The sequence below is a fragment of the Tistrella sp. genome, assembly GCF_002684955.1.
In the GTDB taxonomy this organism is placed as follows: Bacteria; Pseudomonadota; Alphaproteobacteria; order Tistrellales; family Tistrellaceae; genus Tistrella; species Tistrella mobilis.
Genome location: NZ_NYWI01000076.1, coordinates 224,765 through 266,607 on the forward strand (window position 1 = coordinate 224,765; position 41,843 = coordinate 266,607).

At 66.6% G+C, this 41,843-nt stretch carries 36 protein-coding genes and 1 pseudogene; 26 read left to right on the forward strand and 11 right to left on the reverse strand.

The genetic code is table 11. The annotated features are described in order from the left end of the window. Positions 1 to 62 precede the first annotated feature (62 nt). Genes CMO28_RS26405 through CMO28_RS26420 form a run of 4 tightly spaced genes read left to right on the forward strand, consistent with a single transcriptional unit; the run spans position 63 to position 2,813 of the window. Positions 63 to 224: a hypothetical protein gene (locus tag CMO28_RS26405; RefSeq protein ID WP_156503235.1), complete on the forward strand. Its 162-nt coding sequence runs from the start codon at positions 63 to 65 to the stop codon at positions 222 to 224. Then, positions 224 to 982 carry a metal ABC transporter ATP-binding protein gene (locus CMO28_RS26410; RefSeq protein WP_296719461.1) on the forward strand — a complete coding sequence of 253 codons (759 nt, stop codon included), beginning with the start codon at positions 224 to 226 and terminating at the stop codon, positions 980 to 982. The genes CMO28_RS26405 and CMO28_RS26410 overlap by 1 nt, the downstream gene beginning before the upstream one ends. Positions 983 to 996: 14 nt before the next feature. Next, positions 997 to 1,881: a metal ABC transporter permease gene (locus tag CMO28_RS26415; RefSeq protein WP_296719465.1), complete on the forward strand. Its 885-nt coding sequence runs from the start codon at positions 997 to 999 to the stop codon at positions 1,879 to 1,881. Then, positions 1,878 to 2,813 (forward strand): metal ABC transporter substrate-binding protein, encoded by a 936-nt coding sequence (locus tag CMO28_RS26420; RefSeq protein ID WP_296719469.1) that lies wholly within the window; start codon positions 1,878 to 1,880, stop codon positions 2,811 to 2,813. Before CMO28_RS26415 ends, CMO28_RS26420 begins: the two co-directional genes overlap by 4 nt. On the opposite strand, the gene CMO28_RS26425 is transcribed toward CMO28_RS26420, so the two are convergent. The 5 genes and pseudogenes from CMO28_RS26425 to CMO28_RS26440 form a co-directional block, all read right to left on the reverse strand. Continuing rightward, the gene (locus CMO28_RS26425; protein WP_062765473.1) at positions 2,782 to 3,474 is read right to left on the reverse strand and encodes a helix-turn-helix transcriptional regulator; all 693 of its coding nucleotides are present in this window, start codon (positions 3,472 to 3,474) and stop codon (positions 2,782 to 2,784) included. The two genes, CMO28_RS26420 and CMO28_RS26425, sit on opposite strands and share 32 nt — an antisense overlap. A gap of 5 nt (positions 3,475 to 3,479) precedes the next feature. Beyond that, positions 3,480 to 3,797, reverse strand: a complete 318-nt coding sequence (locus CMO28_RS26430) for a hypothetical protein (protein ID WP_296719475.1) — start codon at positions 3,795 to 3,797, stop codon at positions 3,480 to 3,482. A 95-nt stretch (positions 3,798 to 3,892) separates the two neighbouring features. Further along, complete coding sequence (locus tag CMO28_RS29990; protein ID WP_062765556.1) at positions 3,893 to 4,663, reverse strand: enoyl-CoA hydratase-related protein; 771 nt, start codon at positions 4,661 to 4,663, stop codon at positions 3,893 to 3,895. Between the two features lie 192 nt (positions 4,664 to 4,855). Next, positions 4,856 to 5,203, reverse strand: a pseudogene (locus CMO28_RS29995) (MarR family winged helix-turn-helix transcriptional regulator); the annotation flags it as partial. A 15-nt stretch (positions 5,204 to 5,218) separates the two neighbouring features. Beyond that, complete coding sequence (locus CMO28_RS26440) at positions 5,219 to 7,114, reverse strand: acyl-CoA synthetase (RefSeq protein ID WP_416370985.1); 1,896 nt, start codon at positions 7,112 to 7,114, stop codon at positions 5,219 to 5,221. Positions 7,115 to 7,348: 234 nt separating this feature from the next. Between CMO28_RS26440 and CMO28_RS26445 the strand changes: the two genes are divergently transcribed. The 12 genes from CMO28_RS26445 (at position 7,349) to CMO28_RS26500 (ending at position 23,036) form a co-directional block, all read left to right on the forward strand. Continuing rightward, on the forward strand, positions 7,349 to 8,107 hold the full coding sequence (locus tag CMO28_RS26445) for an SDR family oxidoreductase (RefSeq protein WP_296719487.1): 759 nt from the start codon (positions 7,349 to 7,351) through the stop codon (positions 8,105 to 8,107). A gap of 167 nt (positions 8,108 to 8,274) precedes the next feature. Then, entirely contained in the window at positions 8,275 to 8,979 is a 705-nt protein-coding gene (locus CMO28_RS26450) for a TetR/AcrR family transcriptional regulator (protein ID WP_296719491.1), read from the forward strand. Between the two features lie 431 nt (positions 8,980 to 9,410). Further along, the gene (locus CMO28_RS26455) at positions 9,411 to 10,295 is read left to right on the forward strand and encodes a hypothetical protein (protein WP_296719496.1); all 885 of its coding nucleotides are present in this window, start codon (positions 9,411 to 9,413) and stop codon (positions 10,293 to 10,295) included. Positions 10,296 to 10,315: 20 nt separating this feature from the next. After that, positions 10,316 to 12,283 (forward strand): hypothetical protein, encoded by a 1,968-nt coding sequence (locus CMO28_RS26460; protein ID WP_296719503.1) that lies wholly within the window; start codon positions 10,316 to 10,318, stop codon positions 12,281 to 12,283. Positions 12,284 to 12,317: 34 nt separating this feature from the next. Beyond that, on the forward strand, positions 12,318 to 13,241 hold the full coding sequence (locus CMO28_RS26465) for a hypothetical protein (RefSeq protein WP_296719506.1): 924 nt from the start codon (positions 12,318 to 12,320) through the stop codon (positions 13,239 to 13,241). Positions 13,242 to 13,803: 562 nt separating this feature from the next. Continuing rightward, a complete protein-coding gene (locus CMO28_RS26470; protein WP_296719511.1) occupies positions 13,804 to 14,841 on the forward strand; it encodes a substrate-binding domain-containing protein in 1,038 nt (345 codons plus the stop codon). 133 nt (positions 14,842 to 14,974) lie between these two features. Then, a complete protein-coding gene (locus CMO28_RS26475; RefSeq protein ID WP_296719514.1) occupies positions 14,975 to 16,540 on the forward strand; it encodes a sugar ABC transporter ATP-binding protein in 1,566 nt (521 codons plus the stop codon). Between the two features lie 110 nt (positions 16,541 to 16,650). After that, entirely contained in the window at positions 16,651 to 17,574 is a 924-nt protein-coding gene (locus CMO28_RS26480) for an ABC transporter permease (protein ID WP_322111416.1), read from the forward strand. A gap of 60 nt (positions 17,575 to 17,634) precedes the next feature. After that, a complete protein-coding gene (locus CMO28_RS26485) occupies positions 17,635 to 18,642 on the forward strand; it encodes a sugar-binding transcriptional regulator (protein WP_296719518.1) in 1,008 nt (335 codons plus the stop codon). A gap of 169 nt (positions 18,643 to 18,811) precedes the next feature. Further along, the gene (locus CMO28_RS26490) at positions 18,812 to 20,614 is read left to right on the forward strand and encodes a glycerol-3-phosphate dehydrogenase/oxidase (protein ID WP_296719520.1); all 1,803 of its coding nucleotides are present in this window, start codon (positions 18,812 to 18,814) and stop codon (positions 20,612 to 20,614) included. An 18-nt stretch (positions 20,615 to 20,632) separates the two neighbouring features. Next, positions 20,633 to 21,475, forward strand: coding sequence for a class I fructose-bisphosphate aldolase (locus tag CMO28_RS26495; RefSeq protein WP_296719522.1), 843 nt, complete (start codon positions 20,633 to 20,635; stop codon positions 21,473 to 21,475). A 64-nt stretch (positions 21,476 to 21,539) separates the two neighbouring features. After that, positions 21,540 to 23,036: an FGGY-family carbohydrate kinase gene (locus CMO28_RS26500; RefSeq protein WP_296719524.1), complete on the forward strand. Its 1,497-nt coding sequence runs from the start codon at positions 21,540 to 21,542 to the stop codon at positions 23,034 to 23,036. Positions 23,037 to 23,040: 4 nt separating this feature from the next. Here the strand turns inward: CMO28_RS26500 and CMO28_RS26505 are convergent, their stop codons facing one another. Further along, entirely contained in the window at positions 23,041 to 23,835 is a 795-nt protein-coding gene (locus CMO28_RS26505) for an SDR family oxidoreductase (RefSeq protein WP_296719527.1), read from the reverse strand. A gap of 43 nt (positions 23,836 to 23,878) precedes the next feature. Beyond that, positions 23,879 to 25,018, reverse strand: coding sequence for a DUF2855 family protein (locus CMO28_RS26510; protein WP_296719530.1), 1,140 nt, complete (start codon positions 25,016 to 25,018; stop codon positions 23,879 to 23,881). A 67-nt stretch (positions 25,019 to 25,085) separates the two neighbouring features. Between CMO28_RS26510 and CMO28_RS26515 the strand changes: the two genes are divergently transcribed. Beyond that, positions 25,086 to 25,712 (forward strand): TetR/AcrR family transcriptional regulator, encoded by a 627-nt coding sequence (locus CMO28_RS26515; protein ID WP_296719532.1) that lies wholly within the window; start codon positions 25,086 to 25,088, stop codon positions 25,710 to 25,712. A 13-nt stretch (positions 25,713 to 25,725) separates the two neighbouring features. On the opposite strand, the gene CMO28_RS26520 is transcribed toward CMO28_RS26515, so the two are convergent. Both CMO28_RS26520 and CMO28_RS26525 read right to left on the reverse strand, forming a co-directional pair. Further along, on the reverse strand, positions 25,726 to 26,652 hold the full coding sequence (locus CMO28_RS26520) for an EamA family transporter (protein ID WP_322111417.1): 927 nt from the start codon (positions 26,650 to 26,652) through the stop codon (positions 25,726 to 25,728). Positions 26,653 to 26,681: 29 nt separating this feature from the next. After that, entirely contained in the window at positions 26,682 to 27,284 is a 603-nt protein-coding gene (locus CMO28_RS26525; protein WP_296719536.1) for a TetR/AcrR family transcriptional regulator, read from the reverse strand. An 823-nt stretch (positions 27,285 to 28,107) separates the two neighbouring features. Here CMO28_RS26525 and CMO28_RS26530 point away from each other — a divergent pair. The 4 genes from CMO28_RS26530 (at position 28,108) to CMO28_RS26545 (ending at position 30,450) form a co-directional block, all read left to right on the forward strand. After that, positions 28,108 to 28,296 carry a DUF1843 domain-containing protein gene (locus CMO28_RS26530; RefSeq protein ID WP_296719538.1) on the forward strand — a complete coding sequence of 63 codons (189 nt, stop codon included), beginning with the start codon at positions 28,108 to 28,110 and terminating at the stop codon, positions 28,294 to 28,296. 70 nt (positions 28,297 to 28,366) lie between these two features. After that, positions 28,367 to 28,582 (forward strand): DUF1843 domain-containing protein, encoded by a 216-nt coding sequence (locus CMO28_RS26535; protein ID WP_296719542.1) that lies wholly within the window; start codon positions 28,367 to 28,369, stop codon positions 28,580 to 28,582. Positions 28,583 to 28,605: 23 nt separating this feature from the next. Then, a complete protein-coding gene (locus CMO28_RS26540; RefSeq protein ID WP_296719545.1) occupies positions 28,606 to 28,809 on the forward strand; it encodes a DUF1843 domain-containing protein in 204 nt (67 codons plus the stop codon). A 126-nt stretch (positions 28,810 to 28,935) separates the two neighbouring features. Then, complete coding sequence (locus CMO28_RS26545) at positions 28,936 to 30,450, forward strand: GDL motif peptide-associated radical SAM/SPASM maturase (protein WP_296719548.1); 1,515 nt, start codon at positions 28,936 to 28,938, stop codon at positions 30,448 to 30,450. A 4-nt stretch (positions 30,451 to 30,454) separates the two neighbouring features. Here CMO28_RS26545 and CMO28_RS26550 read toward each other — a convergent pair whose 3' ends face one another. Then, entirely contained in the window at positions 30,455 to 31,372 is a 918-nt protein-coding gene (locus CMO28_RS26550; RefSeq protein ID WP_296719550.1) for a LysR family transcriptional regulator, read from the reverse strand. Positions 31,373 to 31,470: 98 nt separating this feature from the next. Between CMO28_RS26550 and CMO28_RS26555 the strand changes: the two genes are divergently transcribed. The 5 genes from CMO28_RS26555 (at position 31,471) to CMO28_RS26575 (ending at position 38,342) form a co-directional block, all read left to right on the forward strand. Further along, a complete protein-coding gene (locus CMO28_RS26555) occupies positions 31,471 to 32,460 on the forward strand; it encodes a TAXI family TRAP transporter solute-binding subunit (protein WP_296719553.1) in 990 nt (329 codons plus the stop codon). 4 nt (positions 32,461 to 32,464) lie between these two features. Further along, positions 32,465 to 34,324 (forward strand): TRAP transporter permease, encoded by a 1,860-nt coding sequence (locus tag CMO28_RS26560; protein ID WP_296719555.1) that lies wholly within the window; start codon positions 32,465 to 32,467, stop codon positions 34,322 to 34,324. Continuing rightward, positions 34,321 to 35,658 carry an acyclic terpene utilization AtuA family protein gene (locus tag CMO28_RS26565; RefSeq protein WP_296719557.1) on the forward strand — a complete coding sequence of 446 codons (1,338 nt, stop codon included), beginning with the start codon at positions 34,321 to 34,323 and terminating at the stop codon, positions 35,656 to 35,658. The genes CMO28_RS26560 and CMO28_RS26565 overlap by 4 nt, the downstream gene beginning before the upstream one ends. Next, the gene (locus tag CMO28_RS26570; RefSeq protein WP_062765538.1) at positions 35,655 to 35,963 is read left to right on the forward strand and encodes a hypothetical protein; all 309 of its coding nucleotides are present in this window, start codon (positions 35,655 to 35,657) and stop codon (positions 35,961 to 35,963) included. The genes CMO28_RS26565 and CMO28_RS26570 overlap by 4 nt, the downstream gene beginning before the upstream one ends. Positions 35,964 to 36,116: 153 nt before the next feature. Then, positions 36,117 to 38,342 (forward strand): TonB-dependent receptor, encoded by a 2,226-nt coding sequence (locus CMO28_RS26575; protein ID WP_296719563.1) that lies wholly within the window; start codon positions 36,117 to 36,119, stop codon positions 38,340 to 38,342. 80 nt (positions 38,343 to 38,422) lie between these two features. Here CMO28_RS26575 and CMO28_RS26580 read toward each other — a convergent pair whose 3' ends face one another. Continuing rightward, positions 38,423 to 41,812 (reverse strand): beta strand repeat-containing protein, encoded by a 3,390-nt coding sequence (locus CMO28_RS26580; protein WP_296719565.1) that lies wholly within the window; start codon positions 41,810 to 41,812, stop codon positions 38,423 to 38,425. Between the last annotated feature and the right edge of the window lie 31 nt (positions 41,813 to 41,843).

Below are 41,843 nucleotides of genomic sequence, written 5' to 3' on the forward strand. Positions count from 1 at the left end.
TGCATTGACGTGGCGGCAGGCGTAAGCAGGAAGGGTTCCGTTTCCTTCCGGACCTTGAGCCCATGGACATGCATCGCCCCGTCGCCACGCCGCCCCTTCCCCATCCGCCGCCGGGGAGGGTGCTGACACGAAGCGCGCTGGGGGCGGGCGTGCTGCGCCGGCTGATGGTGGCGGCGGTGCCGGTTGCCCTGCTCTGGCTGGCGGTGATGGGGGCGATCCGGTGATGATCTCTCCTGCCGCCCGGGGGCGGCTGACCCCGATTTCGGCCCCGGGGCCGCGGGTCGTCTGCACCGGTCTCACCCTCGGCTACGGATCCGGCCGACCGGCCGTGGAGGGGGTGAGCCTGACGCTCGCCCCCGGCAGCCTGACCGCCGTCGCGGGGCCCAACGGGGCCGGCAAATCCACCCTGCTCAAGGGGCTGACCGGGCAGATCGTCCCCGAGGCGGGGCAGATCGATCTGGGTGGCCTGGGCCGGCGCGCCCTCGGCTACCTGCCCCAGCAGACCGAGATCGACCGCAGCTTTCCGATCCGGGTTGCCGAGATGGCGGCGATGGGGCTCTGGCAGCGGCTCGGGCCGTTCCGGGCGATCGGCCGGCGGCAGGGTGCTGCGGTGCTGCAGGCGCTTGAGACCGTGGGGATCGCCGATCTGGCCGACCGGCCGATCGCGGCCCTGTCGGGCGGGCAGATGCAGCGCCTGCTCTTCGCCCGGCTGCTGTTGCAGGATGCCCGGCTGATCCTGCTCGACGAACCCTTTGCCGCGATCGACGAGGCGACGGCGGCCGAGCTGATCCGGGTGATCCATGGCTGGCACGCCGAGGGCCGCACCGTGCTGGCGGTGCTTCACGATCTGGACGCAATCCGGACCCATTTCCCCGACTGTCTGCTGATCGCAGGCCGGCTCGTCGCCGCCGGCCCCACCCATCGCGTGCTGACACCCGGGAACCTGTCCCTGGCGCGGCTTGCCCGGATGCAGCAGAGCTGACGGAGGGGCCCTGGATGATCCACGACCTGCTGATCGGCCCCTTCGCCGACTATGCCTTCATGCGTCGCGCGCTGGCGGGCTGTCTGGCGCTGGCGCTGGGGGCGACGCCGATCGGCGTGTTCCTGACCCAGCGGCGGATGAGCCTGACCGGCGACGCCATGTCCCATGCCATCCTGCCCGGTGCCGCGATCGGCTATCTGGCCGCCGGGCTGTCGCTCGCCTGGATGACCCTGGGCGGCCTGATCGCCGGGCTGGTGGTGGCGGTGCTCTCTGGCCTCGTCGCCCGCCGCACCGGCGGGCGCGAGGATGAAAGCCTGGCCGCCTTCTATCTGCTGTCGCTGGCGGCGGGCGTGCTGATCGTGTCGCTGCGCGGCAGCAATGTCGATCTGCTGCATGTGCTGTTCGGCTCGGTGCTGGCGCTGGACGATGCGGCACTGTTCCTGCTCTCAGGGATCGCCTCGGTATCGATGCTGACCCTGGCGGTGATCTGGCGGCCGCTGGTGCTGGAATGCGTCGATCCGGGCTTCCTGCGCGCGGTGGGCCGCTCCAGCCCCATGGCCCATTACGGGCTGCTGGTGCTGTCGGTGCTGAACCTGGTCGGCGGCTTCCATGCCCTGGGCACGTTGATGTCGGTGGGGATCATGATCCTGCCGGCCGCCGCCGCGCGCTTCATTGCCCCCCATGCCCTGTTGCCGCGGATCCTGGCGGCGGTGGCGATCGCCTTCCTCTCAGGGGTGGTCGGCCTGCTGCTTTCCTACCATCTGGGCCTGCCCTCGGGCCCGGCGATCATTCTGGCGGCCGGCGCCTGCTATCTGGCGGCGCTGCTCGCCACCCCGGCCGGCGCAGGCCGCCGCGTCCGCCCGGACGCTTCCTCCCGGACAGAAAGGACCGTCTCATGATCAACCGCCGCCATCTGCTGGCCGCGGGCACGCTGGTCGCGCTTGCCCTCCGGCTGCCGGTTCCTGCCCTTGCGGCCGACGAGCCGATCAGGGTCGTCGCCAGCTTCAGCATTCTGGGCGACATGGTGCAGCAGGTGGGCGGCGACCGGGTGCGCGTCACCACCCTGGTCGGCCCCGATGGCGATGCCCATGTCTGGCAGCCGGCGCCGGCCGATGCCCGCACCGTCGCCGACGCCGATCTGGTGGTGATGAACGGCCTGGGTTTCGAGGGCTGGATGGACCGTCTGGTCCAGGCCTCGGGCTATGACGGCCCGGTCGCGGTGGCGACCACCGGCATCGTGCCCCGCCAGATGGCCGAGGCGGAGGAGGGCGAAGAGGATCATGATCACGACCACCACCATGGCGGCACCGACCCCCATGCCTGGCAGAGCCTGACCAATGCCAGGATCTATGTCCACAATGTGCTGGAAGCGCTGATCGCGGCCGACAGCGACGACAGGCCGGTGTTCGAGGCGAATGCGGCGGCCTATCTGAAAAAGATCGACGCGCTCGACGCCCGGATCCGGGCTGAGATCGCGAGCGTGCCGGCCGACCGCCGCAAGGTCGTGCCCTCGCATGACGCCTTCGGCTATTTCGCGGCCGCCTATGGCGTCGGGTTTCTGGCGCCGGTGGGGGTGAGCACCGAGGCCGAGGCCTCGGCGGGCGATGTCGCAAAGCTGATCGATCAGATCCGGGCGGAGAAGATCCCGGCCGTGTTCATGGAGAACATCTCGGATCCGCGGCTGCTGGACCGGATCGCCTCGGAAACCGATGCGAAGATCGGCGGCACGCTCTATTCAGATGCGCTCTCACCCGCGGGCGGGCCGGCTGCGACCTATCTGGACATGATGGACTACAATGTCAGGACGCTGGTGGCCGCGCTTCGCACCTGACCAGGGCCATGTAATCCTCGATCCGCTTGCCGGGTTCGGGGCGGAAATGGGTGCCGGTGCGGGTAAGCTGGCGGATCCGGTCGATGCGGAAGGCCCGGAAATCGCCGCGCAGCTCGCACCAGCCGGTCAGCGTCCAGACCGCGCCCCAATGCTGCAATTCCAGCGGCCGGACCACCCGTTCGGATGCGGCGCCGGCCGCATCGGCATAATCGAGCATCAGCTTCTCGCGGGTCGCAATCGCCTCGCGCGCGGCCTTGAGCCGCTGGCGGTCGGCGGCGGTCAGCCGGAAACCATAGGCGGCGGCCGTGGTGGGGATGGTTATGCCGCGGGTGGGGGTGGCGGCGCGGAGCTTGATTTCCAGCTCTTCCGCCGCCCGGGCCAGGCTTTCATCGGCATGGGCGCGGACCATGGCCACGCCCCAGGTCAGGGCTTCAAGCTCTATGGCCGACAATGCCAGCGGCGGCAGGAAGAAACCGTCGCGGAGCAGATAGCCCATGCCGCGCTCGCCATCCACCGGCACGCCCTGGGCCTGAAGATCGGCCAGATCGCGATAGACCGTGCGGACCGAAACTTCCAACTCGTCGGCCAGCTGTTGTGCCGTGCGCAGCCGACCGCCCCGAAGCGACTGAAGAATGGCGAAGAGGCGGTCGGCGCGGCGCATCGGCGTCAGCTCGCGTGGGCGATGTCGAGATGGGTCATCACCACGCTACCCCCGTCGATGGCAGTAAGGAAGGGGCGGGCGGTGGGTTCCTGCATCAGCGCATCGGCCGCGGCGCGGGCTGTCGCCAGATCCTGCCATTCGATGCAGTCGATCCAGACCCCCATATCGGCGAGGCCCAGGCGCCGGCGCACGAAGCCGGGGCGGGTGGCCAGCCAGCCGTCCATGCGGGCGGCATCGGCGGTGAAGGCCTGTGGATCTACGCCGGGCCTGAGGCGGAAGCGGACGATTTCGAGAACCGGGGAAGGCTGACTGATCTGGTTCATGGGGCGGAGGCCTTGTCTGGGTTGTCCCATCTGCGCCCCATCCATAGCGCACGTCTCCTGACAGCATCTTGTCAGGAGACGTGAACGCATCGTGATCAGCCGAGTTTGGTGAAGTCCGGCTTCCGCCGCTCGGCAAAGGCGGTGAAGGCCTCGCGTGCCTCGGGGCTTTGCAGACGCTCGAAGAACAGCCGGCTTTCCGTGTCCATCACCGTGGCGATGGCGGCCGCGTCGCGCATCAGCCCCTTGGTCGCCTTGATCGCGCCGATCGGCTGCTGCGCAAGCCGGCCGGCGGCGGCGCGTGCGGCGCCGAGCACATCGTCGGCGGGCAGGGCCGCATTGACCAGGCCGATCTCGGCCGCGTCGAAACCGCTCAGCACCTCGCCCAGGGCAAACATCGCGAAGGCGCGGCGATGGCCGATCGCGGCCGGCAGCAGCAGGCTCGATGCCGCTTCCGGCACCAGGGCCAGGCCGACGAAGGGGGTGGAGAGTTTGGCATCCCGGGCGACATAGACCAGGTCGCAATGCAGCAGCATGGTGGTGCCGATGCCGACCGCCTGGCCCAGCACGGCCGCCACCACCGGCTTCTGCATCCGGGCGAGCTGTTTCAGCACCCGCTGGACATGGCGCACCGCCGGGCCCTGGCCGGCGGCGATCTTCGCAAAATCGCCGAGGTCGTTGCCGGCGGTGAAATCGCCGCCCTCGCCGCGGATCAGCACCACGCGGATCGCATCATCGGCCTCGGCCGCTTCCAGCGCGTCGGCGACGGCGCCGTACATCTCGTTGGTGATCGCGTTCTTCTTCGCCGGGCGGGCGAAGACGATCTCCATGATCCCGTCGGCGGTGGTCGTGCGGATATCGTCGGTCACGATCGGTGACGTCATGATGGGGGTGCTTTCCTGATCCTCGGGCGGGAGACCGGCATCGGTGTTCGTGCCGACCGTCTTCAGCCAATGCGCGATCACCGCGCGCTCCTCGGGCGAAAGCCCGTGGGCCATGCGGCGGGTGAGGTCGTTGGCGCGGCGCGCGGCGACCCGGCGGATCGCCTCGCCACGCTCGGTGAGCCGGAGGGTGACCGCCCGCCGGTCGGCCGGATCGTCGGTGCGGGCGACCAGCCCGGCCGTTTCCAGCTTCTGGACGAGGGTGGAGGTGGCGGACTGGCCAAGATCCAGCGCCGCCCCCAGCGCCGTCACCGACGACGGCCCGCGCTCCCCCAGCACGAACAGCGCCGCCGATTGCGACGTGGTGATGCCCAGATCCTCGAGCCCGGCCTCGGCGATCGCCATCACCCGCCGGTTGGCGGCGGCCAGAAGGTGGATCAGGCGGGGCGTTCTGGACATGCGCTCCTGTCTCCGAGCTGCATCGACGTCGAAGTATATGCATCGACGTCGATGCATTTCAATATCCATCGACGTCGATGTATCTCAACCGAAGACGACCCGGTGCGGCACCGGGAAGCGGCCCAGGATCTGCTCCACCCGATCGACCAGCGCTGCCCGGTCGCCGTCCGGAACCGGCGTGCCGTCGCCCCGGGTCAGCGTCACCACCGCACAGGTGCCGAGCCTGTCGTCGGGGCCCGTCGCCACGGTCGCGGTCAGGCTCTCCAGCGCTGCCAGTTCGGCCGCATAGACCCGGTCGGTGGCAAGCTGGCGCAGCGTCGGCTTGAAGATCTTGCCGATCGCGGTCACCGGCATGTCGGCCAGGATGATCACCTCATGCGGGGCGGCGGGCCGTTCCGGCACCCGGTCGCGCGCCCAGGCGACCAGCTCGTCGGAACTGGCGGCGGCGCCGGGCTTCAGCGTTACGAAGGCGACCGGGATCTCGCCCGCATAGGCATCGGGCCGGCCGACGGCGCCCGCCAGGGCCACGGCGGGATGGGCGTGCAGCACCTCTTCGATCGACTGCGGATCGATATTGTGGCCGCCGCGGATGATCAGATCCTTGGCGCGGCCGACCAGGAAGATCCGCCCCGCGGCGTCGATACGGGCCAGGTCGCCGGTCGAAATCCAGCCGTCGCCGATGAACAGCCCGGCATCGAACCGGCTCTGTTTGTAGCCCGAGATGGCATTGGGGCCCTTGATGCACAGCACGCCGATTTCGTCGACGGCGGCATCACGCGCCGCCTTGCCGTCGGCGTCCAGGATCACGGTCTTCATCTGCTCGTAGGGGAAGCGGATTCCGACCGAGCCTGCCGGCCTCTCGCCATAGGGCGGGTTCACGGCCGAGGCGCAGGTGCCCTCGGTCAGGCCGTAGCCTTCCAGCAGCTTGATGCCGGTCAGCCCCTCGAAGCCGCGGATCACCTCCAGCGGCAGGGGGGCGGCGCCGACCACGGCGAAACGCAGGCTGGAGAGATCGGCACCCGCCACCGGCACCTGCATCAGCGCAGTCAGCACCGTCGGGACCGAGGAGAAGGTCGTGACCCGGTAGCGCTCGACGATCTTCCAGAAATTGCGGATCAGATCGGGGCTGCGATAGCCGGCCGGGGTGCCCAGAACCACGCGGGCGCCGGCCATGAACGGGGCGAGCCCGCTGACATGCACCGCATTGACATGGAAGAGCGGCAGGCCCGACAGGGTGCAATCAGCGGGTGACAGGCCGATCACACGCGAGAGGATCCAGCCCATGTAGAGGGCGTTGCGGTGCAGATGGCGGGCGAGTTTGGGCGTGCCGGTGGTGCCGCCGGTGTGGAAATAGGCGCAGACATCGTCCGGGCCGGGTTCCGACCAGCCGACCGGCCGGTCGGCGGGGGCGGCGGTGAGCAGGGCCCCCCAGTCCTTCACCTTCGGATGCACCGCCATGTCCACGGGCCCGCCGCCGACCTTGATGACCGCGGTGATGCCCGGCAGACGCTCGGCCGCGGCCAGCGCCTTTTCCCAGAGGTCGAGCCCGGGGATGGGGCCGGGGGCCAGGATCAGCTTCGCATCCGCCGCCTCGGCGATTTCGACGATCTGGTCGATGCCGAGCAGCGGGTTGATCGGCGCCGCGATGCCGGCCGCCTCCGCGCCCCAGAGCGCGATATGGGTCTCGGGCAGGTTGGGCATCAGCATGGCGACGGCATCGTTGCGGCCAAGGCCGAGCGCCGCGAAGGCGTTGGCCGCCCGGGTCACGCTCTCGAAAAAGGCGGTATAGCCAAGCTCGCGCGGGGTCTCGTCGGCGGTGCCGGCCGACAGATGGGTGATCGCCGGGGCATCGCCATAGGCCATGGCCGCCCAGCGCAGCACGTCATAGGTGCTGGTGAAACCGAGGCGCTGGTCTAGCGGCATCTCGGTCTCGATCCGCTCGACATCGGCGATCGAGGCGATGCGGAACCGGGGCCCCATCGGGTGGCGGGTGGCGGCGGGGCTGGTGGTCGTGGGCATCCGGGGCGGTCTCCCTTCGTCCTGATTTTTCGGGCCTGTTTTTCAGGTCTGGTGTTGCCGGATGATGCCCGTTCCGGGACGCGCGGTCGAGACGCGAGACGGGTCGTGTCCCGGTATGTGACCGGTGTCGCATAATAAATGACCGATGGTCATTTATTATCGGGCACGGTTCACGACAGTCAGGAAGATCCGCCGATGTCCACGCCCCTCTCCAGCAGCCGGCCCTTCGCGGGCCGCACCGTTCTCGTCACCGGCGCCAGCAGCGGCATCGGCGCCGCCATCGGCCGCCGCCTTGCCACCGACGGCGCGGCCGTGATGCTCGCCGCCCGCCGCACCGACCGCCTTGAGGCGCTTGCCGCCGAGATCACCGCCGCCGGCGGCACGGCCGCGATCGCCACCGTCGACATCGCCGACCGGGCCGCTGTCCAGCGCCTGGCCGACGAGACCGAGGCCCGCTTCGGTGCGATCGACGTCCTGATCAACAATGCCGGCCTGATGCCGCTCTCGCCGCTCGCCGCCGGCAAGGTCGACGAGTGGGAGCGGATGGTCGACGTCAATCTGAAGGGTGTGCTCTACGGCATCGCCGCCGTGCTGCCGAAGATGCAGGCCCAGGGCCGCGGCCATGTGATCAATGTGGCCTCGGTCGCCGCCCACAAGGTCTTCCCCGGCGCCGCCGTCTATTGCGCCACCAAATTCGCCGTCCGGGCCCTGTCGGAAGGGCTGCGGATGGAGGCGGGGCCGAAGATCCGCACCACGGTGATTTCACCCGGCACGGTGGCGACCGAGCTTGCCGACACCATCACCGTGCCCGAGGTGGCGGCCATGATCCGCCGCTATCAGGAGATCGCCATCGGCCCCGAGGCGATTGCCGATGCCGTGGCCTATGCCATGGCCCAGCCCGCAACCGTCGACGTGAACGAGATCGTCATCCGCCCGACGGCGCAGGACCTCTGAACCTCGTGACGGCCGGAGGGACGCAGCAGCGGCGCCCCTCCGCTTCGCGTGTGCGCGCAGGTCGACATGCCGTCCCGGCCTTGCCCCGCTGCGACTTCCCGGCCATTCTGGCACCCAGATGGGACGATCCGTGCGGACGTCCCGCCACTGGCCAGGATGGAGCCCCCTTGACCATTGCCCCCGGACGGCGTGCGCGCAGTACCGAAGCCAAGGCTGCCCGGCGTGAGGCGATCCTCGATGCCGCCCGGCGGCTTTACGAGGCGGCGCCGACGATCGAGGCGGTGGGTATCGAAGAGGTCGCCCGCGCGGCCGGGGTCGCCAAGGGCACGGTCTATCTTTATGCGCCGTCCAAGGAAGCGCTGTTCCTGGCGCTTTATGAACGCACCACCCTGGCCTGGCTCGACCGGCTGGAGGCGCGGCTTGCCGCCAAGCCTGCGGCCGATCCGGCCCGTGCGGGCTATGCCGCCGATGCGGCCCGGGCTGCGGCCGCCGCCGTGGTCGGCGCCTGCATGGAGGTGCCGTTGATGGCCCGGCTGAACGCCGCGCTGCACGGCTCGCTGGAACCGCGGCTGGATCCGGATGCGCTTTATGCGGTCAAGATCGGCATGATCGAACGGTTGAACGGCATCGCCCGCGATCTCGGCCGGGTGCTCGGCCTGCCGGCGCGGGAGGCGGCGGAGGTCGTGCCCGGCCTGTTCGTGTGCATGATCGGTTGCCATCACGTCGCGATGCCGCCGCCCAATCTGGCCGGGCTGTACGAGCGGCCCGAGATGGCGCCATATCGGCTTGATTTCAGCCGGTTGATGGGGAATTCCCTGCGGGACATGTTCCTGGGGCGGCTGGCCGCCCGTCCGGAAGAGCCTGCCTGCTAGAAAGTTGAACGAGCACTGTTTCATCGCCGCTCGCGCTACTTCCTGGTCTCAGGGAGGGAAACTCTGAATAGGGCTTCGTCAGAGAACGATGTCAGATAGCGTTCACCGATTTTACGTGAACGACTGTGTTGAGCATCGGTTCCGTCGGTCACTGCCGATCGCCAGGCCCTGTCAAGATCGGCACGGGCTTGCATGGTATTACGATCACCCACTCCGCAACCTTCGGGCTGCTTGCGTATCTGACATATCGCGATTCTGCCATTGCCCGATGGCTTACATCGGCAAGTGGCACTTAGTGGCCAGCATCACAATCTTAAGGTGCATAATTGGATTGATATTCTTCTCAAAGGAGTGTTTCATAGGGGAAACATTACAACTTATAGCGCGCTCCGTAGCGCTGCGACGGGGTGTCGGTCAGAACCTTGGATGGGATGGCGATGTACAGATGGTTTCTCTCGTTTTGCCTCGCGATTTGCGTTTCTCCAAGCTGGGCCGCTGAACTGGAAGGGACCTACCGTTTCGGCCCCATTGCCGCAGAAGATTATGTGTATGTGGCATCTCTCGAGCCTGTCGTCGTTACTCTGGAGCCGGGCGACAAGCATTCCTTACTTGAACGCTCAGTGCAAAGTAGTACTGGTGCATTTTTGGTCTCAGGTGTGAGTGCTGACTTTATCTATATGGCGGTGATCTCTGGAGAGATTACTGCGGAGACGGGACTTGTAGGGCCGGGCCATGTCATCTTCTGGCGCCCCGGTAGTACGGGACAAATCGCTGTGTTCGATGCGGCAAAACTGTTGGCGACCCTGCACAGTTCGATCAAGACAGAGTATGTGGAGTCTTTGCAGCAAGTCGCAGATGAGCAGGCTCAAGCGCTTTGGTGGGGCTTGCTCAGGCCGGCTGGTCTTAACCTTCAGGCGTCGACCCCGGCAGGAGTGGAGATCGAGCGCCGGTCTTATCTCTCTGAACCAGCCGTGCTTGCGCTCCGTTTCGGCGCTCAGAGCGTCGAGCAGCTTTCGGCAGATGTAGCAAGCGCATTTGTGGTCGCTCTGGAAATGAGAAACACGGATGCCGTAGCGGCCCTACTGCATCCACGCTTCTTCATCGAAGACTCCGATTACGGTGTCTCGCCGGCTGCGCTTGCACGGCGCCTGGATTTTGCCACTGCGCTGGTCGCTACTCACGCCGCAAGGCTGGTCGACCACTTGGACGCTCCTCGACAGGCTGACGACGGGAGTTGGTTGGTGGGGGAGGAGTTGCGGTTCTCTCTTGCCCCTGGCGATGGCTTTCTCTTTGTCGAGCCTGCCAGCCTGCGCTGATTTCGGGATAGGAAAGCTCTATGACGCTCAAGAAAATGCTGGTCGCAGTCTTGCTTGTTGCAGGATTGGCGACGCCGGCCCGTGCAGAGTTTCCCTCGCGTTTCGACATGGTCATTCTGGACCTCCAGACCCTTGAGGCAGGCGAGCGCTTCGGATTCGAAGTTGCCGCGGGGACGCATCTGTCCGTCGCCGGCCAGCGTAATGGTCAAGATGTATACACGTTTTCGCTCGATGCGGCAGTTGTGTCGAGTGATCAGTTGCCGGTGACGACCATTGGTGTTGTTGATCGTGTCGCTTTGACTTTTACTCGCGATCCAATCAAGCAGACCATCGCATCGGCAGATCTCAACGCAGACGCCCTGAAACAGGTTAATGCTTATTTTGATCGTCCAGGTGCCGTTAATAATCGACTCGGCGTCTGGAGTGAACGTGTTGATATCTTCTCAGCCGACTTTATAGCATTGCCTGGTGAAAATCCGACGACTCATTTCACAGTGCACGAGGTCCGTGTCCCGAAAGGGGCTGCCAAGGTGGCAACCTATCGCAGTGAACCTTTTAGTTTTCGTACCCGTGACGGCTCGACTGTCGAGGCAGGCTTCGTAGGTTATGACATTGCGGCCGATGACTGGCGCGTGCCGCTGGCCACAGGCTTCGCGATGATTGGCCGCATCATTGAACCGGATGGAACGACCCTTCCGCTCAAGTTGCGGAAGCGTACGCTTGCTGTACACGACATCAGCGCGAAACCTTACATCGACGTTAAGTCGCTTGTGCCCGAGGCAATACTCGGGCCGATAGATGAAGCGGTGGCTTTCGAGAGCGGCTCCAGTGCCATGGAGGCGATGCCGTCCTGGCTCATCGACGTCCATACCGCGGCTCTGCACACCGAGATGCTGACTGCCGCAGTGGCGGAGGGACGCTCTAATCCTCTGCCGATCCTGGCACTGGCGGCGGTGGGGGTGGGGCTGGATTCTGCGTTTACCGTTGCCTGGAACGCAGGTGTTGATATCGGCCATGTTCTTGCCGGCGAAAAAGAAATTGGACAAATTAATCCTTTCGACGCAGACGGTCCCCTCAAGACCAAGGGGCTGGTCGGTAACGTGACTTATGCTGCGGGTGCGGCGGCCAAGGGCGCTTCTCTGGCAATTGGTCTTGACCCGGTGCGGGCCGATGCGCTGGGGGAGGCGGTGGAGAGCGGGCTGGATGTCTCGACCATCTTGTTCGCACCGAACAAGGCAGCCGCTAACGTTCTGTGGGGTAAGTCAGCCCACGCAAGCGGACTTGTCCAAAGTACCTATAAGGCGCTGGGCACGCTGGGGCACCAACTGGGGCTGTCCAAGAATGTGATGCGCTGGAGCGATGAATTGGTTGTTGCCGCGCTCAATAGTTCTACTCTTTGGTCAAACGCCAATAACATATTCGAAGCTGGTTATGACGTTGCTCAGGTTGTGCAAGCATTCCTCAACCCAGCCAGCTATCGTTCACAGGCGGAGCCCACGCTCGCACAGGTATCTCTGGATTTGTTGCAGCGCGGGAATGAGGAGCTTCGCACTCTCGGATATAAATTCTACGCCCAGGTACAGGCAGATAGATTCAATACAGGTGCATTTCGAAACGCAGGATTTACTCTGCCGACTGGATCTACAGGAGGGTTTATTGATGCCGCAATTCTTCTTCCTTTATCATTTCGACTATTCGATAGTGGAAATATTGAGGATGGAGATATCGTCACTCTTCAGGTACGCAGTTTGAATGGGGTGAACATTGCGCCCACGAACGTAAGATTGACCTTCGCAGGACGGGTGTTTGCTCCCAAGGTCGCCGTGGGGCCCGTAGAAATTCGTATCGTCGCGGTCAATGAGGGAAGTGTGCCGCCGAACACGGGAGGATTGACCATTCTCTCCAGAGTCGTCGAAGGACCGTCGGCCCAGAATTTCGATCTAGGCCAGGGCGAGAGCGGCATTCTCCGGATCGTCGCCAAGCGTTGACTCGTGCATTGCTGCCAATTGTCGGAGTGTCGCTATGTACAAGCTTCTTCCTGCGCTTCTGTTATGTGCCGCACCCATGGGTGCCGCTTTCGCTCAGGCCGTCGGACCTGCTCAGGTTCGCACTGCAACGCCGGCTGCGGAGCGGGCAACAACCGAGGCCCCACTCTTCAACCCGGCCCAATTGAGCCCGGAGGCGTTCGAGACCGGACGAGGCGATTTGTTTGTCCTGGTCAAGCGAGACATCTTTTCCCTGCGTGCCGAGATTGGCGGTGGTGTGACGAGTAACGCCTTCCTCTCCGATGACAATCGGAAGACAGACACGTTTACCCGCCAGCGTGTATCGCTTTCGGCTGATACAGTGATTGCGGGGGCTTACGGAGTTGGTGTCTCCGTGAATTTTGATGCCAGCCAGTTCCATAATTACAATGTTCTGGGCAGCAATGCCGTCGGGCTCCGGACCTATGTGATGCGCCCTGTCAGCGGGACGACGATCGGTATAAGTGCGGGGGTCTCGACCCTTTATGACGACAGCCTCGACGCCCATGTGCTGGACCAGGGCGATCTTCATCTGATCGCTTTGCGTGGCTTCGCGCTTGGTGAAATGACGCAACTCACGCTTTCTGGCGCAATAGGGTATCTGCGAGCTGATCCCGAGGACTATTCACATCTTCGTGGTTTCGCCGAGGCCGCGGTGCAGGTCGCGCCGATGGAGGGGCTGGAGCTGACAGGATATCTGAATGCGACCGGCCGCCGGTATGAGGATTATTTCTCCTCTGTCTTTGCCGAGTCACGCCGCGATCTGACCGGGCAACTCGGTGTTCGGGTGCGCTATATGCCACATGCAAATATGATCCTTAGCGCCGAATTTTCGGTCGCCAGTAACGCCTCCACCATTGATACATTCGACTATGTTGCCGCCGAAGGTAGCGGACAGATCGGCCTTGCGATCCGGTTCTGATATTCTTGCGTGTTGCTCTCGTAGCCGTGCCCACTCTCGCGGGCGGCCGGGCCAGATGCGCCATAGGGCGCTTGGTCCGTCGTAATTTGATGAGCTTCATAATAAAATTTTGTGATTACGGCTCTTTTCTGGTTGGGATTGGATTCGGATGGAGATATCGGCTTATATCGTCAGTTGTTCTGGAAGTAATTGTTCTCGCTTCAATCTCTAGAATGCCGTCAAAGCAGGCTCAAACAGGGTGTGTAGAGTTGTAGGGGCCGAGTTGCGTCGGCGATCCTGAGGGGGGCAATGGCCGGTGCCTGCGCGCGAGAGGCGAGCGGCACCGGCTTTTTTGCGTGTTCCGGTCCCCTTGACTCGGCCTGTCACGGCGCCGTAACGTCGGGGCGTGAAAGAAATTCTGATCTATGAAAAAACTTTCACAGCTATCATCGGGCCGCGGGATGCGGCCGCAGTGAAGCACCGACGCAGGCCGGGAGGGCCGGGCGGAGGGTATGGGCCAGAACGGGCGCCGAGGGATCCGAAGCCAAGCGATCCCGGTCCGAGACGTTGGGGAAACGCCGAGATGAAGACTTTCACCGCCGCCCTGCTCGCGGGGGCGATCGCCGTGGCCGGGATGGGCATGACCACCGCCGCGGCCAAGGCCGAAGAGACCTCTCCCTTCCGCTGCAAGGAAGGCGAGACCTATGCCATGAACGTTATGGTGTCGGGCGTGGAATACTGGTTCCCGGTCTATGAGATGTTCAAGCAGGCCGCCCATCAGATGGGCTGCAAGACCGTCTATACCGGCACGCCGGATTACGACGTCACCAAGCAGCTGGCGACCTTCGAACAGGTGCTGGCCAAGCAGCCGGCCGGCGTGCTGCTGCACCCGATGAACCCCGATCCGTTCATCGAGCCGATCGATCGCGCCGCAGAGATGGGCATCCCGGTCGTGACCTTCGCGGCCGATTCGCCCAACAGCAAGCGCGTCGCCTATGTCACCTCGGACAATTTCCGCGAGGGCGCCACGGCCGCCGACACCATCGCCAAGGCCATGGGCGGCAAGGGCGAATACGCGATCCTGGAAAACCCCGGCCAGGACAATCACGACCGCCGGGTGTCGTCCTTCATCAGGCAGATGGAGGAAAACTATCCGGAGATGAAGCTGGTGGCCCGCACCGCCACCAACCAGGATCCGACCCGCGCCTATAACGCGGTGCTGACCATGGCCCAGGCCCATCCCGGGCTCGGCGCCGTGTTCATGCCCGAGGCGAGTTCGGCGCTGGGCGCTGCCCAGGCGGCGAACGAGCTGGGCGGCAAGATCAAGGTCATGAGCGTCGACGTGAACGCCAAGGTTCTCGACATGATCAAGGCCGGCCAGATGTTCGGCGCGATCAACCCGAACCAGGGCGTGCAGGGCTATATGGGCTTCATGATGCTGTTCCTGGCGGCCCATCCCGACCTGATCGACCCGATGAACGACTATAAGCGCAGCGGCTTCAACCCGTTCACGCTGCCGGTCATCGACAACGGCTTCTCGATCGTGACGCCCGAGAACGCCCAGGACTTCTATTGGGACGCCTACCTGAAGCGCCGCGGCACCAAGGGCATCGACGAGTGAGCTGAGGGGGGCGGCCCCTGCGGCCGGGCGGGTGACCGCCCGGCATGCTCCCGCCCTCTTTCTCCTGCCTCCTCTCTTTCCTGCCCCCTCTCTTTCCTGCCTCAGCATCACCCGAGAACGGTCCGGCTGATCCATGACCCATCCTGAACCGGTGGCCGGCGCACAGGGCGAGACCGTCCTGAAGCTTAGCGGCATCACCAAATCCTTCGGCCCGGTCAGGGTGCTGACCGGGGTGGATTTCGACCTGAAGGCGGGCGAGGTCCATGCGCTGGCCGGCGAGAACGGTGCCGGCAAGTCGACGCTGATGAACATCATCGACGGCATCCACCGCCCCGATGGCGGCCGGGTGGAGCTGTTCGGCGAAGCGGTGCATCTGTCGGGGCCGGCCGAGGCCCAGGCGCGGGGCATCGGCTTCGTGCATCAGGAAATCGCCCTCTGCCCCGATATCTCGATCGCCGAGAACATCTTCATGGCGGCCCCCCATGCCCGCGGCCGCTGGTTCCTGAACCGGCGCGAGCTGCGGCGCAAGGCCGAGGCGGTGCTGGGGCTGCTGCACCCGATGCCGGTGGATACGCTGGTCGGGCAGATCGGCATTTCGGCCCAGCAGCTGGTCGAGATCGCCAAGGCGCTGACGCTCGACTGCCGGATCCTGATCCTGGACGAGCCGACCGCCGCCCTGACCGAGGCCGAAACCCGACGGCTGTTCGACGTGATCCGCACCCTGAAGGCACGGGGCATCGCGATCATCTATATCAGCCATCGCATGGCCGAGATCTTCGAGATCTGCGACCGGATCACGGTGCTGCGCGACGGCCGCAAGGTGGTGACCAAGGCGATCGTCGACACCACGCCCGAAGAGGTGGCCGAACGCATGGTCGGCCGCGAGCTGGGCGACCTCTACCCGGAAAAGCCGGGCGTGCCCGCGGGCGCGCCGGTGCTGCTGCAGGTGGAGGGGCTGGCCGATGCCGACGACCACATCGCCGATATCGCCTTCGACCTGAAGGCCGGTGAGATCCTGGGCCTGGCCGGGCTGATGGGTGCCGGGCGAAGCGAGATCGCCCAGACCGTCTGCGGGCTGCGCCACCGCGCGGCCGGGCGGGTGGTGGTCGAGGGGCACGAGGTGCGGATCCCCGACTATCGCGGCGCCACGAAACAGGGCCTCGCCTATCTTTCCGAAGACCGCAAGGGGGCGGGCGTGTTCCTGGACATGTCGATCGCGGCCAATGTCTCGGCCCAGGATCCGGGCCGGGTGGCCGGCCGGCTGGGCATGATCGTCGGCCGCGCCGAGGCGGCCCAGGCGGCCGAATTCGGCCGGCGGATGTCGCTGCGCATGGCGGGCCCCGGCCAGAAGGTGTCGGAGCTGTCGGGCGGCAACCAGCAGAAGGTGGCGATCGCCAAGCTGCTGCTGACCGGCCCGCGCATCGTCTTCCTGGACGAGCCGACCCGCGGCGTCGATGTCGGCGCCAAATCCGAGATCTATCAGATCCTCCGCGGCCTGGCGGCCGAGGGCAGGGGGGTCGTGGTCATCTCGTCGGAACTGCCCGAGCTGATCGGCCTGGCCGATCGCATCCTGGTGATCCGCGAAGGCCGGATCGCCGGTGAGGTGGCGGGGCCGGAGATGACCGAGGAACACATCATCCGACTTGCATCCGGCGTGGGCGCCCCCGGCGCCGCCGGCGAAGGGAGCCTGCGGCCATGAGCACGGCAGAAACCAACCGCGCAGAGACTGACGGGCGGGAGACCGGAGACATCAGGGCCGGGGCGCAGCCGGCCGAACCGCGGCTGTCGCTGCTTGCCCGGTTCAACAAGATGCGCGAGGCCGGGCTGATCGTGATCATCGCGGCGCTGTTCGTGATCATGAGCTTCGCCTCGCCCTATTTCCTGACCGTCGCCAACATGAAGGCGCTGATGCTCTCGTTCTCGATCGAGGGCATCGTGGTGGTCGGCATGACCATCCTGCTGATCGTGGGCGGCATCGACCTGTCGGTGGGGGCGGTGGTCTGTTTCGCCATGGTGGTGGCGGGCAAGCTGTTCCTGTTGGGCGTCGACCCCTGGACGGCATCGCTGGGCGGCATCGCCGCGGCGGCGATGTGCGGCGTGATCATGGGCGCCTGCGTCACGCGGATCGGTCTCAACCATTTCATCGCCTCGCTCGCGATGATGGTGATCGTCCGCGGCGCCTGCCTGGTGATCACCGAGGGCACGCCGCTGTCGCTGTTCTCGCTGCCGAAAGAGTTCAAATTCGTCGGCCAGGGCTCGCTCGGCCAGGTGCCGGTGGTGATCCTGATCTTCCTGGCGATCGTGGTGGTCTTCGACCTGCTGATGCGCCGGGCCGTGGCCTTCCGCCGGGTGTTCTATACCGGCAGCAACCCCAAGGCGGCCGACTATTCCGGCATCCGCACCTCGCGCGTCATCTTCTGGGTGACGGTGCTGAGTTCGGCCCTGGCCGGGCTTGCCGGGGTGATCTTCATGGCCCGCTTCGGCGCCGCCACCCCCACCTTCGGCGTGGGCATGGAGCTGAACGTGATCGCGGCCGCGGTGATCGGCGGCGCCAGCCTGAAGGGCGGGTCCGGTTCGGTCTTGGGCGCGGTGCTGGGTGTCGCCCTGCTGTCGCTGGTGACCAATTCGCTCATCCTGCTCGACGTCTCGGTCTACTGGCAGGATATGGTGAAAGGTCTGATCCTGCTTGTCGCGGTCTCGGTCGACCATATGCTGAACCGCAGACGCGCCTGACCTGCCACCCGACCCATGACCGAACCGCTCAAACGTCGGGTGCCCATGCGGAGAGTGACCATGCGGCATGACGACCGGACGCCCACCGGGGATGTCAGACAATACGACCTGACCCGCCGGATCTACCGGGCGCTGGTGATGCATTATGTCGAGGGCCTGAAACAGGCCGAGATCGCCCGTCTGACCGGCCAGTCGATCGCGACGGTCAGCCGGCTGATCAAGCAGGGCCATGATCTGGGCATGGTGGAGATCACCGTCCGCGCGCCCTTCCAGCCTTCGCTGGAGCTGGAGCGGCGGCTGGCCCGGGCGGCCGGGCTGATGGAGGCGCTGGTGGTGCCCAACCTGTCGACCAATGACGAGGTGGCGCTGGCGAGCGTGGGCGAGGCGGCGGCGGGGCTGCTGCTCTCGCGCCTCAAGGATGGCGACACGATCTGCATTTCGGGCGGCAAGGGCGTCAGCGCCCTGGTCGCCGGGCTGAACCCGGCCAGGCGCTACGACGTGTCGGTGGTGCCCGCAACCGGCCTGGTCGAAGGGCCGCTTTATACCGACGTCAACTATGTGGCGGCGCAGATGGCCGAGAAGCTGGGCGGGCGCGCCCATCGCATCCATGCGCCGATGTTCGCCGACACCGTGGACCAGCGCGAGATGCTGATCGATATGCGCTCCACCCGCGACATCCTGGACCGGGCGCGCCATGCCGATATCGCGGTGGTGGGTGTGGGCTCGGTCACGCCGGCCGGCAGCTCATACTACGACCTTCATCCGGAACTCGCCGACGACCGGACGGAGATCGAGCGCTCGGGCGCCGAGGCCGAACTGCTCGCCCATCTTCTGGATGGGGCCGGGCGGGTCTGCCGCTATCAGATGAACGACCGGCTGGTGGCGGTCACCCCGGAGGAACTCTCTCGCGTGCCGTTCTCGATGGGCGTCGCGGTCGGGCCGGCCAAGATCGGCCCGATCCGCGCCGTGCTGCGCGGCCGGCATCTGAAGGGGCTGGTGACCGACGAGACCACGGCCGATGCCGTGCTGCCCGGCCTTGAGGCGGAGGCACCTGCCGCCCGGAGCTGAGCCCGACCCCCCGCCCCCCGCCCTCAGGATCCTTCCGCCGACGACGCCCGCCGCATCGCAGCCTTGCGATGCGCGAGAGGAGGCTTTGTCTCCGCGCCGCCGGCCCACCCCCCCTCGCTTTACCGTCCCTTGTTTCGCGTCACCGCAGTTTTCCGGAGGCCTGCCCGTCATGACCACCCGCACACGCGGATACCGGCTGGATGTTCTGGCCAAGGCGCCCGATCCTGACGTCGTCGTGATCGGCGGCGGCATCAACGGGATCAGCGTCTATCGTGAACTGGCCCTGCAGGGGCTGCGGGTGGTGCTGGCAGAGGCGCAGGATTACTGCGCCGGTGCCAGCGGTGCCCTGTCGCGCATGATCCATGGCGGCCTGCGCTACATGGAGAACGGCGAGTTCGATCTGGTGCGCGAGGCATTGCGCGAGCGGGACCTGCTGCTGCGCAATGCGCCGCATTTCGTGGCGCCGCTCGCCACCACCGTGCCGGTCTTCGAATATCTCTCAGGGATCGGCAATGCGCCGCTGCGCTTCGTGGGGTTGAGCCGCAAGCCCAGCCGGCGCGGGGCTGCGGTGCTGAAGCTGGGGCTCACCTTCTACGACATCTTCACCCGCAAGAGCCGGATGGTGCCGACCCATCGCTTCGCCGGCAAGGCCCGGACCGCGCGGGACTGGCCCGACCTCAATCCGAAGGTCAAGTGCAGCGCAACCTATTACGATGCCTGGATCACCCATCCCGAACGGCTGGGGCTGGAGATGATCCGCGATCTGGAAGCGACCTGCCCCGATGCGGTGGCGGTGAACTATCTGGCCGCCGAGGGCACCGATGGCGACGCCCTGCTGCTGCGCGACCGCATCGGCGGCCGGGAATTCCGCCTGCGGCCGAAGCTGGTGGTGAACGCGACCGGCGCCTGGATCGACCTGACCAACCGCCGGGTGGCCAATCTGGTGGATGCCCCCGGTGCCGGTGCGCTGCCGCGGATGATCGGCGGCACCAAGGGCTCGCATCTGATCGTGCGCAACCCGCGGCTGCTGAAGGCGCTGGGCGACCAGATGATCTATTACGAGAACCAGGAAGGCCGGGTCTGCATCCTGTTCCCCTATTTCGGCAATGTCCTGATCGGGTCCACCGACATCAAGGTCGACACGCCGGAGGGTGTGCATTGCGAGACCGACGAGCGGGCCTACATGCTGCAATCGCTGCGCTTCGTCTTCCCGGATATCGAGATCACGCCCGACCAGATCCTCTACACCTTCTCGGGCGTGCGGCCGCTGACCAATGCCGCGGCGGCGACCACCGGGCAGATCCCGCGCGATCACCATTGCCGCTTCGTGCCGGAAGAAGCGGGGCTGCCTTTCCCGGTGATGTGCATGATCGGCGGCAAATGGACCACCTTCCGCGGCTTCGGCGAGATCGCCGCCGATCAGGCGCTTGACCGGCTGGGCGGGCGACGGCGCGTGTCGACCGACACGCTCGCGATCGGCGGCGGCCGCGATTTCCCGCCGGCCGGGCCGGCGCGGGAGCGCTGGATCGCCGATCTGGCGGCCGCGACGGGCATCGGTGTCCATCGGGCACGGGCGCTGGCCGAACGTTACGGCTCTGCCGCGCGCCGGCTGGCGGATGATTTCGTGGCCGCGGGCGACCGGCCGCTGGCCACCCATCCGGGCTATGGCACCGCCGAAATCCGCCATCTGATCCGGGCCGAGCATGTCGAGGCGCTGGAAGACCTGATCTGCCGGCGCACCTCGCTCGCCATCTCGGGCGAGCTGTCGGCCGATCTGCTGGATGAACTTCTGGCGCTGCTGGCCGGGGAGCGCGGCTGGACGGCGGACCGGGCCGCCGATGAACGCGCCCGGACGCTGGACCGGCTGGCCGCGCTGCACGACGTGACCGAAGACATGCTCCGCGCGCGCAACGACACAACCCGGGCCGCAAGCCGGGCCCGGACAGAACCTGCCTCTGAACACCTGGCTTGAAGAAAGGGCCCATCGTCGATGTCCGACAAATTCCGCCTCAACCGCCTGTTCCGCAACGGCCGCTGCCTCGACGTCGCGATCGACCACGGCATCTTCAACGAGCCGACCATGCTGTCGGGGCTGGAGGATGCGAAGGCCGTGTTCGACAAGCTGATCGCGGCCGCACCCGATGCGATCCAGACCAATTTCGGCCAGGCCGACCTGCTGCAATCGGTGCCGACCCCGGTGAAGCCGGCCCTGGTGATGCGGGTCGATGCGGCGAATGTCTACAACCGCCACAAGCACACCCATATGTGGTCGACCCTGCAGCAGGCCGATGATCCGGTGCTGCCGGCGGTGCAGCTGGATGCGGCCTGCGTGGTGATCAACCTGCTGATGCTGCCGGGCGAACACGACCTGTTCCGCCAGTGCGTGGAGAACATCGCGAAGGTCCGCGCCGCCTGCGATCGCTATCGCATGCCGCTGATGATCGAGCCGCTGGTGATGGCGCCCCATTCCGAGGCCGGCGGCTATATGGTGGACGGCGATGCCGAAAAGATCGTCGCCCTGGTCCGCTTCGCCCGCGAGCTGGGCGCCGATGTGATCAAGGCCGATCCGACCACCAATCCTGAAGACTTCCACCGCGTGGTCGAAACCGCCCGGTGCCCGGTGCTGGTCCGCGGCGGCGGCAAGGAGGATCTGCTGACGGTGCTGAAGAAGTCGGAAGCGCTGCTGAAGCAGGGGGCGAAGGGGCTGGTTTATGGCCGCAACGTCTATCAGCACGACAACCCGACGGGGGTGACCCGGGCGCTGATGACGCTGATCCACGACGACGCCACCGCGGAAGAGGCCTTCGCGGCGTATAAGGCTGTTGCCGCCTGAGGCGGGGGCGGGCGCTGCCCCCAAGGCAGCGCCACCCGTAAGAAGACGTCAGGGAGGAAAAGACATGGCCTATCTTCTGGGCCTCGATGCCGGAAACACCATGGTGAAGGCGGTGCTGTTCTCGATCGACGGCGTCGAGCTTGCCGTTGCCGAGAAGGGCGGGTCGACCCGTCATCCGCGGCCGGGCCATGTCGAACGCGACCTGGACGAACTCTGGGCCTGTGCGGCCGCGGCAATCCGCGGCTGCATCGCCCGGGCCGGGATCGACCCGGCCGAGATTGCGGCGATCGGCTGCGCCGGCCATGGCAACGGGCTGTATGCGCTGGACCGCGACCGGCAGCCGCTGATGGGCATTCAGTCGATCGATGTCCGCGCGGGCGGGCTGGTCGAGCGCTGGAACCGCGACGGCACCACCGACCGGATCTGCCGTCTGGCCCTGCAACGGCCCTGGGCGGCACAGCTGCCGACCCTGCTGTCGCATATCCGCGAAACCGACCCTGAAACCTTTGCCCGGATCGGCACCGCGTTTACCTGCAAGGATTACATCGCCTTCCGGCTGACGGGAGAGGTGGCGAGCGACGAGACCGATATGAGCGGCGCCGCCTGCCTGAAGCTGCCCGAGGGCCGCTATGACGACGAGCTGCTGGCCGCCTACGGGCTGGAGGGCTGCGGCGGCATCCTGCCGCCGGTGCACCGGTCGAGCGCGGTGACCGGCCGGGTGACGGCGCGGGCGGCGGCCGATGCCGGGCTTGCCGCCGGCACGCCGGTGGTCGGCGGGCTGTTCGACGTGATCGCAAGCGCGCTGGGCTCAGGCGTCGTCCGCACCGGTGCCGCCTCTCTGGTCGCCGGCACCTGGAGCATCAATCAGGTGATCGTGGATGATCCGATCCGCGACAACCCGCCCTTCATCACCTCGGTCTATGAAGGCAGCCGCTTCATGGAGGTGGAGGCCTCGGCGACCTCTGCCGCCAATCTGGAATGGTTCATGCGCGAATGGGTGGCGCCCGAGGCCGATGCCGCCGAGCGGCCCTATGACATGGTCAACCGGCTGGCCGGTACGGTCAGGCCCTCGGCCGATCTGCCGATCTTCCATCCCTTCCTGTTCGGGGCCGGCGACGATGCCGCGGCGCGGGCGGGATTCTTCGGCCTGGCCGGCTGGCATCAGCGGGCCGATCTGATGTTCGCCCTGTTCGAGGGCGTGGCTTTCGGCCATCGCGCCCATGTCGACAATCTGCGCCATCGCGGCATCACGGTCGAAGACGCCGTGCTTTCGGGTGGGGGCGCGCGCAGCCGGGTCTGGTCGCAGATCTTCGCCGATGTGCTGAACCTGCCGGTCACCGTCACCCGCTGCCAGGAAACCGGCGCGCTGGGTGCCGCCATGGTGGCCGGGGTCGGCGCCGGCATCTTCCCGGATTTCGTCGCCGCCGCCGCGCGCATGGTGGTGGTGGACCGCGCCCATGAACCGGATGCGGCGGCCGCGGAGATCCACGACCGCCGCTATGGCGTCTATACCACCCTGGTCGAGGCGTTGCGCCCCCACTGGAAGCGGTGGGGGAGCTGACGGCTTACGCCGGGCGGGCGTCCTTGATCCGGCGACGCAGCTTGACCATGCCGCCGATCCAGCGGTCGTAGTCGTTGGTCTTGTTGCGCATGTAGGTGAGCACCACCTCGTGCGGCAGGATCAGGAAGCGCTCGTCGTCGAGCGCCTTGACCACGATGCCGGCCACGTCTTCCGGCGTCAGCACGCCGTCGAGCGAAGCGGGATTGCCGTCCATGGAGCGCAGCATGGCGGTATCCACGCCCTGCGGGCAGAGCACAGACACCCTGATGCCGTCATCCTTATGGGCGATGGCGAGCGATTCGGCGAAGCCGATCGCGGCATGTTTGGTGGTGGAATAGGTGGTGCTGCCGATCTGCGACAACAGCCCGGCGGCCGAGACGGTGTTCAGGAAATAGCCGGCGCCGCGCGCCTTCATCCGTGGCAGCAGCGCCTTTGCCGCATGAATATGGGCCATGACGTTCACGCCCCAGCTGCGCTGCCAGTCGGCTTCGGTGGCGGAGGCGACGTCGTCGAAATCCGGATCGCCGATCGCGATGCCGGCATTGGAGCAGAAGAGGTCGATCGGGCCGAACTTCGCTTCGACATCGTCGACCACCGCCAGAATGTCGTCGAATTTCGAGACATCGGCCCTGTAAGACGCGGTGGCGGCGCCCTGAGCGACGGTTTCGGCCGCGCCGGCCTCGTTCAGGTCGACGGCGATCACCGCCTTGGCGCCCTCGTCGGTGAAGCGGCGGCAGAGCGCGCGGCCGATGCCCGCGCCACCACCGGTGACGACGACGACCTTGTCCTTCAGCTGCATGGGGGGAGTTCCTCCGGCATGTTTGTGATTTTTTGCGGGATGACTATACGGGCTCCGACCCGGCTGCCGGAAGCACGACATGGCCGGCCCGGGGATCTGCGCTGCCGGCGTGGAGCGCGCGGATGATCCGCGCGGCGGCCTCCAGCCCGCGGGTTTCCTCGATCCGGATCCAGGGATCGGCGCCGGTGGTGGCGGCGGTCATGAACCGGCTCTGGTCCAGGTTGAAGCGGCGGGTGAATTCAGGGCCGCCCCAGTCGGTATTGCGTTTGCGGATCTGCACCGGCGCGAAGAACATCACCGGCGCCGGGCCGGGCAGGGCGGCACCGGCCGCGAGCGTCCGGTCCAGTGGCGCGGTGTTGGCCGCCGATCCGACCAGACAGTCATGGACCAGGCCCGGGCCGAAATGGCCATGGACGCGCCCACGTAGCCCGTCGTCGCCCGAGAAATCGACATAGGTGGTCGGGCGGTCGGCGGCGATGCCGTCCAGCTCGTCATAGGTCACCACCCGGTCGTAGAGGCCGAGCGCTTCGGTGAAACCGCGATTGGCCCGGCTGGTGAGGCCGATCAGCTCGGGGCGATCGGCAAGGCCCGCCAGGCAGAAGGCGGCCCCATAGGCGGTCTTGGCCGAGGCGGACGAGATCACCAGCCGGGCCGCGCCGAACCAGCCATTGTCGGCCAGATAATCCGCCAGCACGAAAGAGGTGATGAACAGCGGCCGGATCAGCATCTGGGCGTTTTCCAGGGCCGGCGCCCAGATCTGATCGGCGGTGCAGCGGGTATACTGGTTATAGGCCGAGACCAGGGGCAGGCGATGCTCCGCCTGGTCGTAGAAGCCGCGCTCCGTCACCCGGCCGGGCTGCATGACGATCCGGGTCGCGATCGGGAAATAACCGTAGAAGCGCTCGCCGGGCGCGATGCCGTCGACATCGGACGCTTCGACCTCGGCAAAGCCCCAGACCGGCATATGACCATGATCGGGCCGGCCGCTCGGGAAGAAATCCCAATAGCGCATGGCCTCGCCGAAGGCGGCATAGGTGATGTTGTTGGTGGTGAGCGCGAAACGGTCGAGCCGGAGCCGGATGGTCCCCGGTGCCGGGGTCGGGGCGGGTATGGTTTCGATCAGGGCCGCGCCGAGGTCGGCTTTCGGTGTCAGCAGACGGGTGATGGCAGGGGTATCGGTCATCGGTGTATTCTCCCTTGTCTGCCGAAGAGCCTAGCCTGTCGTCACGATCCGGGGGTTCGGATTTGCCATGCCTGCCACGCCGCTGACACCGCCGGTCGCAAGGCCGCTGAAACGGCCGGTTCAGGCCCGCGCGCGCTTCACCGTTCAGACGATCTATGACGGTCTGGTTCGGATCTGGCTGCGCGACGGGCCGGATGCGGTGACGATGAAAGCGATTGCCGCCGAGACCGGCTTTGCGGTCGGCACGCTCTATGACTATTTCCCGAACCGGGCGGCGCTGCTTTCGGGCTATGTCCGCCATTGCATCGACGATCTGATCCGGCGGCTGGAGGCCGATGCCGCCGCGGAACCGGATCTGCCCTGGGCACCGCGGATCGTGCGGCTGGTGCGGATGACCTGCGGCCAGGACGGTGCCGCCCCCTGTTTCGACCACGACATGCTGATGGTCGAGCACGCGATCGCCGAAGAAAAGCACCACCGCCGTGCCTATGAGGAATTGTCCGCGGCCTGGCTGCGAATCCTGGAGGCGACACCCGGCCGGCCGGCGGGTATCGATGACGCGGCAATCCGCGCCGCCTTCCTCACCGTGCTCGGCACCCGCCGCTATGTGCTGCTGGTGGAGCCGACCACGGCCGAAGTCGGCGACTGGGCGGGGCGGCTGGAGCGGATGTGCCTGGGGGCGCTGGCCGGCTGAGGGCTGCCGGCGCTTACCGCAGCTCTGGCCCTGACGATATGGCTGCCGGCGCGGCTGGTCTGACCGGCCGCGGCCGGGCGGGCAGGGTGACGATGGCGAGGCAGGCGATCACCAGCCCGACACCGGCCCAGCCCACCGGCGGCAGACTTTCGCCCACCACCAGGATCGCCAGAATGGCGGCGACCACCGGTTCGATCAGCGAGATGGTGGTCGCCAGGCTGGCGGGGATCCGCGCCAGACCCAGGCCGAAGCAGACATAGCCCAGGAACATCGGCACCAGCGCCATATAGATCCCGACCGCGGCATTGCCCCAGGAGGTGAGGAAGGGCGCGCCGGTCATCGCCAGCACCGGCATCAGCAGCAGTCCGCCGATGCCGAAGGTGGCGCCCATGGCGACGGAAGACCGGATGCCGCGCAGCATCAGCCCGCGCGCGGTCCAGGAATAGAGCGCATAGGTGAAACCGCCGATCAGGCCGAGCCCGATGCCGGCGATCACGGCATCTCCGGCGCCCGGCCCCCCGCCATCGGCAGCGCCTTCCGCCAGGCAGAGCAGCAGGATACCGGCGACCCCGGTCAGCGCACCGGCCAGCCAGCGCGCCGAGAGGCGGGTGCGGTCGAAGATCCGCTCGATCAGCGCCGACAGCAGCGGCGCAGAGCCGATGGTGACCACCGTGCCGATGGTGACGCCGGCCAGCCGCATCGAGCCATAGAAGGCGAGGGGATAGACGGCGACCGCCAGCCCGCCCAGAACCAGTAGCAGCCGGTACCGGGCCAGATCGGGCAGGGCGCGCAGGATGCCGCGCCCGGCGCGGAGCGCCTGAAGCAGCCCCCCCAGACCCATGGCCGCGGCCCCGATCGCGGCGGCGCCGACCTCGGGCGCGAAGGTTGCAGCGGTGCCGGTGGTCCCCCAGACGGTGGCGGCAAACAGCACCGCCAGCATGCCCAACCGCTGAGCGCGTGATGTATCGTTCACCTTGCCTCCGGCATGTCGCTGATGATCATCTCTTCGGCCATGGCCCGGGCATCGTGCATCAGCGTGCTCTGCCCCTCCAGCCCGGCGCGGGCCATGGCGCCTTCCAGCAGGAAGGCCAGCCGCTTCGCCAGCCGCGCCGCCCGCGCGCCGTCGCCGCCGGCCAGCCCGACCAGCGGGGCGGCCAGCAGGGCCTCGACCTCTTCCTTGTGCCGCCGCACCGCCTGGCGGCCGATATCGCCGGCGGCAAGCTCGGCCGCGGCATTCAGCAGGCCACAGCCGCGAAAGCCGTGCTCATAGGCGAATTCGGCGTGGTCGCGATAGGCATCGAAAACCGCAAGCACATGATCCAGCGGCGTCTTCGCCGTCTCCAGCCGCCGGGCATAGAGCCCCAGCCATTCGGCATGGCGGGCCTCAAGATACTGGTTCACCAGATCGGCCTTGGAGGCGAAGTTGTTGTAGAGGCTCTTCTTCGCCACCCCGGCCCGGGCCACGATGGCATCGATGCCGGTGCCGGCGATACCATGATCATAGAACAGCGCCGCCGCCGCTCTCAGGAGGCGGTCGCGGGCAGGCATCGACCGGTCGGTCTCGTCATCCATGGCAGGCCCCGTTGATAGGTAGACCGATCTACCTACATCTCTGCCCGCCCGTCAAGGTCCACGATCACGCCCGCTGAATGCCACGGCCGGATGATGTCCGGCCGCCTTTCCGGCAGGCTGATCCGGACCGCATCTGCGCGAACCCCAAGCACCCGTAAAACCCCCGGGAGGTTCGCAGCACGAATTCCCCTGATATTTCAATTAACGGCATTTTGTAGTGACGTGTTATCCATACATTGGCATGGTCCGCCCGGAGGTTCGCGCAAACCGGCTTTTTTTCTGAGCCGACTCAGGCTATTAAGAAGGAGTGGGTCGCACCCCTCGGGGGTACGTGGATTGAAACGGGTCGACGATGGCCCGAATGTCGACGACGAGCGGTCGCACCCCTCGGGGGTGCGTGGATTGAAACCACACCCCTCGGGACGGTCGTGGGCACCGGCAAGTCGCCCCCCTCGGGGGTGCGTGGATTGAAGCAGCTTCTGGCCGTCTTCCTTTTATGATATCTGTGCCGCGCCCAATGGGGCTGTCTGTACCGACCTCCAGAACTTGAACCGAACCCATAGCGGGGGACACACCCCCGGCTATGGGCTCCGTCGTGCCCGACGGTTGTGGCTTGTCCGGCATCGCCGGCCGGTCGGTGCAACCTCTGCGTTTTGCAGCGGAATCGACTCGCCTTAAGCGCGTTTCTGTGCGTACATATTCATACGCATGGTGGCAGAGGCGTGATCTGCGGGGCGTCTGGGGCGGGTGTCTGCGCCAGGACCGGCCGGCAGGGACCCTGGGCGCCCCGGCCTGACCTGCGTCAACCGGCAGGGAGGTTACCGTGACCGAATTTACCCCCATTACGCCCTATGGCGTCGCCATCCGCACGGCGATGGCCAGTGGCAATGTCGATGCGCTGAAGGTGGCGCTGTCGCTTGCCCAGGAACTCTATGCCCGGGACGGGGATGTCCGCTCGGCGGTTTCGGCCGCCCGCGCTCATCTGGCGACGGCCCGCACGTCCAAGGCGTAATCAAGCCCCAAGAAACAGTCTTGCCGCACGATCCATGACCGGATCGTGACCCAGTCGAAGGAGACCGAAGATGAGCGAGTCCGTCGGCCGCCCCCTTTATGCGGCGTCGCCGCAGGTTCACCCGATCCCGCTTTATGCCGCCACCCTGCATGCCGCGGTGGCCCGCAACGACGTGGATGAGCTGGACAGCCTGATCTGTCAGGCCGAAGCCTATCTGGACAAGTATGGCGACCTGCCGTCGCTGATCGAACAGCTGAAGACCGAGATCGCCAAGCTGGAACGCTGAGCACCGCGGGCGGGAGAAACGCCATGGTCGACAAGACGTCCGACGGCGCCGCCGCAATGGTGAGTGCGCTTTATGGCCCCAGCGTGCGCGCTGCGATCGTCAGCGGCGATCTGGGGGTGTTGAAGGCGACGCTGGCCGCGGCCGAGACGCAGAACCGCCAGCAGGGCGATATCCGTGCTGCGCTGGCGGCGGCCCGTGCCGCCCATGCCGGGCTGAAGCGGGGCTGAGGCCCCGGATCGGTCCCGGTGGTTCTTGGTCCCGGTGGTTCCCTGGCCGGCATGCACCCCGCCGGCCGGCCGGGGAACCGACCTGCATCAGATTGCCGTTTGCCCCGGAGTGTCGGAGGTGCCTGCATGCCCGATGGTCAGACCCCGGCGGAGCGCGCCATCCCCCGCGCCCGCAGCCTGGACGACATCGTCGATCTGGTTCCCGTCCATGTGGTGTGGGAGATCACGCTGGCCTGCAATCTGAAGTGCCAGCATTGCGGATCGCGCGCCGGCCATGTCCGCAAAGGTGAGCTTTCCACCGCCGAATGCCTGGATCTGGTCGACCAGATGGCCCGGCTGGGCACGCGCGAGGTGACGCTGATCGGCGGCGAGGCCTATCTGCGCCGCGACTGGCTGGAGATCCTGGCCCGCGTGCGCGCCCATGGCATCCTCTGCCTGATCCAGACTGGCGGCCGCAACCTGACCGACAAGCGCCTGGAGGCGGCGATCGCCGCCGGCATCAACGGCATCGGCGTGTCGATCGACGGGCTGGCGCCGCTGCACGACCGGCTGCGCGGGGTGCCCGGATCCTTCGATCAGGCGATGTCGGCGCTGACCCGCGCGAAGGCGGCCGGGCTCAGCATTTCGGTCAACACCCAGATCGGCGCCGAGACCATGGAGGATCTGCCCGAGCTGATGGACCGGATCATCGCGGCCGGCGCCACCCATTGGCAGATCCAGATGACCGTCGCCATGGGCAATGCGGTCGACAACCCCGACATCCTGCTGCAGCCCTATCGGCTGATCGAGCTGATGCCGCTTCTGGCCCGGCTGTATCGCGAGGGGGCAAGGCGCGGGCTGACCATGGTGGTCGGCAACAATATCGGCTATTTCGGCCCCTATGAATCGCTCTGGCGCGGCTTCGGGAACGAGGCGGTGCACTGGACCGGCTGCGCAGCCGGCCAGAACGTGATCGGCATCGAGGCCGACGGCACCATCAAGGGCTGCCCGTCGCTGGCAACGCAAGGCTATGCGGCCGGCAATATCCGCGACCTCTCGCTCGACGACATCTGGCGGAACCAGGAGGCCATGGCCTTCGGCCGCACCCGGTCGGTGGAGAAGGATCTCTGGGGCTATTGCCGCAGCTGCTATTACGCCGATGTCTGCCGCGCGGGCTGCACCTGGACCTCGGATTCGCTGCTGGGCCGGCGGGGCAACAACCCCTATTGCCATTACCGGGTGCGCGATCTGGCGAAAAAGGGTCGCCGCGAACGGGTGGTGAAGATCCGCGAGGCCGGGCCCGAAAGCTTCGCGGTCGGCGAATTCGCCCTGATCGAAGAGGCGATCCCGCCCGAGGAGCTGGCGGCCCTGCCGCAGGATCGCCTGCCGGCCTTCTCTGCCACCGATACCCGCCCCGTCCATATCGCGCCCGAAGACGATGACGATCCCGCCCGCGCCGCCGGCGCCCGGGGCCGCATTCCGCCGCGTCTGGATCTCTGCCGGTCCTGCCATGAATATGTCTGGCCGCACGAGACCGACTGTCCGCATTGCGGCGCCGACATCGCTGCCGCCGCCCGCGCCTATGCCACGCGGCTGGCCGAGGTGCAGGCCCTGGCGGCCCGGATCCGCGCCCGGCTGGACGAGGCGGCAACCGGGATCTGAGACGTCATCGGCGCGCGCTCCGTGCCCTGACATGGGTGCGGACATGGCCGAGGAAGGCCTGGGCGGCGGGTGAGAGCGAGTGCCCCGCCCGCCAGACCAGGCCGATCAGCCGGGTGGCGCCGAAATCGGGGATCGGGCGCAGCACCAGATCTTTCGTGTGCAGCACCGGCAGGGTCAGCCGGGGCAGGGCGGTGATGCCCAGCCCTTCGGCAACCAGCGCGCCGGCGGTCGCCAGATGGGCGACTTCGAAGCGTGGTGCCAGAACCCGGCCCTGGCGCATGCAGGCGCCGTTGATCAGCTCGCGCACGCTGGTGCCCTCGGCCATGGCGATGAAGGGCATGTCGATCAGTTCGGCCCAGCCGTAGGGGCGGTCTTCCGCCAAAGGGCCGTCGGCGGTGCCGACGGCCAGAAAATCGTCGTCGAGCAGCGGATGAAAGGACAGCCGGCTGCGGGTGGAGACCGTGCCGGCGGTGAAGCCGATATCGGCGAGCCCCGCCTCAACCGCCTCGATCACGCTGCCCGACAGCGCGTCGATGATCCGCAGATCGAGCCCGGGATGGGCGGCGGAGAAGGTCTTGAGCAGGCCCGGCAGCAGACCGGCGGTGACCGAGGGCAGGCCGGCAATGGTCAGCCGCCCGCGCCGCGCGGCCAGATGCGCCTCGACCTCGGCCATGCCGTCGAGCGCCAGGTTCACCATCCGCTCCGCCACGTTCACGAAGACCGCACCGGCGGCGGTAATGTCGAGGTTGCGGGTGTCGCGATCGAACAGCCGCGCACCGAGCTTCGCCTCCAGCGCGCCGATCTGGCGCGAGAGGGCCGATGGCGACAGGCCGATGCTCTCGGCCGCGCCGCGGAACGACCCGCTGCGATGGACAGCCAGCACCGCCTGGAAATCGTCGAAGTCCGGAATGTTGCGTGACATGCATCAATTATCGCTGGAAATGCACTTTTTGCAACAGTGACCGGTTGCGATAGTGAAACCAGCGCTCCGGATGCACAGGGGCGGACAGGGAGGACAAGATGAAGACCATGTTGCTCTGCACCGTCGCCGGTGCAGCGATGCTTGGCAGTGCCACCATGATCGGTGGTGCAGCGCCTGCGGCCGCCGCGGAGACCGACCTGCTGATCGGCTCCACCTCTGCCTCGTCCAGCCATTACGGCTATTTCGTCGCCGTGGGCCAGCTGGTGAACGAGAAGGTGCCGGGGGTGAAGGCCTCGGTGGTCGAAACCGGCGCCACCATGGACAATATCCGCCGCATGGCCCGCGGGCAGATCGATCTGGGCCTGGTTACCACCAATGTCGCCCAGCATGCGGTGGCGGGCACCAACGCCTTCGCCGATAAGAAGCAGGATCTGGAACTGCTCTGGGTCTATACCGGCGCGCCGCAGAACGTGATCGTGCGCAGCGATGCGGGCGTCGAGCAGCTGGCCGGGCTCAAGGGCGTGCGCTTCAATCCGGGCATCAAGGGCTCTGCCACCGAGTCCACCACCGAAGCGGTGTTCCGCACCCTGGGGCTGAGTGCCGATTACGTGCGCGGCTCCACCACCGACATGGTGGATGCGATCAAGGACAACCGCATCGCGGGCTATGTGAAATCGGGCGCCGGGCAGAAGCTCGACGCCTCGACCATGGACATTGCGACCTTCACCGATATCCGGGTGCTGGGGCTGAGCCCCGACCAGGCCGACACGCTGCGCGCGAAGATGCCCGACATCTCGGTGGTGGACATACCCGCGGGCGCGGCCGAGGGGCTGCCGGCCTATACCACCTGGAGCTTCGGCGTGGGGGTCGGCGCCACCAGCGCACTGCCGGACGAGGTGGCCTATCAGATGGTCGATGCGGTGATGGCCGACCGCACGGTGCAGGCCAATGCGCTGGCCGATCTGGCCGGGGCGGATCTGGCCCGGATGACCCTGACCTACGGCACCGTGCCGCTGCATCCGGGTGCCGCGCGCTGGTTCACCGAGCATGGCATCGATCTGCCCGAGCGGCTGAAGCCCGTGCGTTGACCCCATGACCATGACCCGCCTTCGCAAGGGGATGGCGCTCGCGGTCGGCGCCTTCATCTTCTATACCGCGGCCGCAGGCGCCTTCGAGGGGCTGATCCAGCGGGCCTGTTTCCTGGCCCTGGTCACGGTGCTGGGCCTGCTGCTGCACCCGCTCGGCGAAGGCCGGTCGTGGCGGCCTCTGGGCGCGGTGGTGGACCTTGCCCTTGCGGCGGTCACCATCGCCGCCTGCGGCTATGTGGTCGTGAACTACGACGAGATCATGACCACGCTGCCCTGGGCCACGACGCTCGACATGATCCTGACCGCGGGGCTGGTGCTGGCGGTGCTGGAACTGGGGCGGCGGACGGTCGGCATCATCTTTCCGGCGCTGGTGGCGCTGGGCCTCGCCTATGCGCTGGGCGGCCATCTTCTGCCCGGGGCGCTGGGCCATCGCGGCTTCGACCTCGCCTTCGTTACCGAGACCATCTTCCTGGGCGATCTGGGCATCTGGGGCATGCTGACCGGGGTTGCCGCCACGGTGATCGCGGCCTTCGTGCTGTTCGGCGCGCTGCTGCTGCACACCGGCGGCGGCCAGGCCTTCATGGATGTCGCCATCCGCCTGGGCGGCCGCCAGCCGGGCGGGGCGGCCAAGATCGCGACCATTGCCAGCGGCCTGTTCGGCATGATTTCGGGCTCGGCCGTCGCCAATGTCGCGACCACCGGCAATTTCACCATCCCGATGATGATCCGGCTGGGCTATCCGCGTGCCTTCGCGGCGGCGGTGGAGGCGGTGGCCTCGACCGGCGGCCAGATCGCACCTCCGATCATGGGGGCGGCGGCCTTCGTGATGGCTGAAATCCTGGGCGTCTCTTATGTCACGATCATCGTGGCGGCGGTGCTGCCGGCGGTGCTGTTCTATGTCTCGGTCTTCGTGACCGTGCATTTCGTCGCCCTGCGCCGCGGCCTGGCGGTGGTGCCAGATGCGGACATGCCGGCATGGCGCGACATTCTGGCGCTCAGGCGGGTGGCGCCGATCCTGGCGGCGCTGGCCGGGCTGGCGCTGGGCATCCTGCTCGGCCGCTCGGCCGCCACCTCGGCCTTTTATGGCGTGGTCGGCCTGCTGGTCGCCTTCGTCGCCACCAGCCTGGGCCGGGTTCCGGCGCGGGAGATGGCGGCACGGGTGCTGGACGGCCTGGCCGATGCCGGGCGCGGGCTGGTGATCATCGGCGTGCTGCTGGCGGGTGCCCAGGTGCTGGTGTCGATGATCAACCTCACCGGCATCGGGGTGACGCTGTCCTCGCTGATCGTCACGCTCGCCGGCAGTTCGGTGGTCGCCATCGCCCTGATCGTGGCCTTCGTCTGCCTGATCATGGGCATGGGCCTGCCGACCACCGCGGCTTATGTGCTGGTCGCCGCCGTGCTGGCCCCGGCGATGACCGCGGCCGGGATCGACCCGCTGGCGGCGCATCTCTTCGTATTCTATTTCGCCACCATCTCGGTGATCACGCCGCCGGTCTGCGTGGCGGTGTTCGTGGGCTCGGGCATTGCCGGCACCAACTGGCTGCCGGCCGCCGGAGAGGCGGTGCGGCTGGGGGCGGTGACCTATGTCGTGCCCTTCCTGCTGCTGCTCTATCCCGGCATGACCATGACCGGGGGCCTGTTCGCCATCCTGGATGCCATGGCGGCGGGGCTCGCTTTGGTCATCGCGGTGCCGGCGCTGCTGACGGGGGTGCGTTTCACCGGCCGGCGCGGGCTCGATCTGGTGCTGCTGCCCGCAGCGATCGCGCTCGCCATCTGGCCGCATCCGGTGTCTCCGTTCCTCGCCTTCGCCCTGCTGATCGCCGGCAGACAGGCCGGGCGCCTGCACAGAAAGGCGGCGGTATGAAATCCTTGCGCATCGGCACCGGCGCGGGTTTCGCCGGCGACCGGATCGAACCGGCCGTCGAGCTGGCGGCCAAAGGCGATCTCGACTATCTGGTCTTCGAATGCCTGGCGGAGCGGACCATCGCGCTTGCCCAGGAGGCGCGGCTTGCCGATCCCGAGGCCGGGTTCGACCCGATGCTGGCGCGACGCATGCAGGCGGTGCTGCCGATCGCGGCCGCCAGGGGCACGAAGATCGTCACCAATATGGGGGCAGCCAACCCGCTTGCCGCGGCGCGGCTGGTCCGCCGGCTGGCAGGCGAGATGGGGCTCGGCCGGCTGAAAGTCGCGGCGATCACCGGGGATGACGTGCTGGACCGGATCGGGCCGCTGCGGCTGGAGGAAACCGGTGCGCCGGCCGCAGCACTCGGTGCCGATCTGGTCTCGGCCAATGCCTATATCGGCGCGAGCCCGATCGCCGAGGCGCTGGGGCAGGGCGCGGATATCGTGATCTGCGGCCGGGCGTCGGACCCGGCCCTGTTCCTGGGGCCGCTGGTCCATGCCTTCGGCTGGGCGATGGACGACTGGGACCGGCTTGGCCGCGGCACGCTGGTCGGCCATCTGCTGGAATGCTCGGCCCAGATCACCGGCGGCTATTTCGCCGATCCCGGGCGCAAGGACGTGCCCGATCTGGCCCGGATCGGCTTTCCGCTGGCCGAGGTGACGGAGAACGGCGATGCCGTGATCACCAAGGTGGCCGGCAGCGGCGGCCGGGTCTCGCGCGCGTCCTGCATCGAGCAGCTGCTCTACGAAATCCATGATCCGGCCTGCTATCTGCAGCCCGATGTGGTGGCGGATTTCTCGGGCGTGACCCTGACCGAGACCGGGCCCGACCGGGTGGAGGTCCGGGGCGGGCAGGGGCGTCCGGCCACCGGCAGCCTGAAGGTCTCGGTCGGATATCGCGACGGCTGGATCGGCGAGGGCCAGATTTCCTATGCCGGCCCCGGCTGCGTCGGCCGCGGCCGGCTGGCGATCGATCTGGTGCGGCAGCGCCTTGCCGAGGCGGGGCCCCGGGTGCTGGAAACGCGGGGGGAGCTGATCGGCCTGGATGCCATTGCGCCCGGCGTGACCCTGCCGGATGTGCCGGAGCCGTGCGAGGTGCGGATGCGGTTCGCGGCACGCTGCACCAGCGCCGAAGATGCCCGGCGGGTGGGGGAGGAGGTGGAGAGCCTCTATCTCTGCGGCCCGGCGGGCGGCGGCGGGGTGACCCGGCAGCTGCGCCAGGTGATCGCCATGGCATCGACCCTGATCCCGGCCGATCAGGTCACCACCCGGGTGGACATGGTGGAGGACGCATGAAGCTGCACGAGATCGCGCATGCCCGCACGGGCGACAAAGGCGATGTTTCCAACATCTCGGTCATCGCCTTCCGGCCCGAGGACTGGCCGCTGATCCGGCGGGAGGTGACGGCCGAGCGCGTCGCCGCCTGGTTCGGGCCGATGGTGACGGGCGAGGTGCGGCGCTATGAACTGCCCCAGCTTCAGGCGCTGAATTTCGTGCTGGCCGGCGCCCTGGCCGGCGGGGTTACCCGCTCGCTCGCGCTCGACGCCCATGGCAAATGCCTGGGCTCGGTGCTGCTGGGGCTGGAGATCGCCGACCACTGACCCTGAACCGCTGACGTCTGCCGTCTGGCCGCCCTCGGACACCCGGACCGGGGCGGCCGGGTTTTTCATGGGCAGATCCGGCTTGCAATCGGGCAGCGACCGCTTTAGGAGAGATACGTTATAACATTCCAAAGAACGTCAAACGGGGTTGTCATGATCGAAACCGCGCGCCGGACGGTGCTGCTCTGCACCACCGCCCTGGGGTCGCTCTTCGGTGCGATCACCGCGGCCGGGGCCGAAGAGGCCACGGTGCTGCCGAACCTGGTGGTGGGGGCGGCGAGCCCGATTTCCCGCGAGGGCACGCCCGATGACGGGCTGCCGGGGCTGTCGCCGGTAACCACCGGCGGCTTCATCGCCACCACCGTCGTCGATCGCGACCAGCTGGACCTGTCCCGCGGCCAGACGCTGGGCGATGTGCTGGACGGCGAGCCGGGCCTTACCTCCAGCGGCTTTGCCCCCGGTGCCAGCCGGCCGGTGATCCGCGGCCTGGACAACGAGCGGGTGCGGATCCAGGAGAACGGCATCGGCGCCCATGACGTCTCGGCGCTGGGTGAAGACCACGGCGTGCCGATCGACCCGATGTCGGCCGAGCGGGTGGAGGTGATCCGCGGGCCTGGCACGCTGCGCTGGGGATCGACGGCGATCGGCGGCGTGGTCGATGTGTCGAACGACCGCGTCCCGGTCGACATCGCCCCCGGCATCACCCGCGGCCGCGTTCAGGCCGGTGCCGGATCGATCGGCGGCGGGGTCGATGGCGGGGCGTCGGTGACCACCCGCAGCGGATCGGTTGCGCTCCATGCCGATGCCTTTGCACGCAAATCCAACGATTACGACACCCCCGACGGCGCCCAGCCCAACAGCGGGGTGGAAGCCGACGGCCAGTCGATCGGGGCCACGGTGTTCTTCGACCAGGGTCATATCGGCACCTCGCTGACCCGTTATGGCAGCGTCTACGAGATCCCGGGCGGCGAAGAGGCCGAGTTGCAGACCCGGATCGACATGGAGCAGATCAAGTGGCGGGCGCTCGGCGAATACCGGCCCGCGAGCGGCTTCCTGAAGGCCGTGCGCGGCCAGGTCGGCCTGTCGCGCTATGACCATGACGAGATCGCCCTGCCGCATGAGCACGAGCATGGCGACGACCACGATCATGACCATGATCACGACCATGATGATGATCACGATCACGATCACGACCATGGCCACGATCATGATCACGACGAGGCCGAAGGGCTGGGCGTCCATGGCAGCTATGCCAGCCGCGACCACGAGGCCCGGATCGAGGCCGAGCATGTGCAGATCGATACCGGCCTCGGCGCCTTGAACGGTGCCTTCGGGCTGCAGCTGAACCACCAGAAGCTCTCCACCACCGGCGAGGCGGGGGAGTTGCTGCTGCCGGCCGAGACCACGGCGGTGGCGGGCTTCGTGTTCGAAGAACTGCAGCTGGATGGCGGGCTGAGGCTTCAGGCCGCCGGCCGTCTGGAACAGGTGCGGGTGAAGGGGACCGGTGCCGATTTTCCGGCCGATCTGTTGCCCGGCGCCGATGATCCGGCCTTGCGCGACCATGATCTCGACTTCCTGGCCGGCAGCGCCAGCCTGGGCGCGCTGCAGGAGCTGGGCGGCGGCATCGTCGCGCGGGCGACCGCACAATATGTCGAGCGGGCACCGACCGCGACCGAGCTGTTCTCCAAGGGCTCGCACCACGCCTCGGGCACTTTCGAGATCGGCGATCCGAACCTCGACAAGGAACGCGCGACCACCTTCGAAATCGGTATCGGCCGGGCCACCGGCGGTTTCCGCTTCGATGCCTCGGCCTTCTACACCCGCTTCGACGGCTTCATCTACAAGCGTCTGACGGGCGTGACCTGCGACGAGGATTTCGCCTCCTGCGGCGGCACGGATGGCGAGTTCGATCAGGTGGCCTATGACCAGCGCGACGCCGTATTCTATGGCGCCGAGCTGAAGGGCCAGCTGGATGTGGCACCGCTGGCCGGCGGCATGCTGGGCCTGGACGGTCGCTTCGACAGTGTCCGTGCCGAGTTCAGCGGTGGTGAGAACGTGCCGCGCCTGCCGCCCGAGCGGCTGGGTGCCGGCATCTGGTGGGCGGATGACGCCTGGTGGGCGCGGGTGGGCGTGCTGCACGCCTTCGACCAGACCCGCACCGGGCTCAACGAGACCGAAACCGACGGCTATGACCTGGTCGATGCCGAGATCACCTGGACGACCGCCTTCACCAGCGACGGTGTGCCGACCTTCGTCACCTTCGGGGTGAAGGGCACCAATCTGCTGGACGAGGACATCCGCAACGCGGTGTCGTTCAAGAAGGACGAAGTCCTGGCCCCGGGCCGCGCCGTGCGGGCCTTTGCGACGCTGCGCTTCTGATCAGGACGGGGTATTCCCCAGACGCGAACGGCGGCGGAGGGTGACCTCCGCCGCTTTTGTCTTGTGAGGCTGTCTGGTGGTCAGAGCAGGAAGGCCGCCGCGGTCAGATCGGTGACATCGGCGTCGATGTCGATGACCAGATCGCTGTTCGCATCGCCGTCCAGATCGACGGCGATGATCGAGACACCGCTGCCCAGCCCCACGACCCGCATCTCCCCCGCCGTATGGGTGAAGACCCCGGTGCCGAGGAAGGTGAGCGCCTGATGCCCGGCCGTGTCCGGATCCACATCGATCGCCGAGAAATCGATGAGATCACCGGCCGCCCGGTTGAAATCGGTGATCCGGTCCCGGGTCCCGCCGGCCGTGCCGCTGTCGGTGATATCCATATAGACGAAGCGGTCGGCACCGATACCGCCGGTCAGGGTGTCGGCGCCGGCGCCGCCCTGAAGCACATCATTGCCGTCACCACCGCTCAGCACATCGTCTCCGGCATCGCCGAGCAGGGTGTCGCTGCCACTGGCGCCGTTGATCACGTCATTGCCGTCCCGACCCTCGATCCGGTTTGCGATCCCGTCGCCGGTGAGAACGTCATTGGCGCTGCCACCGATCAGGTTTTCGATCGAAATCAGCGTGTCGCCATCGGAGTTATAGCCGCCGATGGTGATGGTGAGGGCGGTGGTGAAGTCGTCATAGCTGGCGGTGTCGATACCGGCGCCGCCGTCGAGGGTGTCGGCGCCGCCGCGGCCGTTGAGGAGGTCGTTGCCGTCATATCCGCGGAAGACATTGATTTCAGAGCTACCGAGAAGTGTGTCTGCAAGGTTCGAACCCAAGATTTTCTCGATTGAAATCAAAGTATCTCCATCTCCGGTGGTTCCGGCTGCCAAATCAGCGATGAGTGCTATGGACATATCACCTGACCATAGGGTGTCATTCCCGTCGCCGCCGTCTAAGACATCGGTGCCGAGATAGCCGATCAGCCTGTCGTCGCCGTCGCCACCCTTCAGAACATCATCACCATCCCAGCCATTTAGCACATCGCCGCGAATACTACCGATTAGATGATCATTGGCTTGGCTACCATAGACACCTTCGGCCTCATAATATTGGTCGCCCTCAGCATCGCCTCCGTGCCCAATTCCGACGTGAAGATCGACTTCGATCGACGTGGCGCTTTTTCGGTAGTCGACGACATCCCTGATAAGCAGAGCAGCATCGTTCTCGCCGGTGCCACCATAGAAAATATCGATGCCAGCGCCAGCCACAAGCCAGTCAACACCTTCACCGCCAAAATATTTTATTCCTTTGTTTGATGATACGAGGTAATCATTAAAATCACCGCCTATAAAAATCTCCACATTAGCAGCAGTAGTTATTTCATTTATAACATAATCATTAGGATTTTGAGTCCAATTTCCATATCCAATATTTTCAGCATTCATGTCAAATACGACAGATTCTGCCGCGTTGGCATAATTCAGCGTATCAAACCCATCCCCACCATCAATGCTATCAGCACCATCACTCCGGAAGATGACGTCATCCCCAGCCCCACCGTCGATGACATTCACCCCATCGTCACCCGTCAGGCTGTCGTCAAAAGCCGAGCCGACGACATTCTCCACCGACACCAGCGTATCCGCCCCTTCACCGGTGGCGGTGCCCGCCCCCAGATCCACGGTCACGGCCGCCGCCGCGGCGGCATAGCTGACGGTGTCGTTGCCGTCGCCGCCGTCGAGGTCGTCGTCGCCCAGCCCGCCCTGCAACTCGTCATCCCCGGCGCCGCCGGTGATGACGTCGCCGCCGGCGCCGCCGATCAGCAGGTTGTTTCCGGCATCGCCGATGATCGTGTCGTTGCCGCTGCCGCCGATGACGCCTTCGATCGAGATCAGCACGTCATTGCCGCTGCTGGTGCCCTGGGCCAGATCGAAGGTGGCGTTGGTGGTGCTGGTGCTCCAGTCGCCGATGTCGAAGCCGTCGCCGCCATCCATGTGGTCGGCGTCGGCCCCGCCGGCCAGAACGTCGTCGCCCGCGCCGCCGCTGAGCGTGTCGGCGCCGTCGCCACCTTCCAGGCGGTTGTTCTGGTCGTCGCCGGTGAGGGTGTCGTTGCCCTGGCCGCCGATGAGATTTTCGATGCCGCTCAACACGTCATTCTGACTGTTCTCGCCGGTGGCGAGATTGGCGGTGATGTCGCTGCCCCAGGTGCCGGCATAGCTGGCGGTGTCGATCCCGGCGCCGCCGGTCAGGATGTCGGCGCCGTTGCCGCCGCGGAGCAGGTCGTCGCCGTCACCGCCGATCAGTGTGTCGTTGCCGTCGCCGCCGGCCAGCACGTCATCCCCGGCGCCGCCGGTGAGGGTGTTGGTGAACTGGTCGCCGCTCAGGGTGTCGTCGAAGGCGGAGCCGGTGAGGTTCTCGATCGAGATCAGCGTATCGCCCTCGGAATTCTCCCCGCCGATATCGATGGTGACTCCGATCGCGCTGTCGGCATAGCTGGCGGTATCACTGCCGGCCCCACCATCCAGCGTGTCGGCGCCGCCGCGGCCGTTGAGGATATCGTTGCCGGCATTGCCGCGGAGGATGTTGACGCCGGCATCGCCCGACAGGACATCGGCGCCGTCATATCCTTCCAGGTTCTCGATCGAGATCAGTGTGTCATTGCGGTCGTTTTCGCCGGTGGCGAGGTCGACGGTCACGTTCATCTCGAGGTAGCGCAGCGTGTCGTTGCCATCGCCGCCGTCGATCAGGTCGGCGCCACCTGCATCGCCCAGCACGTCGTCGCCGTCACCGCCGAGCATGACGTCGTCGCCGCTGAGGCCGCCGAGGGTGTCGTTGCCACCGCGGCCCTCCAGATGGTCATTGCCGGTATCCATCTCAGCGTAGAGGAAATGGTCTTGCAGAAAATCATCGCCGTCGCCACCGATCATACGGTCGTCGGCGATGGTACCGGCAAAACGCTCGATTGACGCATAGCTGTCGCCTACCGTCAGAGCGCCGAAGAAGGTGCCAGTCGAGAGATTGATATCGACGCCTTCCGTAATACTCAGATCATTCATTGATCCGAAGACTACAGCGTCAAATCCGGCGCCGCCATCGACCGTATCAGCGCCTGTTGACGCAAAATACAAGTCATCACCGCTATTGCCTTCGAATATTGTATCCTCAGAGCCAACGACAGTATCGCCGTATGTGCTGCCTACGACTTTCTCCAGTCTAGAGATCGTATCGATCACGGCGCCAGCCGCGAAGCCGGTGAAGCGACCATAACCAGCCTGCCCGGCAACAAGATCGACCAGGACGCCTGCTGCGGCATTCTGGAGCGACAGCGTATCGAACCCGTCGCCACCATCGATGACGTTTGCGCCATCGGAACCGGTGAGGACATCGTCGAAGGCCGAACCGGTAACGTTCTCGATCGAGATCAGCGTATCCGTACCCTGACCGGTCGCCGTGCCGGCGCCGAGGTTCACGGTCACAGCCGCTGCGGCGGCGGCATAGCTGACGGTG

Excerpts from the sequence above, each read along its gene's own strand:
- CMO28_RS26405 (WP_156503235.1), top strand. The coding sequence starts at position 63 with ATGGACATGCATCGCCCCGTCGCCACGCCGCCCCTTCCCCATCCGCCG.
- CMO28_RS26410 (WP_296719461.1), top strand. The coding sequence starts at position 224 with ATGATCTCTCCTGCCGCCCGGGGGCGGCTGACCCCGATTTCGGCCCCG.
- CMO28_RS26415 (WP_296719465.1), top strand. The coding sequence starts at position 997 with ATGATCCACGACCTGCTGATCGGCCCCTTCGCCGACTATGCCTTCATG.
- CMO28_RS26420 (WP_296719469.1), top strand. The coding sequence starts at position 1,878 with ATGATCAACCGCCGCCATCTGCTGGCCGCGGGCACGCTGGTCGCGCTT.
- CMO28_RS26425 (WP_062765473.1), bottom strand. The coding sequence starts at position 3,474 with ATGCGCCGCGCCGACCGCCTCTTCGCCATTCTTCAGTCGCTTCGGGGC.
- CMO28_RS26430 (WP_296719475.1), bottom strand. The coding sequence starts at position 3,797 with ATGAACCAGATCAGTCAGCCTTCCCCGGTTCTCGAAATCGTCCGCTTC.
- CMO28_RS26440 (WP_416370985.1), bottom strand. The coding sequence starts at position 7,114 with ATGGGGCCCCGGTTCCGCATCGCCTCGATCGCCGATGTCGAGCGGATC.
- CMO28_RS26445 (WP_296719487.1), top strand. The coding sequence starts at position 7,349 with ATGTCCACGCCCCTCTCCAGCAGCCGGCCCTTCGCGGGCCGCACCGTT.
- CMO28_RS26455 (WP_296719496.1), top strand. The coding sequence starts at position 9,411 with ATGGCGATGTACAGATGGTTTCTCTCGTTTTGCCTCGCGATTTGCGTT.
- CMO28_RS26460 (WP_296719503.1), top strand. The coding sequence starts at position 10,316 with ATGACGCTCAAGAAAATGCTGGTCGCAGTCTTGCTTGTTGCAGGATTG.
- CMO28_RS26465 (WP_296719506.1), top strand. The coding sequence starts at position 12,318 with ATGTACAAGCTTCTTCCTGCGCTTCTGTTATGTGCCGCACCCATGGGT.
- CMO28_RS26470 (WP_296719511.1), top strand. The coding sequence starts at position 13,804 with ATGAAGACTTTCACCGCCGCCCTGCTCGCGGGGGCGATCGCCGTGGCC.
- CMO28_RS26475 (WP_296719514.1), top strand. The coding sequence starts at position 14,975 with ATGACCCATCCTGAACCGGTGGCCGGCGCACAGGGCGAGACCGTCCTG.
- CMO28_RS26480 (WP_322111416.1), top strand. The coding sequence starts at position 16,651 with ATGCGCGAGGCCGGGCTGATCGTGATCATCGCGGCGCTGTTCGTGATC.
- CMO28_RS26485 (WP_296719518.1), top strand. The coding sequence starts at position 17,635 with ATGCGGCATGACGACCGGACGCCCACCGGGGATGTCAGACAATACGAC.
- CMO28_RS26490 (WP_296719520.1), top strand. The coding sequence starts at position 18,812 with ATGACCACCCGCACACGCGGATACCGGCTGGATGTTCTGGCCAAGGCG.
- CMO28_RS26495 (WP_296719522.1), top strand. The coding sequence starts at position 20,633 with ATGTCCGACAAATTCCGCCTCAACCGCCTGTTCCGCAACGGCCGCTGC.
- CMO28_RS26500 (WP_296719524.1), top strand. The coding sequence starts at position 21,540 with ATGGCCTATCTTCTGGGCCTCGATGCCGGAAACACCATGGTGAAGGCG.
- CMO28_RS26505 (WP_296719527.1), bottom strand. The coding sequence starts at position 23,835 with ATGCAGCTGAAGGACAAGGTCGTCGTCGTCACCGGTGGTGGCGCGGGC.
- CMO28_RS26510 (WP_296719530.1), bottom strand. The coding sequence starts at position 25,018 with ATGACCGATACCCCTGCCATCACCCGTCTGCTGACACCGAAAGCCGAC.
- CMO28_RS26515 (WP_296719532.1), top strand. The coding sequence starts at position 25,086 with ATGCCTGCCACGCCGCTGACACCGCCGGTCGCAAGGCCGCTGAAACGG.
- CMO28_RS26520 (WP_322111417.1), bottom strand. The coding sequence starts at position 26,652 with ATGCTGGCGGTGCTGTTTGCCGCCACCGTCTGGGGGACCACCGGCACC.
- CMO28_RS26525 (WP_296719536.1), bottom strand. The coding sequence starts at position 27,284 with ATGGATGACGAGACCGACCGGTCGATGCCTGCCCGCGACCGCCTCCTG.
- CMO28_RS26535 (WP_296719542.1), top strand. The coding sequence starts at position 28,367 with ATGAGCGAGTCCGTCGGCCGCCCCCTTTATGCGGCGTCGCCGCAGGTT.
- CMO28_RS26540 (WP_296719545.1), top strand. The coding sequence starts at position 28,606 with ATGGTCGACAAGACGTCCGACGGCGCCGCCGCAATGGTGAGTGCGCTT.
- CMO28_RS26545 (WP_296719548.1), top strand. The coding sequence starts at position 28,936 with ATGCCCGATGGTCAGACCCCGGCGGAGCGCGCCATCCCCCGCGCCCGC.
- CMO28_RS26550 (WP_296719550.1), bottom strand. The coding sequence starts at position 31,372 with ATGTCACGCAACATTCCGGACTTCGACGATTTCCAGGCGGTGCTGGCT.
- CMO28_RS26555 (WP_296719553.1), top strand. The coding sequence starts at position 31,471 with ATGAAGACCATGTTGCTCTGCACCGTCGCCGGTGCAGCGATGCTTGGC.
- CMO28_RS26560 (WP_296719555.1), top strand. The coding sequence starts at position 32,465 with ATGACCATGACCCGCCTTCGCAAGGGGATGGCGCTCGCGGTCGGCGCC.
- CMO28_RS26565 (WP_296719557.1), top strand. The coding sequence starts at position 34,321 with ATGAAATCCTTGCGCATCGGCACCGGCGCGGGTTTCGCCGGCGACCGG.
- CMO28_RS26570 (WP_062765538.1), top strand. The coding sequence starts at position 35,655 with ATGAAGCTGCACGAGATCGCGCATGCCCGCACGGGCGACAAAGGCGAT.
- CMO28_RS26575 (WP_296719563.1), top strand. The coding sequence starts at position 36,117 with ATGATCGAAACCGCGCGCCGGACGGTGCTGCTCTGCACCACCGCCCTG.